We start from the raw sequence: 57,671 nt of genomic DNA, 5'->3' as shown, positions 1-57,671 counted from the left end.
CACTGTCACCAGCGTAAATGGTGATGCCATGGGCAGTAATGTTGGCTTGATTGGCTAAAACAGTGACCGTAACCGTCATGCTTTGACCATTGGAGGCCGTGATGGTGACTGGGTTTTGTCCGGGAACCTGATTATTAACTTTTGAAGTATCGATTTTGGTAATGGTAGCTTTGGTGCCATCTTCATTGGTAGCCCCAGCGTTATAAGCTGCAGCGTTGGTTGGAACAGCATCACCAGCGTAAATAGTAATTCCCTGAGCATGAATTGAGGATTCGTCTTTCACTGGATTACCCCAAACCCATGTTCCGGGATGAGCTTCACCGTTGGTTAATTCATCTGAAGATAAGGCATTCTGACCAGGAATCACGTGGCCATTGGCGTCGACTTGAACCCAACCAGCGTATTGACTAGGAACGTTGTGCAAGTTAGAATCCGATAACTTAGTTTTATTTCCTAACTTGAGCTCACTTAAACTGCTATCGTTTGCAAGCATGTCAGTAGTATCAGCCTTCTGAGTATCAAAGCTGGAAAGATCCAAACTTTGAAGGTTGAAACAGTTCGCAAACATCTCTTTCATTGAAGTAACGTTATCAGTATTCCAGTTATGAAGATCTAACTTCGTTAAATTAAGATTATCATATTGAAACATATCATCCATGTTCTGCACTTTACTAGTATCCCAATTATAAATTCCACTTAGGTCTGTGATACTTTGGTCACCATTAAACATGTAACTCATGTCGGTTACTTTACTAGTGTTGAAATTTTGTAACCCATTAATGTTAAGAGCATACACCATACCGCAGAACATATATGACATCTTCGTAACATTACTAGTATCAAAATTGCTAACATCCAGACTAGTAAGCAGATAATCTGATCTAAACATGCTATCCATATTTGTAGCTGAACTAGTATTTAATTTATCTAAACCATCAATTTGAGTTAAAACTTGGTCATTATTAAACATGGAAGAAAAATTAGTTACATGCGAAGTATCAATGCCTCCAAGGTTTACATACTGAAGTTTAGAACCTCTAATACCATCAAAACCTACATCAGTAAAAAACATAGCGTCCATTTGAGTTGCACTACTGGTATTCATTCCAGTTAAATCAACGGATACTAACGAGTGATTGTCTAAAAACATGTTAGTAAAACTAGTACACGTGGAAGTATCAAGATTATAAAGATTAGTATAATCTTGAACCCCACTCCATTGGTTAAAAAGACTAGTAGCGTCATCAACCTTTACTTTAGAATTAAAGACAACATGCTTAACTTGCGTAAAATTGTGTTGTAGCCAATTATCAAGAGCACCTGATTTCTCTAAATCTCCACCATCATTAAATGAAAGGGTCCCAGTTTTGGCATCATAAACATACTTTGCGGTTCCCCATGTCCCCTGCTGTGTCTGGTCAGCCAACTGAACGTTTTTGACGGGTTCAGCGTTAAATTGAACAGCTTGGTTATTTTGAGGGTTAATAGTTGGTACATTAGCTTGGTCATCAGACTTTTTAGTGGCATTTTGTTCCGAATTTGTTGGAGCAACGACCGCTTTATTCTGGTTCGTTTCAACTTTTCGTGGTTGGTCTGGTTTAATAGGATTAGTTTGCTTCTTCACATCCTGATTATCGGTAGCTTGATTGTTAGTCTTTGGATCAGTTACTTGTGATTTGTTGGACTGAGGATTTTGTGCTTCAGTTATTTGCTTAATCGTCTGAGCCTGGTCCTGTTTAGCAGATTGAACACTCGATTGACCATCATTTTTTTGGTCACTTTGTTTTTGAGCAACAGCTGGTTGGTCGTTGTTACTTTGACTTTGTCCAGTATTAACAGCTTGTTTTGCTTGAGGATCATCACTCTTTTGCGCGGTTTGTGGATCTGTTTGAGTGCCACTATTACTTGTTGATTGGTCCAATTGGTCGTCTTGCTTCTGTGCATTAACAGCTGGAACTGCATCAACCTTAGTTTGATTATTAGTTGTTTGATTTGGTTCAGTAGCGTTGATATTGGTACCGCTATTTCCAATTTGTGCTTCTGTTTTCACATTATTTGCAGCTGGTTGAGCAGTAGTATCAGCACTGGCTCCGATAGCTAAACCACCAACAGTGGCGAAGGTCACCAGCCCTGCGACCATCCATCGTTTTCCCGCTTTATACATTTTAAAATGTTTCTTTGGATTACTTAACATAAAAATTCCTCCCATTCCTTAAAACACACTTTGTGAAGTAATAACAATTATAATCACGGTAATTAAGATACAGCGGTAATTAAGCAATTAATTAATACTTCTAACACTTCACAAGGATAACGTTAATTGAACAAAATTCACGAAGTAATCTTAAACAATTAAAATAATAAGAGAAGTAATACGTAGAGTGACAATCATTAGCGTAATTTGATAACATTAAAGAATCCTAAAATATATGTTACATAACATAATATTTGTAACTTTTATCATTGATTATAAGCAATTTGTGAAAAATAATTATGTAATTTCAATAATAATTTAATAATAATTGTTCGATTATAATCGCCGTCTCATGCATTATTTCTCTAATTATAATTTTTATTCCATAATAAAAATTGATGTATCACAACATTATTAGCAATTCAAATATGAGAACAAAAACAAAAAGAGTTCACTATCATTTTTGGTAGTGAACCCTTTTGAAGTTGTTATAAACGATCCTAAGGACTGGTAAAATAAATATATACTATGTGATGGGTGATGTGAACGTGACTAAACCAACTATCAGAAATACCTACGATGCGATGATTATCTTATTAGCAATTATCTCCATTGTGCTGACCGTTCTTCAGTTCTTAAATAAGCTTAATCTTGACGCTGAACCATACGTGGCAATTGACGATGCCATCTGGGTCATTTTCACCGTCGACTACTTCGGTGGCCTCTTGCTTGCCAAACCAAAATGGCAGTACGTAAAAACTCATCTGTTTGATTTACTCGCAATCATTCCGTTTGGGTACGGCTTATCCTTCTTCAAAATCTCTCGGGTAACCCAATTAACCCGCATCTTCCGACTTTTCAGGGTCGCGGGTGTCCTTGGCAAATTCAAAGAACGAATCGAACGGTTTCTTAAAACCAACGGCTTTATTTACCTATTACTCATATGTACGATTATTATCTTGCTGTCAGCCGGCCTCTACTCCATCGTCGAAAACACGTCGCTCACTAACTCGATCTGGTGGGCAATTGCGACCACCACGACCGTTGGTTACGGTGATATTAGTCCTAAGACCGAGATTGGCAAGGGAATTGCCGTCGTTTTGATGTTGGTCGGGATTAGCTTTGTGGGGATGCTGACGAGTACCCTCACTACCTTCTTTTCCAAGGAAACAGACCACGGACCCGTTTCAGAAGCAGATGAGATTCGCAAGTTCAAAAAGTTAATGGACGATGAAATTATTACTAGAGAAGAGTTTGAACGGAAAAAACGGGAATTGTTGAGAAAGTAAAGCGTTTTTATCATCAGAAATAAATTAATTTATCATTATATACAATGAAATAGAAAAAGTGTTTTAAATACTTCCATACTAGTGTATTGTAGTAAATGTAGTAAGGGGTGATGACTATGGCCTCTAAAAACAACAAAAGACTTAGATTAACGGCATTTGAAATCAGCTTCAAATTGCCTTCTCTAAGTCTCACATTTGTCTTTAGTATTAAATAGTCAACCATAGGGAGCGATTTGCGCTCGCTCCTTACTACATTTTTAGTATAACACACTATCATCAACTACATATAGGAGGGTATGACATGAAAACTAGAGAATGGAAAATTGGCAAGCACATAACCATCACGATGACACCACATCGGCCAACGTATAAAGACTGGCTCGGATTAGCCTTAATCGTCTTCATCATCGCTTTAATTATTTGGTGGCTCATCTAACTCCAAACTGAATATGATTAAACCAGCGCTTTACGCGCTGGTTTTTATTTATTGAAATAAGACCAACTCACATAATTATCATTTTTTACTTAAAACAATTGTATTATAAAATTCCTTATAGTATTATCAATTATGCAAAATAATTTATAAGCAGAAAGGACTTATGTTATGAGTAAATTTATTAAATATGATAATTGTAAGGTATCAAAAGATGATAGTCATCAGTCGCATGTGAATCCAGTAAGGCTACATAAACGTTGGCTAAGGATTACTACTAGAAGCGCTTTGGTAGCGTCGGGAGTGTTTGCAGTGGGAGTATTCAACAATGCTGCTAGTGCAAACGTCCAGACGCAACCCACTAGTCAACAAAATGGCACGTCTAATGCCGTCTCAACTGATCAAAACCAGGTCAACCATGACAAGACGGTTGTAGACACCGACCAAAAGAACGTCGACTCTGACTCTCAAGCCATAAGTAATCAACAGGGTGTGGTGAATAAGGACCAAGCTGCCGTTGACCAGGCCCAAAAAGAAGCGGCCGATGCCACTCCCGAAAACATCAAAAAGACTCAGGACCAAATTAATCAGACCGATAACGACATTAAAAAGGACCAAAGTCAAGTTGATAACGATCAAAAAGCCGAAAATGACGCCCAGGCGACCGTGGAGAAAGATGAGAAGAACGCTGATAATACTCAACAGGATCAAAACCAAGCCCAAAATGACGTTAACAACGACCAGAATCAGTTAAACCACGATACTGACGCCCAAAATCAGGCGCAAAGTGCCGTTGACAACAACGAACAGAGCACCAAGGACGCCCAGCAAAAACAAGAACAAGCTGAACAACAAAAAGCGGATACTCAGACCACGCTTGACAACCTAGACAAGTGGCAGGCCGCCACCAAGAAAAAGCATGACGAGGCCGAAAACAACGTTAAACACGACCAAGATGCCGTCAACAAAACGAACCAAGCAATTAGTAATGCGCAAGACGACATTAGTTCGTGGAACTCGACCCTTAGTGATGCGCAAAGTACCTTAAACGACGAGAAACAGTCCGAGAGTGCCTTTGAGCAAAGCATTCACATTCCCGCTGGCATGACCTTACAGGGTTTTCAGCAATGGAAGCAACAACATCCAAACGAAAACGCATCCGACTGGTTCAACCAGTTTGATAATGCGGCAATGGCCGCCAACCACTATCAACCAAGTGACATTGCGAAACAGGATTATGTCCAGGTTGGGACTAACAGTAATGGCCAGGAAACCCCGCAATTCACCAATAATCAAAAACTCGAAATGACAGAATACGTCCAATGGCTCATTAATCAAATCCACAAACAGTTTGGTACCACGGACATTGCAATCGGTGGTTATAGTATGGACTACTTTATTGACAACTTGATGAACGCTTATAACCAAGATGATTGGAACATTAGTAACAAAAATGGTTATGACGTCAACGCCATCAACAACTTGGCAGCCAAGTATGGGCTGAAAGTTTACCCCGGAGCGGACGGTTATGAAATCGTTACCCCTGGTGACATGACCTTTGACAATTACACCACCATGGATACCATCTACTCCAAACTTTACAGTATAATTATGAACTTGCTGTTTAATGACGGTAAGGCATCGGATGCCCACGAGATGAGTCTTTTAGGTCTCGACCCGCAGACCGGAAACGTCAATAATGACAAGTACCTTGGCATCGGCGTTGATAACTATGGTCAAGTTCACTTGGTCTTGATTAGCCCAAGTCAAATTCAGGATTCGACTAAGTTTAGTGTAACTGATACAGGTATCGTGACTCCCGAAACACTGGAACGCCAAATCGCTGACACGCTCGAATTAATCTCGGACTGTCAAGGAGCAATCAAACGTGCCCAACAAACGCTAGAAAACTCACAAAACAAGCTGGGACGTCTGACCAATCAATTAGGTAACGACGAAAAGCAAGTTACCCAGTATAATCCAGCCCAATGGTCCGCTAACATTCACAAGGCCAAGACCGAAATCAACGACTTAAACAAACAGATTGCTCAGCAGCAACAAACCATCGACCACAACAACGCTGCCCTTCCTGGCCTACAGAACAAGTTAGCTCAGGCCAAACAGCGGGTCGCAAACGACACCAACCAACTCCATAACGATCAAAACCAGTTGCAGAAAGCAACGACCGCAAACGAACAAGCCCAAAGTGACTTAGACAAGGCCACCCAAGACCTCATCAATAAACAAAAGGCCCTTGAACAAGCAGAAAAACAACTGCAAGATGACCAAGCAAAACTGGCCGCTTTACAGAAACAACTGATTAATTACCAAAATGAAGCCAATAACTTAGCGAACGCCAAGGCCAAACTAGCCAACGATCAGGCGAAGTTATCCGACCTCGAAAAACAAGCGGCCGCCGATCAAGCCGCTTTGGACAAAGCTAAGAGTGACCTGGCAAAGGACCAGGCCGCACTGGCTCATGACGAGCAAGCTGCTAATCAAGCTAGTGATCAAAACACGACCAAAAAGGCGCACGCTCAAATCATTAACCACGCCATTGACCGCGCCCAGCGGACCACGAAACCACGGGCAGCTTACATCAACCACACGGCAACAGTTCGTCCTGAAAGCGCCCAGACCAACACGTCCAGCGTAACCCCATTAACCGAAGTTAAATATCGCATCAGTAAACAAGCCGGCAATCATTTGACAACCTCACCGCTTGTTTATCGTCAATCCGTCAAGGTTGATAAGCTGACGAGCCAGAAGCAGGGAATTTCAAACGTGACCCTTCCTCAAACCGGCCAATCAAATACCACTTGGTTGTCAGTCGTCGGACTTCTCAGCGCTCTGATGGGGATCTTGGGATTGGCTGACAAGCGCCGTAAATACCTCAAATAATCTTTCACACATTGAAACACTAATAAGCCCTAGTGATTATCACTAGGGCTTATTTTTTAATCGTGTTAATTGTATTTTATTTTAAATAATCGAAATTAATGAAAAGTTTCTCCTTAAAGTCCGTATCTAATAATGAATGAACAAAAAAGGAGAAATATTATGGAACTAAATGAATTACCACTGAATCTATCTGAACCACTTAAGCGAAAGATGCGCAACGAGTTCGCGGTCGACATCAACTCGATTTTACCGTCACAGGTGAACCGGAAACTGACCACTTACGCCATTAACTGGGACTCGGTCCTATTGCTCATCAATTTAAAGGACGCTCACAACCAATTTGATTCCCTCGTTGTTGACCGTGTCTCAGGCTTTACGCTCGTGAAGCAAACCACCAACGTCTTAATGAAGGAGCTGTGGCAAAAGAACCATTTGTCCCTTGCGAAAATCAAAACCCTGGCAAGTCACTGTCAGATTAACAAGAACATCCCGTACGTCCGAAATGACATCCAACTCCTGCGCTTAAAAGCAATTGACCACTGCAAGCGCAACACGTCGTGGGTCGCCTATCACAACCTCAATCACGTGATTCGCAAGGGCGACGACCGCCTGGAACTGTACTTTAACGACATCGTCACCCCGATTTATCTGGACGGCTCTTTTCCTTTTATCAAGAAACAGGAGGAGTATTCATACAAAATCAGAAGTCTGGAGGAAAAAATATCCAGACTGGTAAATAACTTGTTTGGCTGTCAGGATGGTGGAAATTCTAACTATCACGGTCCGACTTCAGGTGGATGCGGATGGGAAGACTTAAGTAATCTACTGAAATAATTTAGTAGTCTTTAACGTACCGAAACTCACGATGGTACTTGCGACCAGCTAACTTCTGCGCCAGTTGCTTACTGCGATAGAAATGACCACCCTCGTTCATGTCAACGATCGGATTCACCCCGTTATTGACGAACGTCAGCATGTCAACGTGATAATCGTCGACTTTTTGGCGTCGTTCCTGGAGGTAAATTCCATCACCAGTTGATTGAGTCCAACCGTAAAGATTAACGGTGGCCGCCCTTCCCTTTGGACCTGATTGCCACGGAATGTAACTCATGTTGCGTAATAACGACCAATTTTCGGTCTTTTTGATGTAACTACTGTTTAGCTTAGTGCGATTGCCAATTTCCTTAAAATGAGGCTGATACTTGGTTTGATGAATCGTGACACGATATGTATCTGGTTTGGAATCGACATCATAAATAGTCGCTGAACTCGTCCTTTTTGTGTTGCGGATAACGCTGTATTGATTGGTTTTAGTCGAATATGAGTACCAAGTCCCACGGAACTTCGCAGGAAAACTGGCCATACTCATGCCTTTACTGGCCGGCTTCTCATGAGCATGGTACAATGCGGCAAATCCAACACCAGCTAAGACCATCACTAACAGTATCAATACCCCAGTAACGATGAAATACTTTTGCTTTTTCATGGACCCCTCCTGATTAAAGTTGAGTAATTAATGTTAATGAATAATCATTACAGTTTAAGCATAGCTCACTGAGGATTGGAGTGCTAGGTAAAATCGTTATTATACAAACTCTTGAAGGAGGAATTACTAATGAAACTTAGAAAAGTTGGAAATAAAAGTGTAATTACGATTCCAAAACGATTTAACTATCCTGAAGGGACAGACTTTGACATCAGAAAAGAAAGTGATGGCTCTTTAAAACTAACACCTAAACATCGCAATCCATTTGAAGGAACATGGTATCTAGATGGACTAGATGAAAAGCAAAGGAAAGATTTTAGACAAAGTGAAAAGTCTGGGAAAGTAATGGGAAGAGAGATAATTAAATAATGTGTATACCAAAAAAGTGAGATTATCTCCTTAGATTTTATTCCCAGTGCTGGAAAAAATTAGAAAAAAATAAATATAATAGTTGACAATGATTCAAATTAAAATTATAGTACTTGGCAACAATAACTAAACAAATAATATTTACCAGTTGAGTACAGATTGAAAATTTGTATAGAGAGTTCCCGGGTGATGAAAGGGAATCAAATTGAGATTTGGAATATGGACTGGGTTTGAACTTATTAGTGAAATTGATTAGCTAATAACGGTCTTGTATCCGATATCAGTACAAAGTTATACTGGGTTTCCCTGGTGCAACTTACTGAGGTTAGATCCAAAAGAATCTAGCAAACTAAGGTGGTAACACGATTAGCAGTCGTCCTTTTATTAGGACGGCTGCTTTTTTATTTGGTTATTGAAATATATTAATTCACATTTGGGGAGGTAGAATCATGAAGAGAAGAACCAAGTACATTATTTTAGGAATTATCGTTGTTTTAGTGGTGTTGGCAGCTTATTTTAGTTTTTTTCATAACACAAGTGCTACTAACAAAAAGAAAACCATTACAGTTGGCATCATGAATGGATCCAAAAAGGATGACCAGATTTATCAATCAGTTGCTAAAACAGCAAAAGAAAAATATGGCTTACATGTCGTTTATAAGAAGTTCACTGATTACTCGCAACCTAACCGTGCATTAGCTGAACATGAAGTTGATCTTAATTCATTTCAACACAGTGCTTTCCTTAATGCTTGGAATAAAGGCAATCACGGTAATATCGTTCCAATTGGAAAAACTTTTATTGGACAAGGTCGGATTTATTCTAACCATTTAAAAAATCTCAAAGACATCAAACCAGGATCAACCATCACGATTCCAAATGATGCAACTAACGAATCTCGTGGTCTCTACATTCTCCAAAGTGCTGGTCTAATCAAACTCGATCCAAATAAGAGTCTGGTCAATGTAAAAGATATCAAGAGTAATCCCAAAAAATTAAAAATTGAAGAAATCGATGCCAATCAGGCACCAAGAACATTACCTGATGTAGCTGCCTCATATGTCCTTGGTAATTTTGCTCAAAGTGCTGGATTAGATCCAAATAAGGCCATCTACGTTGAACCAATCAACAAAATTTCTGCCAAATGGATTAACATCATTGCAGCAAATAAAGATCAACGAAATAACAAGTACTATAAAGAATATGTAAAAGCTTATCAAACCCAAAAAACTAAAAAATTATTAAACAAACTATACGGAAAAGTTGAAATTCCAGCATGGGACATTAATTTAAAATAACGGAGGTTTAGGAAATGCAAAAATATCCAGAATTATTAAATGATTTTCTCAATTATGTAAAAATTAATACGAGATCTGATTCTTCTAAAAATAGCATTCCCACTACCATTGGCCAAACAGAGTTCCTTAAAAAACTCGCAAAACAACTAAATAACAAAAAGCTAACCAACGTTCATTTTAGTGATGGAAGTTACTTATTTGCTACTCTACCTAGAAATACTACCAAAGCTGTTCCAAAAATCGGCTTCATTGCTCACGTTGATACAGCTGACTTTAATGGCGAAAATATTCACCCACGTATACAAAAGAATTATCAAGGTAAAAATATTAATCTAAACCAAACATATCAACTAAACCTGGACGAATTTCCGAACCTAAAAAATTACATTGGCGATACCATCATTACTACTGATGGTTCAACGTTGTTAGGTGCCGACGATAAAGCTGGTATTGCAGAAATTATGAGCATGATTGATTATCTTCAAAGGCATCCAGAAGCTAAGCATGGTGACATTTTAGTTGGATTTGGACCAGACGAAGAAATTGGTAAAGGTGCCGATCATTTTAATCCAAAGGATTTTGGAGCCGACATCGCATATACTCTTGATACAGGAGCTGCTGGCGAAATTAACGATGAAACTTTTAACGCGGCAGAAGCTAATATCAAAATTAATGGGACTAATGTCCATCCCTCACATGCAAAGGGAAAAATGGTCAGTGCAATTCAATTAGCAATCGAGTTTGACAATCAAATTCCTTTATCACAACGCCCTGATGTTACGGATGGAAGACAAGGATTTTATTTTGCAACCGATTTTAAAGCCAACCCAGATGTTGCACATATCAACTATATTATTAGAGATTTTGATAAAACTGCTTTTAATAAAAAGAAAAATCATCTAAAAGAAATTGCCAATCAATTGAATAACAAATACGGAAGAAACCGAGTACAGATCACTTTTCACGACCAATACTATAATATGAAGAAACTAATTGATCCAGAAATCGTTAAAAGAGCCGAAAGAGCGACCAAAGATGCTGGTCTTAAGCCAAAAATTATTCCATTTCGTGGTGGAACAGACGGATCTAAAATTACTTTTAAAGGTTTGCCCACTCCTAACTTAACTAATGGAAGTGAAAACGCACATGGTAGGTACGAATTTGCAGTATTAGAATCAATGAAGAAAGTTACTGACGTATTAGTTAATATTTCAAAAATTAGTTTATAGTTAATCTGATTTCATCTTCGTCGATTGAATAACTAATTTTACAATCGTAAAGCAGACCAACAACATCTTGATGAAATAATTATGTAAAAACAACCAATTATTCCTTATGAACCTCAAACCAAAAAGTCCACTCAAACTAATACTTCGAAAAAAGGTAAATTACCACAAATTGGTCACCGCACTAACAATGTTTTAAGTATGATCGGTGGAATGTTACTTTCTCTTCTCAGCTTCCTTGTATTAGGTAAATGGCTTAAGGATCAAAGAAGCAAATAATATTTTCCTTAGAGTATTGTTTTCGTTAAGAAAAGCAACATAGTATTTTAAGACATGTACTTGTATTTACTATAAGAACATGTCTTTTTTGGAATTTGTTAGATGTCTGAATTGAAGTGATCGATAATTTAATATTTCAAATTATGTCTACATTTCTTTACCAAAAGAGTATTTCTATCATCGTTGGTTCCATCACCTCATGAGATGTCACTAGTTTTAAAATCTCTAGATATTATTTATAAATAATTTTTATCATATTTGATAACATATATTTTAGCACGTAAATGTGAAGTAGAATGATTTATTTTTAGTTTTGAAAAATATCTAAGTATTAACTATAAAAAAAGAACGTGATCTAATAATAGATCACGTTCTTTTTCGTATGAAATGATTAAAAATCAAATTTTATAAACAAAATTACAAATAATTCAGTATATATCTATAGTAATTAATTAAAGGAGATAAACTTATGGAATTAAATGAATTACCACTAAGCTTATGCGAACCAGTGAAAAGAAAAATTAGGAATGAATTTGCGGTTGATGTCAATTCAATTCTTCCATCGCATGTAAATAGGAAGCTTTCAACTTACATAGTAAATTGGGAGTCTGTATTACTATTAATTGACTTAAAAGATACTAATAGTAAATTTAACTCACTACAATGATTTATAGAAATACAGTTGTCATAGTTATTAATTATAACCTTTTAATACCCATAAATTAAAAGTTACTATATATTATAAACTAAATTTTAATATCATTACTACTAGATATAAAAAATACAATATTTACTTAGCTAAAATCAATAAATTATTCTTGTAAAATTATAGGCATTCCTCACTAATGATATAATTCTATTAAAAGCATGTATTAAACTTATTATGGAGGAATAATGATGAAAAAAGGTAGAACATCTATTCATTGGCGAACATCTCCCAGATCAATAAAGGTATTAAGCGATTCTTTGCCTTACTTCAAAAAATATGAAAACGAAGATTATTACTTTCGTGAACTAAATCCAAATCCTCAAATACTTCCAAAAACTTACATTTATCCAACAAGACGTAAGATCCTTTATGATATGACAAAAGACTCTGATGTTCCTGATAAAACAATTACAAACTACTCTAAAAAAGAATTTATTAATGGCATACAAGGAAATAATGCAGATAAAGAATCTTATATTAGACAACGATTTACAACTGCCATGCAATACGGATTAATAAATAATAATGCTAAACTGACTCCAGTTGGAAATCGAATGATTAATGGTGACATGACAAGTGAGGATTTTTTAATTCAGCTCATTAAAATGTATGTAAAGGTTAATAAAGAAGAAGAAGGAGTTTTTCCCCTTAAAACTTTTCTAAAAAATATTAAAAGATATAAAGTAACTGGATTATCTCGTAATGAACTAACATTTATATTTGGAGTCATACATGATTCTGATGTTAGTGATTCATATAAAGCAATTGATGAGTTCAGGAGAGAATATAATAAACTACCAAACAAAAATATAAAGAGTGACGTAAATAGTATTTTAAAAAGAGTGTGGGTAAAATACTTTGGAGAAATTACTGATACTAAATTAAAAAGTATACATGAAGACTTCACTGATGCACTATGTAGATCATTAACTTATACACGTATGTTCGAATTGTCAGGAAGAGGGACAGCAACAAGAATTAAAGTTATAAGTTACTGCAGAGCTAAGGTTGATATGCTAACTTCTAATTTTAATTTTAATTTACCTAAAGAAGTTCAAAAAACTGGATCAGAAAAAAATCAACAATGGTTTGGACAAGTTGGAAATATACATCTCCCATGGGATGATAAACAGAAAAGAATAAAAATTGTTAAACAAGACTTAAAACTTGCACAAAATGCGTTAGAAATAACGCCACAATCTAGAATGAGTCTATCTGAACTTAACAATTATAAAAAAGAAATAGAAAACATGAACACATCAATTACACGAATTAAAGATATAGAAACTAAATTAACTGACGTGCTTTATGAAGATAAGGAAATAAACTATATAAAAATCGAGTCTAAAAAGCCAGAAGAAAGAAATAATATAATACAAGAATTTAAAGATATAAAAAATGGTAAAGATGATGCACCTCTATGGCTAGAAGCTAATACTTGGAGAGCACTAGTATCTTTGCCTAATAAGCATACTGATTATGTCAAACATAATTTTAAAATGGATCCAGATTTAACACCTAGATCAACTGCCCCAGGTAGAGGAAATACACCAGATATTGAGGCAAAATACGATAATACTGTAATGGTTTCAGAGGTATCACTAATGCCCGGAATCCAGCAATGGGAACACGAGGCATCATCAGTTGTATCTCACGTTGTTAGTAAAATAAGTGAAAATAAAGGAACCGGGAAAAATGTAATTGGTTTGTTTATATGTAAAGAAATTAATATTAGAACATTATGGCAATTTTTTATTTTAAATAAAACTTCGTGGATTAATCAAAAATTGCCTATTGTTCCCATGACAATTGATCAGTTTGTTGATGTGCTAGATTATTGTTATAAAAACAATTTAGATATCTATTCTTTTGGGGATTTAGTCAAAAAAATTGCATCATCTACCAAAGATATTGAAAATTATAGTTTATGGACAAAAAATATTAAAAAAATGATTTCTGATTGGAAATCTGAAAACAAAAGTTTAGTTTAACTCTCATCTAATTCAGAAAGAAGTTTAGAATGATAAAACAATTAGTTAAATATCCAGGGGGAAAAATAAGAGAATTAGATAAATTCACACCTTTTTTCCCAGAAAATATAAACAATTATTATGAACCATTTGTTGGTGCAGGTTCTGTTTACATCAAAATTGCAAATATGAGATTAGTAAATAATTCATACTTTATAAACGATAAATCATTGGATTTAATGAACAGTTACAGGGCAATCAAAGTTAACAACCAAGAATTTTTCAATGAACTTAGTACTATGTCATCAATATGGATTAAATCCACCAATTATGTAAATAATAATTTTTCAACTATTATGACCATGTTTAATAATAGTGTTAAAAATACAGATGATATGAGCTTCATAAATACTTTTATTAATACAAATCGCAATAATATTTTGCGAGCATTTGCAAATTTAATGGATTATCCAGATTATTTTTTTAATGATTTATCTAAATCAATTCATAGAAAGGCAAACTTCATAGCAAAAAAAAGAATTGAGGGAGTTACTGTTACAGAAAGGGATTTAAAAAGTATAATTCATACGGCCTTTAAGTCATCTATATATGTACAGTACAGATATATATATAATAATTTTGAAAAGTTTAAAATTAATAACTTAAAAAAATCTGCTTATTTTTTATTCATTAGACAATATGCATATAGCTCTATGTTTAGATATTCTAAAAATGGAAATTTTAATGTTCCATATGGAGGAAAAACATATAATAATATAAACATCGGGGATCATATAAAAAATTACAAAGAAATAAATTTTAAATCCCTACTTAATAAAACTGACCTACAAAGTTTAGACTTTGAGGAATTTTTAAATAATTATAATCTAAAAAATAATGATTTCATATTTCTTGATCCACCTTATGATACAACATTTTCAAATTATGATAATTCTTCCTTCGATAGCAAAGAACAAAAAAGATTGGCTAATTATTTAATAAATAAGGCGCATGCTAATTGGATGATAGTAATAAAATCTACTAAACAAATCAAATCCTTATACACTGAAAATAAAAAAACTGCTAATGGATCAAAAATATATGTAAGTGGTTTTAATAAAAAATATAGTGTTAATTTCAAAAATAGAAATGATAGAAATGTTAGTCATTTAATAATAACAAACTATGAACCTAATATAGATAAATAAAAAATTAGAAATAATATTAAGTTTTGCAATTGTAAAAAAGTAATATACTTAAAAAAATGCAGATTGGATTTTGAAGAATGTATGAATAACAAAGTTAACTTAGATCTACAAAACATCATCAATTATATGAATTTATCAACAGACTTATATATATTAGGATTCAAAGCCTATTACCCTCTAATATTATCTATTATAATTACTTCAAGCAATATTACAAAAGTTAATGAAATTCTAAAGACAATTAGAACATTTTCAGTTAGAAATATTGTATTTCATGATGGATGGCATTATAAAAATAATATGAATAGTTTGAATCATTGTGTCAGGGAAAATATAAATCATAATAATGAATATGAAATAAATACTGGGAAATCCATTAAAAATGTCAAAAAAAATACAAGAAGCTACTATAAACGAAGACAATATAGATGCAAGCAATAATGATTTTATCTGCAAAAAGAATATATATAGAAATAGTAGAATTAAAGAAAATAGTTTAATTACAGCAAATAAGAATATTGCAGCAAACAATAAATGGACATCCGAAGAAATTAGTTCCAGAGGTGAACATTTGGCAGATATGATCATAAAAACATTTCCAGTTAACAATAATGGTACAAAATAAATAGAGTAATACAGATATTTAAATATCTGTATTACTCTATTTTTATACATATTATTATTTCACTTTATACACTTTACTCTCATAAGCCCTCAACTTTTTACCAGCATTATCGACGTAATTTCCAATCAATTCTTCCGCACCATCAGGTACACCATAGTCACGTTCTACCTCGTGATCAGTGAAATTACTGATAACCAACAAAGTTTCTCCTTGATAATGACGCTTGTAGGCAAAGACTTCCTCATCTTCTGGGTCTAGTAGCTCAAAGTCCCCTTCAATGATAATCGGATTATTCTTTCGTAGTTCAATTAACTTCTGATAGTAGGCAAAGACGGAGTTTGGATCATCAACCTCATTCTTAGCGTTGATTTCTTTGTAATTCGAGTTAACCGCAAACCACGGTTTACCAGTGGTAAAGCCAGCGTTTTTTGAATCATCCCACTGCATCGGCGTTCTCGCATTATCACGAGACATATGAGCCAGATAACTCATCATTTTAGTTGGAGAAACAATCTTCTCTTTTTTGACAAATTGGTCATAGGCATTAATTGTTTCAATATCTTCGTACTGACTCAAGTCTTCTTTGTGAGCATTAGTCATACCAAGTTCTTCACCTTCAAAGATGTATGGCGTTCCTTGCATCATATGAAGCGTGGTGCCAAGCATTTTGGCAGCCAAAACACGATATTTGGGATCATCAGTCGCAAACCGACTCACGGCACGGGGTTGGTCATGATTACTCCAGTAAAGTGAATTCCACCCTTTACCATTTAACTTCGTTTGCCAGTTATTAAAGACTTGCTTTAGTTCAGTTAACTTAATTGGCTGGTCGTTCCACTTTCCCAGTCTTGGATCAGGGTTAGGCGACAATTCAACGTGCTGGAACTGGAAAACCATGTTCAACTCGTGCGCGTTAAAGCCAGTGTATTCAATGGCTTGTTTGGGGTTAATGCTCGACATTTCGCCGACAGTCATCACGTCATAATGAGAGAGAACATCTTGATTTAATTCTCTTAAGTATTGATTCAGCTTCGGACCATTAAAGACATCTTGGCCTGGTGCACCATACATGGCGTTTTTAGCCTTATCTACATCAGGCAATCCCACTGGTTTTGAAATCAGGTTAATGGCGTCCATTCGAAAACCATCAACCCCCTTATCCAACCAAAACTTCATCAGACTTTTAACTTCTTCTCTAACTTTGGGGTTCTCCCAGTTCAAATCGGGTTGGCCGTCCGCAAAGAGATGCAGGTAGTATTGACCAGTGGTTTTATCGTATTTCCACGCTGGACCACTAAAGAACGAACCCCAATTATTCGGTTCATGTCCGTCAACCGGATCTTTCCAGTAGTAATAATCACGATACGGATTGTCTTTGGACTTCCGACTTTCCTTAAACCACTTGTTTTGATCAGACGTGTGATTAACAACTAAATCCATCACAATTTTAATTCCCAATTCATGAGCCCGGTCTAACAATTTTTGAAATGACTCCATGTCGCCGTACTTCGGATTAATTTTGCGATAATCGGCGATATCATAACCATTATCTTCTTCTGGTGATTCATAGATTGGATTAAGCCAAATCACGTTGGCACCTAATTTTTTAATGTACGGCAACCGTTCTCTAATACCATTTAAATCACCGACTCCATCACCATTACTATCCTGAAAACTCTGTGGATAGACCTGATATACCACTGCATTTTTCCACCATTGCTTGTTTTTCATAATTTCCACCTCTCAACTAAACTTCCGTTAAAAACAGGCCCATCAAGGTATGGTTTGATGAGCCCGGTTTTTATTTACTTAAATAAACTTTTGTTTCGTAAGGACGTAACTGACCTTCAATGTCATCATTGTAGTTTCCAATCAATTCCTTAACGCCAACTGGAACCTCATAATTACGACTCAATTTTTGACCAGTAAAGTTACTTTCAACGAGTAATGTCTGTCCATTATAGTGTCGCTTGTACGCAAAAACTTGGTCGTCGTCAGAATCCAACAATTCAAAGTCTCCCTCGATAATAATTGGATTATCCTTCCGTAACTTAATTAGGTCATGGTAATAAGTGAAGACTGAGTCTGGATCATCAACTTCATCGGCTGCGTTAATTTCATGGTAATTCTCGTTAACAGCAAACCAAGGTTTCCCCGTAGTAAATCCAGCGTTTTTAGAAGTATCCCATTGCATTGGCGTTCTCGCATTATCCCGTGAGATATTAGCTAAGTAACTCATCATTTTCGTTGGCGATACCAACTTATCTTTATTGACAAATTGATCGTAAGCGTTCAGTGATTCAATATCTTCATACTGACTCAAATCTTCTTTGTGAGCGTTCGTCATCCCGAGTTCTTCACCTTCAAAAATGTAAGGAGTTCCTTGCATCATGTGGAGTGTGGTACCAAGCATTTTGGCAGCCAAGATCCGATACTTGGGATCATCGGTCGCAAACCGACTCACAGCACGAGGTTGGTCATGATTACTCCAGTAAAGACTGTTCCATCCCTTACCGTTTAGCTTGGTTTCCCAGTTATTAAAGACTTGCTTCAACTCGGCTAATTTAACGGGTTGGTCGTTCCATTTGTCCAAACGTTTGTCAGGATTTGGTGACAATCCTACGTGATCGAATTGGAAGACCATGTTTAATTCATGAGAATTAAAACCAGTGTATTCCAACGCTTCATCAGGGGTTGATGAAGGCATTTCACCAACAGTCATCACGTCATAATGAGAGAGCACGTCGCGATTTAATTCTTTTAAGTATTGATTCAGATTAGGTCCATTTAACACGTCTTTTGCTGGTTCAGCGTATTTAGCATTTTTAAGTTTAGGTGCATCTGGTAAGCCCTTTGGTTTAGAAATCATGTTGATGACGTCCATTCGGAAGCCATCGACTCCTTTATCAAGCCAAAAACGCATGATGTTTTTGACCTCTCCTCTAACCTTGGGATTATCCCAATTCAAATCCGCTTGTTCATCGGCAAAGAAGTGCAGGTAGTACTGGCCAGTTTTAGGATCGTATTTCCAAGCCGAACCCGTAAAGAAGGAGCCCCAATCGTTAGGTTTACAACTATCAACTGGATCACGCCAGAAATAATAATCACGGTATGGATTATCTTTAGACTTTTCACTTTCCTTAAACCACTTATTATCGGTCGAAGTATGGTTAACCACCAAATCCATCACGATCTTAATGTCTAAATCATGGGCTGCATCAAGTAACTCATTAAACGATTCCATATCACCGTATTTAGGATTAATTTTCCGATAATCAGCAATATCATAACCGTTATCAACTTCGGGTGAGACGTAAATTGGGTTCAACCAAATCACGTTGGCACCTAATTTTTTAATGTACAGAAGTCGTTCTCTGATCCCGTCTAAATCTCCAACTCCGTCTCCATTACTGTCCTGAAAGCTTTGGGGATAGACTTGATAAACGACTGCATTTTTCCACCATTGTTTATTTTTCATAACTAACTCCTCAACTAAAATTTAAAATTATTTTTTACTTTCAATTGGTTTAACGTGAATAGCACTAACGGCTATCACTCCTAATAACATCATAATTCCAGCAACCAAAATCATGCCAGGCATTGATTTTCCAATAAGCGGGAAAATGGCGAAACTAACTAGTGAAGCAATGATCTGAGGCATGCAAATACTGATATTAAAGAGGCCTAAGTAGGCACCCTCATCCTCACCGTTCAAAGCCTCAGTCACGATTGACAGTGATTCAGACTGCATGGCAAGAAAGGCAATTCCAATTAAAACAAAAGCAACAACTGAAAGAGCTTGAGAATGAATAAATGCCAACCAAACAAAGCCAACCCCACCAGCAAACAATCCAATCCGATACCACATTTTACGTGAATTGGGTTTCGTCCGTGACAAGACTAAGAATCCGAAGATAGCGGCTGCTAATGCTTCAACTCCTGACAGAATTCCAAACCAGTTTCCAGCTGCTTGATATGCGGCTGACGATGGATCGGTCACGTGCCAAATAGTCTTAGCAATTGAACCAGTTCCATATGTCCATAAGTATTGAAAAGCAAACCAACTAAAGAATTGGACAAACGAGACTTCCCAGAATGGACGAGGCGCCGTCTTTAATAATTTAATTAAACTACTCTTCGTCTTTTGTGCATTGACATCAATGCCATGATACTTAGCGTAGACGGTTGGACTGTACTCATGAACTGACATAACGGTGTATAAAGCTGTGATTAGTAGAACGGCTGCGGCAGTATAAAACGCAATCTTAACCGATAATGGAACCACTCCCTTAGGTGCTACGTTTGAAATTCCAAGCGCCGTTAAGACGAATGGCAGTAAAGTTGCAAATACTCCACCTAAGTTTGAGAAGGACTGTTGCCATGACCATGCCAAATCCTTTTGGTCTTCATTAACCATGTCACCAACAATCATCTTAAATGGCTGCATACATGCATTTGATGAAACATCCATCATGGCAATCGTAATTGCACCAAATAAAAGAGCTGCAAGTGATCCGTAACCAAACCCAAATGAACCAGCATTTGGTAACAATATCAGCACAATTGCTGCAATTGGAGCACCTACTAATAAATATGGCATTCGTCTACCAAACCGATTCCAAGTTATATCTGAATACTTACCAATCAATGGTTGCACAATCATTCCAGCCAAAGGTGGTAAAAGGAAGAAGAAACCTAGCTTAGTTGGATCCGCACCAATGGTCTGAAAGATTCGTCCCATTTGTGAGCTTTGAAGCGAGAATGCCATATTGACCCCAAAAAAGCCAAATGTCATCGCAAAAATCGTATACAAACTCAACTTAGGAAGTGTATTCTTCTTAAGTTTGTCAGTAGATTTAGAACTATCCATAACGATCCTCCTATTAATTCATTTATTACTTTTTAACGAATATATTGTGATCACAGTTCAAGTATAACAAGATGTCTGATTATGTAAAGCGCTTACATGTGCAACAAATTAACAATTAGATTTATTTTACACAATTTATTTTATAAGATAAAAAATCTTGACTTACCATATGAAAACGCTTACTCTCAAAATAGAAATCACTACAAATGAAATGATTTCTAAGGAGATGTTTTAAATGACCGAGAAAATAACTTCAACTAACAAAATTATTAGTAATTTAAAGGATAAATTTCAAGACTTGTATTCACAGGAACCGACCAAGGCGTATTTCGCGCCCGGCCGAATCAACCTAATTGGCGAGCACACCGATTACAACGGTGGTCACGTCTTCCCGTGTGCCATTAGCCTCGGAACGTACGCCGTGGTGACTCCGAGTAACGACAAACAGGTCAACATCTATTCGGAGAACTTCCCGGATACGGGAGTCAACTCGTTTCAAATCGACGACCTAACAATTAACCACGATGATGGCTGGATTAACTACCCCAAAGGCATGTTTAAGGCCTTTGCCGACAAGGGTCACAAGCTGGATCATGGTTTCAACATTCTAATTTATGGCACTTTACCGGATGAGTCAGGACTATCATCCTCTGCTTCCATTGAAATGTTGTTTGGCAAGATTTTAAACGACCAGTTTAACGATGTCTTCTCCGGACCAGAACTAGCCAAACTTGGACAACACGTGGAAAACACCGACATTGGCGTCAACTCCGGCATCATGGACCAGTACGCCGTTGAGATGGGCAAAAAAGACACGGCCATTCTGCTCGATACCAACACGATGAAGAGCGAGTTCGTTCCGATTAAACTCGGCAACGACAAAATCGTCATTATGAACACCAACAAGAAACGGGGCCTCAAAGATTCCAAGTACAACGAGCGCCGCCAACAGTGTGAGGACGCCTTAAAACTCGTCAACAAAGTGGCCGACTTCTCTTCGTTTGGTGCCATGTCAAATGATGAATTCGACGAGTACACCTACACCATTAATGACGCAACGTTGTTGAAACGAGCCCGTCATGCCGTTTCTGAAAATCAACGAACCTTGAGAGCCGTGAAGGCTTTACGTAACAACGCTATTGCTGAATTTGGTCGACTGGTGAACGCATCTCACATTTCCCTTGAATACGACTACGAAGTCACTGGTCCGAACTTGGATACGCTAGTTCATGAAGCTTGGAAGAACGGTGCCGTTGGATCACGAATGATCGGTGCTGGCTTCGGTGGGTGTGCGATTGCGATTGTTCCATCCGACCAAGTCGCAAGCTTCACCAAAAACGTTGGTGACACCTACAACTACCGGTTCGGCTACGACGCTGACTTCTACATCGCCAACATCTCGGATGGCCCGAAAGAAATCCAGATTTAGGTGAGGTGAACAACATGGAAAATCTCGTTGAACACTATGCGGACCAGGTCATCGATACCGGACAAACATACCGACCAACGGATCGCACGTATCTCATAAATTATCTTTACCATCTGGTTGGTGAAAAGAACGGGTCCAATCCGAACTTACCTGACCAATTATTGGCAACGGTCGACCAGTTAATCAACGTGGCCGTTAAGAATGGTCAAATTGACGATACCCTCAAAAACCGTGAACTGTTAGAGGCGGAACTGACTAATCTCTATACCCCGCTTCCAAGCGTCGTCAACGACAAGTTCTGGAACCTGTATCAGCAAGCTCCCGACCTGGCTACAAACTATTTTTACAATTTAAGTCAACAAAATAACTACATTAAAACTGCTCGCATCAAGAAGAACCTGCTCTGGGACATTGACACCAAGTTTGGGGATCTGGAAATCACGATTAACCTGTCGAAACCGGAGAAGGACCCCAAGGACATTGCCAAGGCCGGTCAAAACACCCACTTTGGTTATCCCGAATGTAACCTGTGCGCTCAAACCGAGGGTTACTACGGTAATTCGCAAATTCCGGTGCGGGTTAATCACCGCATCATTGATGTTTTAGTCGGCGGGAAACCGTGGGGCTTTCAGTATTCACCGTACTCCTACTTTGATCAGCACTGCATCTTTTTGGATGATGTTCACGAGCCGATGAAAATTAGTGCGCAGACGTTTTTCAATCTAACTGAAATTGTTTCGATGTTCCCTGCGTACTTTATGGGGAGTAACGCGGACCTACCAATCGTGGGTGGTTCAATTCTGAGTCACGAACACTACCAGGGCGGCTATCACACCTTCCCAATGATGAAAGCACGGACCCGGTTCATCTTTGACCTGGACCAGTATCCAGACGTTAAGGCCGAGGTCCTAAACTGGCCGATGTCGACGATTCGGCTGACCGGGACCGATAAACAGGAACTGATTGATTTTGCGACCCACATCTTAAATGAATGGCGCAAGTATTCGGACCCGTCCGTTGACGTCCGTGCCGAAACGAACGGGACACCACATCACACGGTCACCCCGATTGTCCGCATGAACAAGCAGGGGCAGTTTGAGGTCTACGTGGTTTTGCGTGATAACCAGACGTCCAAGAAGTATCCCGATGGGATTTTTCATCCCCACGCCGAATACCAGCACATCAAGAAGGAAAACATTGGCCTGATTGAAGTGATGGGACGGGCCATTTTGCCCGCTCGTCTGAAACCAGAATTGGCGGAGGTCAAGAAGTATCTACTTGGTCAGCCGAACGACATCGCGGATTATCACGTTGCCTGGGCCAATCAGATTAAACAAAGTTACCAACTCAATCCCGACAACGTCCAGGACGTGATTGACAAAGAAGTCGGGATTACCTTTATGCACGTCTTGGAAAACGCCGGGGTCTTCAAGCTTGATGACCAGGGAACCGCGGCGTTTCAAAAATTCATTCACACACTTTAGGAGGTTATTATTATGAATTGGCTAGCGATATTAATTGGTTTGGGACCAATGGTCGGTTGGGGACTTTTCCCAACGATTGCTTCGAAGGTTGGTGGAAAACCCGCCAACCAAATCTTAGGTGCCACCCTTGGAACCTTAGTCTTTGCGGTCGTCCTGTTTTTCATTGAAGGATTAGCCCTTCCTGGTTGGATCAGTACCACTTTTGGAATTATTTCTGGACTTGGCTGGGGCTTTGGTCAGATCATGCAGTTCAAGGGTTTTAAGTTAGTTGGATCATCACGAGTAATGCCGATTACCACGGCCTTTCAGCTGATCCTGACGTCGCTTTGGGGAGTTTTTGTTCTAGGCGACTGGACTGGCATTATCGGAAAAGTCTTAGGATTTACTGCCCTAGTTATCGTAATCCTTGGTGCGACTCTCACCGCTTGGGTCCAAAACCCAGAATCCACCAATAAGGGTGCTTTAAAGAAGGCTACGATCTTTCAGCTGATTGGTGCCCTTGGATACTTAGTTTACTCAGCCGCTCCACAGGTGGTCATCATGCCATCAATGAAAGCTTTATTGCCAAACATGCAAGCCATGGACGGAAACCATGCGTTTCTTCCCCAAGCCATCGGAATGGTACTCTGTGCCGTGATTTACGATTTGTGGAACCTAAAAGACGAAAATGTCTTCATTCAATCCGTTTCATACAAGAACATTCTCGCTGGATTATCGCAAGGCTTTGGTATGTTAATGTACTTAATCTCAGCTCAACCCGACATGAACGGATTGGCCACTGCCAACGTTCTGGGTCAATTAGCCGTCTTGGTTTCCACTTTGACAGGGATTTACTTCCTGCACCAGAAGAAGACACCAAAGGAAATGACTCTGACCTACCTTGGGTTAGTTCTCATTGTCTTTGCTTCCGCCATTACGGCATTTATTTAATTAAATTGAAATGGTATCATAGAAGTAACGAGGCTCCCTGCGTTAGTGGGAATGGCACCATCTTGTCAATGTCTCCACATTAGCGAGACCTATAGTACCAAAAAGGCTGAAACCGATTTAGGTTTCAGCCTTTTTATGTAGTTTTATGGATAAAAAAAGAGCTCATCAGCGACAAGCCAATAAGCTCTCGATCATCAATCCTACCAAAAATCGGTGACCATGTGTTATTTACATTTATTATTATAACTCAACTTAATAATAAAGCAATTATACTGTATAATAATTAAAGTGAGCAAATGCACTACCAAAAATCTAAATGCGCTCGTTGGTGACAATATGTGTGTTATTTACAATTTATTATCGTATCTATTACGATTAATACTTTATCACATTTAATCATTCGATTAATTGATATATTATTTGACCGTTTAAACAGACACGATAATTAAAAAGTGCAGCTTCCTAAATGGAGGCTGCGTTTTTTAATCTTAAGTATAAAAAGAGCTCATCAGCGACAGACCGATGAGCTCTCGATCATCAATTCTACCGAAAACCGGTGATCATGTATTACTTGTTATAAATATATTATAACTTAGTTAAATAGTAATTCAATCATACTATATAACAACTAAAAAAGAGTTCATCAACTTTTAGCTGATAAACTCAGTCCCATAACCCTATTAAATCGATGAGTAGATTGCATAATCTTCATTTGTTATTATACAGCATAATTATGTTAAATTAACTATTATTTCAAATAATTCGTTTTTCCATTTTCCAATTGCTTCTTTGAATGTTCCAAGAACTTCAAATTCTCACCATTTCCTAAGACAAACAGATTCTCGATCATGTTATCATATTTCTTTTTTGAAACAAGCACTGCCGAATCACCATTCTCACAATGAATGGTAACCTCTTCATTGTCCTTCATAGCTTGATCCATGTACGTTTCAAAGTTCACTTTGAAATTATTACAATTAACCACTTTCATGTAGTATCATCTCTCTTCATACGTAAAAAATGAAATTTTTTATAGTGATGATTATACCATATAGAATAAAAAGTAAAACTAAAAAGAATGTCTTAAAAAAAGACACTCTCAATAATTGTTAAATACTGACTAAAATTAATATTCACTTTTAATCTTAAATCTCGTTCTTCGACTTACCCGTCGTCAACATTTCATGAAAATTGTCGTAACTAACGGTAATCATGTCCGTCAAAGCCGGTTCCGTAAACGAACCAACGTGCGGCGTCACAATTGCGTTTGGATACTTTTTCATTAGGTTAACGACTTCCTGGTTCTTAATATTGTCGATCCCTTTGAATTCGTGACCAAAAATGTTAGCTTCATCAATTAACACGTCAGAACCATATCCACCTAATGTGCCGGACGCAAGAGCATTATCGACGGCTTTTAAGTCAACCACTTGACCACGAGCCGTATTAACCAAAATGGCATCGTCTTTCATTAAATTGATTTGGGCGGTACTGATTAAGTTATCAGTTTCACCTTTAATGTAGGGAACGTGCAGTGAAACAATGTCAGACCGCTTCAATAATTTATCAATGGGGACGTATTCATCGATTTCAGGAGCGTCAACTTTGTGCCCGTCGTTAGCGAGCACGGTTGCTCCCATTCCACTGTACAAACTAGCCTCAGCTCGACCAATGCGACCCGCACCAATAATTCCAACGGTACTAGAATGAATCTCCCGACTAAAGTACGAATCGTTGACGATAAAATTGCCGTCGTGAGTGGCGTTGATTTCGGAAGCAACTTTACGAAACAGACTCATTCCGAGGGTCATCGCCAGTTCAGCCACAGCATATGGCGAATATCCGGGAACGCGAGCAACCTTGATGCCAAGTTCTTTGGCAGCCTTCAAGTCAATGTGGTCGTAACCAACCGTACGCGTGAAGACATACTTAATACCCCAGTCGGCAAATTTCTGTAAATTTTCCCTGTCAGCCAGACAGTTTCCACGAACTAACACTCCGTCTGACCCCTTGGAATCGATGGCATTGTCGCGATTTAACATTTCCGAAACCAGGTTCAATTCATAATTGTATTTATTCAAATCTTTGAAGTAACTGATTTCAACGGGACGCACCCCGTACGCAGTAATTTTGAACATTTTATCACCCATTATTTGATAATCCCCGAGTTATTGATGACTTCCAGTAGCGCAATCCAAATCGGCATCATGATCACTGACAGAATGGTCGACAAGAACGATGCGTTCGAAGCCAAGACTGGATCCCGATTGAAGCTAATTGCGTATGCTGAAGCAACCGTGGCAGTTGGCGTTGCCATCATAATGACAATCGTTGCAATGGCCACGTAGCTCATTGGCATGATGCCCAGCATTGAGAGAGCAGTCAACGCAATCAGGTTAAATAATGGCACGATGATGACCTTGTTCCAACTGTAATACCAAGAAAGCTTGTTAGAAGCGGCTTGCTTGAACGAAATTGAACCTAGAGTGACACCGATTGATAGCCAAGCAAGTGGGGATGACAGTTGAGCCAAGTAGTTCAACGGTTTCCAGAGCCACAAGGCGGTTTGGTCAATTCGGTAGAAGGCCACACTACTCGTACCTTTGCCAGGAATTCCATTTAACATCGTTTGAACTGTTACATGTGGAACATAATTTTGTCCCAACCACAGGAAAAATCCTAAGAAAGTGGCAATCACAACTGGATTTAAGAACATTTTCTTGATGTTCTTCATTTCCATCTTCAAACCTGACATTCTAATATAGGCGTATGAATAAAGAAAAACCCGGTAACCAATGTTGAAAATGGAACTGTACATAATTCCCTTCGGTCCAAAGACCGCACCAACAATTGGAATTCCAAAGAAAGTCGTGGAACCAAACGTGGTTAAAATTCCCATCACTTCTTTTTTATCCTTGTCTTGCTTGGGATAAAGCAGTGGCGCAACGAAAATCAAGATGATGTAGATGATGAAGCCCCACAATAGGACGTTCATCCCCTCTTTCAAGGTATCATCGTTGATTGGTTGCATGAATGAATTCAGTGCCAAAGCTGGAATGGCGACGGTTAATACGACCTTTGACAACATCTTTCCGAATTTATCGGTAAAAATGTTCTTCTTACGTAAAAAGAAACCCAGTAAAATAATGAAAATCGTTGAGGTGATCGAACTAATGATTCCCGCATTAGTGACGGTCTTCTCAATTGCTTGCATAACGTTCATGAACGTTAACCTCCAAGTAGAATATTATCGTACGCACAGTAAAGTACGTAAAAATGAAATTTTTCACGATAATAATCTTACCATAGGGAATAATGTAGAAAAAGAACTATTTTAAAGAAAGATTATGCTACTATAAGTAATGAGTATCTCTACATTAGTGAGACCTGATTTATCATTGCGAGTAGTCTCTGCGATAGTGAGATATGAAAAAGGACTAAAATTTAATTTAGCCCCTTTTTATTTATAAACTAATATTTACCACATTTACTTAAAAGCCCAAATGAATGTCCATAATCCAGCTACTATTGTTGCGAGAATTGTCCAAACCACTTTAATTCGATCAGATGTAGTTTCTGAAGATGTTCCATTTTCTATCCATTTCCATACTTTTATTATTAAATTTATAAATGCATAAAGCACAAAACATAATAATAAAGGGAAAAGTATAATTGTTGAAAATCCTGGAAAACCACTTTTAAGTGACTCATCAAATGATAATTTTCCAATTTCAAGAAAAACTAATGTTATAAATAAAATGATTAAGAACGGTAACCATATTTCCCAAAATCGTATGCATTTAAAAAAATTATTAAATTTTATTTCCCATTTATTGTTGTAATCATATATAAAAAAGGTAATTAACGTTCCAAAAAAGAAAACTGTACTTATCATTATAAAAAAACTCAAAACACTATTGTAATAGGAACAACTTAACTTTGCGCTTGTATTAAATCCCTCATGTTGTATCCAAAAAAAGCCTAAAAGCACTAAAAAAATAGTAATAAATAAAGAAATAGGATATAAAGCAATCACCTTATTAAAATTCCAAAATTTAGGGCTTCTTTTATCATTATCCGGATGTTTTGACATCGCTATATCACTCCTTTAACAAAAAGCCCCACCACAGGGCTCCTCAACAACTATTTCATTTCCGCTTTCTTATCCTTTTTCTCCATTCTCATCTTTTCTCTATGCGTCTTCTTATGCTTCATCTGGAGATGTGAAGTGATTTCTCGATGATGCAACATATCCAACTGGTTGTTTGATGAACAGTAGAACGCAATGAAGAAGATCAGGGTCGCAAGTAGTGCATACACGGCTCTTCTAAAGTATTTCAGAAAAACGGTCTGATCCCAGCTGTATCCCTTACCTAAAGCAGCCATAAAGTAACGAACCAAGTAGTAAACAAACAGGACAAAGGCAATCACGAAACCAGCAACCGACAAAATGTTTCTGGTGGCGACAGCAAAAGTTACAACAGCAACCAGCATACATACAACAAAGAAGCAGTACGTCCAGCTCTTGATATAACTTTTATCGTTAGCTCGACCGCGATTCGTCCAATACAAATAACAGGCAATGATTAAGGCAATCACTGCGATAATCAATAAAATTGGTTTAAACATCTAATTCCTCCTTTAAATTTTATCTCCCAGGACACAATTTAAACTGTGAATCAGCATCCCAATCACCATCATATACATTGAGACCATACTGAAACCCATGGCTAACACCACGAAAGTCACGATCCAAAAAACAACTAAAAACCAATTAACAAATCCTTTAAAACTCATTATATTTCATCTCCGATATCCTCTTGTGATTACTTTCATCATACCATTAAATCGCCGTGAGCTGAGGAATTTGCTCAAGTATTTACATCCTCTATTTGCCCACAAAAAAGAGCTCTCAATGAGAGCTCTTTTTCTTACTTATTAAAGTTGAACATCGTATTTATCAAAGAAGTCTTTAAGTGGTAACAAGCTTTCGCCACCATATTCTGCGAAGAATTCTGGTAATGTGTAAGTCTTATTGTCATTCTTGTCCTTCTTGTAATTTGGACTGATGGTTTCAACGATTTGACCATTTTCAATCTTAACGATCAAATCTTCAACTGGAAGTCCACGGTCTTGGTTAATCTTTGCGTCAATCAAGAATGGGTGACCAGCTTTGGTAACCTTAACGGCTTTGTCAAATGCAGCAGGAAGTTCAGAAACGTTGTGAACAGTTGTAGCGTCAATTCCCATTCCCTTAGCGATTAATTCAAAACTTTGACCTTGAAGTTGAAGTCCGAAGAATTGCATTGGTAAGTCTTCTTGTTCACCTTCGATGAAGCCTAAGTCTTCGTTTGAAGTAACCACGTTAATAACTGGAAGTTGATACTTCGTCAAAGTTACTAAGTCTTGGATAACCATTGAAAGGGCACCGTCACCAGCAATGTTAAAGACTTGACGATCTGGGTAAGCTTTCTTAGCAGCAATGGCACCAGGAAGTCCGGAACCCATCGTTGCGAACAATGCGGAGATGACCCACTTGTTAGTTGGTTGAATGTCCAAGTATCTGAAACTGTTGATGATGTTGTCACCAACGTCGATTGAGAAGACGGCATCTTTGTCGGCTACTCGATTAATTTGTTTGTAGATTGGGGCAACTGGCATGGTTGAGTTAGCGTTAGTCATGGTGTCCTTCAAGTGTTTACCAAAGTCCTTGAATTCTTCCATGAAGCTACCATTACTCTGGTCGGTTTCGTCACTACCAATGTTTAACATCTTGTGAATGTACTCCATCCAGTTAGCTTGGTCAGCAACGGCGGCCTTGTAGAATGGACTTGGAGCAACTTTTTCACTTTGAGCCAATGCTTTGTCAACAAATGAGCCCGCATCAGACCAGATTGGGAGGTCAACTTCGTGGTGACGACCAAGTTGAATTTGTGAATCGTCAACTTGGATGTAAGCGAATTTGTGACTTGCGTAAACTGATTTAGCGAATGGGAAGTCACCACCGATAGCGATTACTAAGTCGGCGGTACTCAAGATTTCGTCAGCGGCCTTTGATGCGGCACGGTTGGCGGTTCCTAGGTTAGCTTCGTAGTTAGCGTCAACGTAACCTAAGGCTAAGCCGTCCATAATAACTGGAATCTGGAGTTTCTTTGAAAGTTCGATTAACTTGTCGCCGTTCCCCTTGATTCCACGACCAACGTGAAGCACTGGACGCTTAGCATTCTTAATCATCTTAAGGGCTTGACTTACTTCGTCATCGGTTGCGACTGGTTCTGGAGCTGGCTTGTCATAAGTCTTTGATGCAGAACTGTACGGAACATCGGGGATTTCTTCAAAACCAAAGTCATTTGGAATGACAACTACGGCAACACCCTTCTTTGCGTATGCTTCGTGAATCGCACGATCAACAACGTGTGGCAAGCTTTCAGGAGTCATTACGATACGGTCGTAAACCGAAACGTCAGAGAACATTGGGGTCTCTGGAAATTCTTGGAAGTAATTATAGTTCATGTTGTCATGACCAACTTGGCCAACGATGGCAAGAACTGGAGCGTGGTCTTCTTTAGCGTCATACAGACCGTTTAGTAAGTTGACCGCACCAGGACCAGCGGACCCAAAGGCAACTCCGATTTTACCAGTTAGTTTAGCGTGAGCAGCGGCCGTTAATGCACCAACCTGTTCGTGTCGAATTTGTACGTAATTAATGTTATCTTTTTCTTGATCGAGCGCAGCAAGCGTTGAGTTAATGGAACCACCAGGGTATCCATAAACGTCCTTAACGCCATATGATTCAATAACTTTAAGCATTGCTACTGCTGCAGGAATTTTCTTTACATCTGTCATAATTTCTTCCTCCCAAAAGTACTTAATTCTTTTGTTGACCCTAATATACTCCCATATGAAAACGGTTGCAATAAAAACGCTTGCTTAATTTATTAAGTCTTTTTAATGTAAATCATGAAATTAACAAAAGGCAATAAATTCCCAATTTAACGGCAATTTGAGCGTGTTATTAGTTATCTTTTGACGCGTCATATGTAATAATACTAGTGAGGAGGTGAAAAACATGAACTTTTCTGGATTAGTTGAAACTGGCGACGGTCGTTTGATTAACGTGAACAACGTGAACTCAATCCATCCCCGCGAATCAGAAGGTAACATCATTTCATACCAAGTTACTTTCAACAACAATACTACTGAAGAAATCGACATCGATGCTTTTGAAGCCCTTAAGAACATTGCTTTAAACAAAGATAACAAGTAGGATTGGTAATACTTAGTAAAAAACAGGTCAACTGTGAGGTTGACCTGTTTTTGTGTGTAGACTTAATTATATTAGCAAAACATAGTTATGCATTTAATAATTATTATTATCATCTTCTTTTTTGCTTTCTACATCGCCTTCATGATTAACGGAGTATCCGGTAAGAGTTTTTGTCTCACCATCTTTTGTTTCTACAATTTTAACCTTGTTCGGGGTATTGAGTAACTGTAAATACCATTTAGTTACACCTTCTGGATAATCATCTTTATATACTTTTAACTTATTTCCAAACCTTTTGTAATGAACCGGCATTTCTTCTCCATAATCAAATACATCGCCTAGTTCCATTTCATTTTTGTCAAGATTATAGTCATCATCTTCAAACGTAAGAATCTCATCCTTATCCTGTCCTGATGAAGTTCTATCAACAAATTGATCTTTAGAAACTTCCTTTGCAATTTTTGCATAATCATCAGTTGAATTAGCACCAGATACGCTGGTACTATTTCCACATCCTGAAATAAAAATCATCCCAAATGATAATAATGATATCAATAATACCTTACGAATTAATTTACGTTTAATAAAAATCTCCTCCAAAAAATTACTTATTATCTAGTAGTAGAATAATCTTTAGGTGGCATATAATCGAGTGGTTTATAACTTCCGCCATCCAAAGTGCCGAACTCTTCATGAATATTGACATTATTTCCATTGGTTGTAAAAGTTAGATGGTCTTCACCTTTAGCGCCCACATAGCCTGAAACTGTTGTAGTGTTCCCATTACTACTTGTCACGACTACATCACTTGGCCACTCTCCACCTACTTTACTAATTAATTGTTCTGCCTCAGATAATGTTATGGGAGAACTATTATTAGTTTCTTTAGTACTGGAATCAGATGAATTTTTGTTTTTAGAAGTATCCTCAGATGTCTTATTATTAGAAGTACTTTTATCAGGTTTTGATGATTCTTGCATACTTTCTGAACTATCGTTTTTAGATTTCTTTTTGTCTCTTTTTACTACAACTTCTTTTCTAACTTCCTTAGGTTTTACACTACGACTGCTCATAGTACCAATAATATAGGCGGCTCCCATTAAAATTATTACTACTAAAATAATAATTATTATCCATAATCCCATTCTGCCCTTACTTTTCTTCATCCTTAAATACTTCCTAATTAATTTATATATTAATTATATTACTATGTTAATCAACGCACAATTTAAATTTATAACTTATATCAAACAAACATTTATAGTAACTTTCTAATTTAAAATGAAAATAAGTTTCACATGAAACAAAAAAATCCCCCAAACATTTAGAGGATTTGATCGTATTTTTAGACACAGTGTTCAATTATTTCTCAGGAATTTCCCACTCGTGGTCCTGATTATGTTTCTTCATGTAATTCATGAACTGCTTGGAGTTGTAAGCCTTCTTGACGTCTTGGGCCCACTTGGTGTGCTCATTCTTTTTGTTTACAACGGCTAGTAGCATGTACTGACTTTGTGGATTTTCACGCAGAAGCATTGAACTTGCCGGAATCTTAGCCCCGTAAGTGTCAGAACCAGGAATGATGGCGTAGTCCACACTGTTTCTGGAACGTGGTTCGTTGGCCGAATCCATTTCATCAAATTTCAGGTCGTACTTGTTGTCGATGATGTCATTTTTAGTGGCCTTGATGGGGTCCACGCCCTTCTTCAACTTAATCCATCCCGCTTTTTCCATTACTAGAAAAGCTCGTGACATGTTGGATGGATCGTTTGGAATGGCAACTGTGTCACCCTTCTTGACGTCCTTTAAGCTGTGCTTCTTAGCGGGATAAATCCCAGTTGGAATCGTTGGCACCTTGGTCAATGAAACTAAATCACCATGATTTTCCTTGTTAAAGTTGTTCATGTAGGCGCCATGTTGTTCAACGTTTAAGTCCACTTGACCCTGGTTTAATGCCATGTCGGCATTCAGTAAGACGGAGAATGACTTATTTTTAACCTTATAACCGTCTTTTTCAAGAATGGGTTTGATGCCCTTCATAAATAGGTCACTGTATGGACCAGGCGAACTTGCTAAAGTGATCGTCTTCTTGTTTGACTGTGGTGCATGGGCCTTCTGATACGGCCGATACACAAACGTATATCCAAATAAAATCACGATAATTGCGACTAATGCGGTAATCCAATATCTTTTCTTCATCCTATTTCTCCCCTTCAACTAAGTAATCCTGTTTCTGCCAAAACCCCATTAAACGAAACAATTAAAAAAATCAGTTAGACTATCCATTAAGTTAGCCTAACTGATCCTTTTTCTCCACGTAAATAGAGTAGATTAGTATATTCGATTGAGTTGGAATTCACCAATCTCAGTTAGACTAACAAAATGTTGTATCTAACTGAGCACAAAAATTACTACACTTAGATACAGGTGTTTGATCAACACCCGCATCTAAAACTACGAACGCTGACCTACATGTAACAAGTACAGCAACAGTAAGTATTTTGATAGTTCGTAGTAATCGTTGTCATTGGTTTCATCCCTTTCTTATTTTGCATTAATTTAACCACAGAAATCGCGAGTTGTAAAGGATAAAGTTCACAAATCAGAAAAGGAACCCCCACGTCTTGTTCGTTATTCAAATCAATTAAATTTCAAAATAAAAAAATTAAAAATCAGTTTTCAAATAATAAAGAAAGGTACATACTAAATATTAAAATTATAACCATAAACTACATCATAAGGAGAGTTCATGAAATTAACAGTTGAAAAAATCTCAAAAACAGATATTTTAACCGATGTCTCCTTTTCTGTTAATAAAGGGGACAAGATTGCATTAATTGGCCCGAATGGTGCTGGTAAAACTACCTTATTGAATATAATAATGGGATTAACATCATCAACTAGTGGGAACATTTACATGAAAGACATTAATTTAGGCACAGTTTTCCAAAATAATATTTTAGATAATGAACTTTCTGTGTATCAAAATATACACTGTAGAATTAATGATAAACATAAACTTCAATACATCTTAAATAGACTAGAGGAATTTGATATTGATACTAGTCAACCATATGCAACATTATCAGGTGGTCAAAAACGTTTAGTAAATTACTTACGTGCAATTTCTATTAAGCCGAATTTCCTTATTTTAGATGAGTTATCAGCAGGAATAGACGTTAACATACGTCAGACTATTTGGAAAGATTTGAATCAATACCTACGTGATCAACAATGCAGTATCATTTTCACTACTCATTTACTTGAAGAAGTAGAAAATGCTAGTAAAGTACTATTCATGTTACACGGTAAAGTGAAATATTTTGGTGATATTAATACTTTCATGAAAAAAATGCCAAAATTCAAACTTATTTTTCATGAAAATAAAAATACTGAATATTTTAACACTGCTGCTAAAGCTGTAAATTTCGTAATAGAACATGATTTAATGAATGAAAATTTTGAAATAGTAAAAACAACTTATACTGATTTATTCAAGAATATGGAAGAAGGTTTGTAGAATGTACAGAAAATTTATTAAAAGAAACCTTCTGATCTATTTTAAAGACAAAATAGGTATCTTCTTTTCTTTCTTAGGCATGTTCATTAGTTTATTTATTTATATCTTTTTCTTACGTTCTAATTTAATAGATTCATTAAAGGGTATTAACCATATCGACCAGTTTGTAGACACATGGATGATGGCAAGCTTAATTTCCATCGTATCAATGACAACTACATTAACCGCATTTGGTCAAAAACTTGAAGATCAAAAAAATAATAGAATAGATGATTTTATTGTTAATAGTAAGATAAGTCTAAAAATACTTAACGAATTATATACTGTAACTTCTGTTATTGAAGGTCTTGTCTCAACATTTGTTTTTTCGCTTATTTGTTTTGGATATTTGTCTTTCAAATACAAGTATAATTCATTTAATATTCAATTTCTTGTTGTAATGTTATTTAGCATTCTACTAATTATTTTTTCTAGTTTACTATTTTCTTTTGTTACTGATTTCTTAAAAAGCAATTCAAGTTTCTCATCATTATCCGCAATTGTTGGGACATTAGCTGGTTTCTTTTCAGGAACCTACATTGTTTATGGCGATCTACCGCATTTTATGCAGAAAATTTTAAACTTATGGCCTGGATTTCAAATAGCATCAATCATGCGTTATGAAAGCATTAAAAATATAAAAACAGCAGTGCCAAAACATGTATTAACTTCATTAGGAATTAGTTCCAATTTTAAAAATGCCTTACTAATAACGGTATTATTCGGATTAATTATCATTTTTATTCATGTCTTATCACGTTTTAAAAGATAATATTAAAAAACATCTTCCCCATACTAGATACTAGTCTGAAGAAGATGTTTTTAATATTTATCCCTGTTTCACTTTCTTCAACTTGCGATGCTTCAAATACAACATCACCGCGATGGTCACGGGAATTGTCAATACCACTCCAATTGCCGAAATCAACGTCATGATCAACTCTGACGCAAAGATTTTGTCGTTCATGACCATGCCGATACTGTAATGCAAACGCGCAAACCAGATGAACAAACCAACTAGCTCCCCGTAGAAACTAAAGAACAGGGTGTTAAAGGCCGTTCCAACAATTTCTTTTCCAATTGAAACTCCGATATAACTGAAATCCTTATCAGAAATCTTGATGTTATGGTCCTGAATCTCAACTAAACCAGTGGCCATGGCAACAGCCGCTTCGGCCACCGCTCCTAAACAACTCAGAATCGTCATCGCACACGAAACGTTTAGGAATTTCACGCCAATTAAGAGCGACATTCCCTCCAAGTCTTCGGTATTCTCGGGTCCAAAGCCTTGCACCTGCGCCCAGTGTTCCACCGGAATGATCAACGCAATTACGATTGCCACCACGATTAACGAGGTCACAAACGCTACGTCGGCGTTTCGTCCTTGCTCATTACCGAAGTAAATTGTAATGACGAGGATAATGACGGCGTTAACCAGTGTGACCCAGAGGTACGGAATGCCAAACGCAATCAAAACGACGGACATGAAGACCAAACCAAAGTTACATAGTAACCCAATGAAGGCCACGAAACCTTTGGAACCCCCTGCCAGCAGCATTGCGAAAAAGAGAATGATTAATAAGACGGTCATGGTACTCATTTAATCACCTTCATTTCACAAAGTGCACTCGCAATCAGGCTGGTAATCGGCACCGTCAGCGTAATCCCAATCGCGCTAATCAAACTTTGAATGATCCCAAGTGACATAATCATTGAGAACGAATAGCCCCAGCTATTGCCGTTTCTTAAGAACAAAACCATCATCGGAAAAGTCCCGGCCACGAAGATGAGGAACAAGACGTTAATTAGCGGTCCCATGATTGACCGCCCAATGTTTTGCCCGTTCTTTAAAAGCTTTAAGAACGAAAGACTGTGGTCTTCTTCATAAACCGCAAACAGACTGGACGTGATGTCGGCTGAGAGGTCCATGATGGCCCCCAGCGACCCAATCATACAACCGACGAAGTAGATTGGCAGTCGTTGTTGGGTCACGTAGTCCATCATCTCAAAGTTCATGCCCCGTTCGTGCGTTACTGACAGGACAATGAACGCAATCAGAATCGCGACCGCTGTCCCTAGAATCGTGGACGAAATCGTCACGACCGTTTCTTTTGACACGCCAAAAATCAGGATGGCGGTGACAATCGTGAAAATGACGGACAAGATGGCAAACAAGATGAACGGATTGAAGCTCGTCCCCACGTCAATTGAGACCGCCAAAAAGAACAGGACGGCGTTGATGATGATACTCAAAAGCGCCATGGAGCCACTGAACTTCAAAATCACCAGCAACAGCATCACCGTTAGCCAGATTAAGAAGACGACCGCGGTGTCCCGCTTAAAGCCGTTGATCAGAATCGACGAAGGCTTTAAGTTCTTGTTGGCAACGTGAATAAAGATCTGTTGGCCGGCATGATACTTCATGTCGGTCGCCCCGGCACCAGAATACTGGTTGTTGGCGGTAATCGTCTTGCCCTTGTATTCTCCGTTTAAGACCTTGAGGGTCAGTTTCTGATTTTCTTGGTAGTCATGATTCTTAAATTCATCAGTTTGTGAAGTGCGACCGTAGTTGTGCACGTTTACGACTCGAACCACCGTCTGTTTGTACATCGGTGCGTCGAAATGGGTGAAGGTCACGGCGACGATCCCCGAGATTAGCACCAAAACGATGGCGAGCCAACGAATCTTTAGCTTTGGATGGATTCGTTTCAAATTCTCATCCCCTAATTATTTACGTTCAGTGTATCATACTAAAATTAAGTTTCGCTAAACTTACGTATTTATAACTAGACAACAAAAAACACCTCTGAATTCAATCAGAAGTGTCATGAATTTTATTTAATAATTACCAAACGAATAATCCAACGATTCCAGCCGAGAGTAATGATACCAAGATTCCGGATAGGATTAAGTATCCAACGTTTCTGGAAATAACGTCGTTCTTTTCACGGCTGACTAAGCCCTTCAAGCATCCAATAACCATGCCAACGGTACTGAAGTTGGCAAAGGAAGTCAAGAAGACACAGAGTTGGGCTTGGTAGTGAGCTGGGAAGATGTGTAAGTTGTTGATGTGGGGCGCAATGGCACCCATGACCACGAATTCGTTGGTCACTAACTTGGTTCCCATATATTGAGCAAACTGGAAGGCGTGGTTAACGTCCATCCCCATCAGCCATGCAAATGGGAACATTACGATTCCAAGCAAATGTTGCAGAGAAAGCCAAGGATTAATGAGTCCTAGTAACTTACTAATTAAGTTAGCAAGGGCCACGAAGGCAATGACGTTAGCAGCGATGATTAATACCAGTTTACCGGCACCTAAGATTGAGTCACCCAAAAATGAGAAGAACGGCTCTTTTTTAGGCTTCTCAGGTTTGTCAGCAACCGTTTCTTCAGCAACCTGCTCTGAGGGTTCCGTCATCGTCGCAATTGTGTCTTCTTCAGGCGTAACGTGAACGGGGTTCAGTAGTGAAGTCACGATGATGGCGTTCAAGATGTTAAGCGGAATCGCGGTTAAAACGTATTGACCCGGAATCATCTGGGTGTATGAACCAACGATCGCAGCGGTGATACACGACATCGACATCATGGCGACTGTCAAGAGTCGTTCACTAGATAATTTCTTGAGTTGCAGACTAGAAACAGCTAGGGCTTCCGTGTTTCCAAGGAACATCATTTCAACGGCGTAAAATGATTCGAACTTTGGTTGTCCCGTGACCTTTGATAACGCAATTCCGATCCATTTAATGATAAATGGCAAGATCCCAAAGTATGTAAGGATATCAAACAACGGAACAATCATTAGGATTGGAAGCAGTGCTGAAGTAACAAAGTTCATCTGTTTGACGTGCACCCAGTTGGGAAGTGCGAAGGCAATCCCAGTGTAGGCAACCTGGACAATCCAGTTGAATCCTTCAGCGGCCCCCTTGACGGCGTCTCGACCCCAACTAAAGCGAGTAAGGAGAAACGCGATGACGAGGTTTAAGACTAAAACGACAATGACCGATCGCCAGTTGACGTGCTTGTGATCCTTAGAAAACAAAAAGGCAATTCCGAGGAACACGGCGACCCCAATGATGTTAATGATTAGATAGTAATTCATCGAACTTTCTCCTCCATTTTATATGCAATGTTCGGATATTGTCAGATAACAAAATTCGAACAACCTGTTTTTTATAATAATAGTATTAAACATTAACAATTTCAACCTTCATTGCGGAAATGGTTCACGGATTGGTTAATTTTCCCGTAAAAAAGACTAATTATCGGTTAAAACCAACAACTAGTCTAATTAATTTATTTCTTTTCTCGTCGTTTATCAATGCGTTCGTCGTACCACGTAAAAATCAGGAGCAGCCCAATCATAATCAGATTGACAATCGACTGCAGGACTTGATCTGGAACTAGTCCATACATTAAGACGGTAATCAAAAACAGCACCAGGTACTTAGCCGAACGCAGATACTCCTGGGTGTAGACGTAGCGCGCAAACTGCATGATTGACAGGATGGCGATGATTAAAAACGAACCATCCCGTAGAACGTGTTTTGACACATCTAGTTTCATATGCGTTAACCCTAAACCTGATCGGTTGGTCGGATCACGATTTCGTTGACCGAGGCATCCTTTGGCATGTCAATGGCGTACAGGATGGATTGCGCAATCCGTTTGGGACTAAGAGGCGTCAAATCGTATGACTCAAACTGCTTCTTGATGTCTGGATCGGTAATGTGATTAGGCAATTCCGTAGCTACCGCACCGGGTGAAATCATGGTAACCCGAATACCAGACTTGGCCTTGGCCTCTTCCTCTCGTAATGAATCACTAATCATCTTAACGGCTGCCTTTGTGGCACTGTACACCCCACTGTTAATTCCAGAAGTGTGAGCCGCCACCGAAGCGGTGTTGATGTACTGGCCACCACCTTGACCACGCATCGTATCAAGGGAAGCGGTAATGCCGTACAAAACACCCCTGATATTGACGTCAATCATGAGGTTCCAGCCCTTGACGTCGCCCTTAATCAGTGGTGATTGGGGCATGACACCAGCATTGTTCATCCAAACGTCGATGCGACCAAACTGGTCAACCGCAGCGGACGCCAGGTTTCTGACCTCGTCGAGTTTAGTAACGTCGGTCTTCTGAATGGCAGCCACGCCACCGTCAGCTTCAATATCTTCCTGAATCGCACGTAAGCGGTCCTCTCTTCTAGCACCCAGCACGACCTTGGCGTCGTTTTTTGCCAACAACTTGGCGGTCGCCTCACCAATTCCACTAGAAGCTCCCGTAATTACAACTACTTTATCTTTAACAGCCATCTTAATTCTCCCTAACTATTTTAAATTGTTAAGTGCAGTTTCGATACTCATGTCGCCACTGTGCATGACGATTACCTTGTCAAAGGCATGCTGGTTATCTAAAACGTCAAACAAAACCTGCGAAACGTCGTTGATTGAATTTGAACCAGGTTGGTCATCATTAAAGGTTACTTCGCCGGTTCCAGGGGTCTCAAGCAAGGAACCCGGTTGTAAAATGGTGTAGTTCAGGTCGGTGTCGTGAATTAGCCAGTGGTCGGCCATGAACTTAGCAGCCTGGTAGTCCTGTAACTTGGCGTAGTGTTTCTTTCCCTCCCACTGGTCTGGTTGAAGCGCAAAGGCTGAACTGAGCATGATGTAACGTTTAACGCCGGCTTTTTCGGCGGCCTGCATGGTCTTGATGGCTCCGTAACTGTCAACTAGGACCACGTTGTGTCCACCGGATCCAGCGGTGAAGTAGATGGCATCAAAGCCCTTCATTGCGTCGGCCATTTCGTTAACACTCATGTCGACGATGCTAAACTTCATGGTGTTAATTTTGGGACGTTCCTCAACGGTGTCCACAAACTTGACTTCTTCAGGATGACGAGCCGCAATGGTAACCGAATCGTCAGTGTTTTTTTGAAATTGTTTTACTAGGTCAGAACCGACTCTTCCAGTTCCACCAATAATCATAATCTTCATAATTGAAACCTCCTATATACGTCTAAAGCATAACAAATTCAACTAAACGTTAATAGCGATATGCATGTGAAGTTTATGTTAAAGCCGGCGTTAATTGTGCTACCATTCAATCACATAAAATAAATAAAGATAGACATTTTTATCATGTATGATATACTATGTTTGTACCGCGTAGGCGGTAGTTTTCAAACAAGATGCACTACTCCTTTCTATTTGATGGTTATGACCCACAAGTACCATGAAGTTCCCTTGCAACTATTTTTGATAGTTACAAGGGAACTTTTTGTTTTAAAGACTAATCATGACATTGGATTACCTCTAACTAGATAAGAATAATCTTTGACATTTCGTTCTTAAATGCTAATATCAAATTGGAAAAATGGTTATAGTCCCGTTGAATCACTTAATAACAACTAAAAATCACCCAGAGACTAGTTCATAGTCATCGGGTGATTTCTTCAGTCGTTATTTTTTAATGACCGTTGCTCGACCATTTTCCTCAAAATCGGCAACGTTGTCTAATGACGTAATCACGGCTTCCTTGCCGGTGTTTTTCACAAACTGCATCGCCGCTTGAATCTTGGGTTCCATTGAACCCTTACCAAATTGACCTTGTTTTAGATACATGTCCAGTTCGTCAAGCGACACGTGTCCCAGTTCTCTTTGATTAGGCCGTCCGAAATTAATGGCCGCCTGGTCAATGCCAGTCAGGATAATTAACTGGTCGGCGTTCACCATTTGTCCGATTAACGAAGCCGTAAAGTCTTTATCAATCACGGCTTCCACGCCTTCGACGTCCCCGTCATCGGTCATGACGACCGGAACGCCACCGCCCCCGCCAGCAATGACAGTGAACCCACTGTCAACCAGGGTGCTAATTTGCTTCGCCTCTAAAATGCTGATGGGATGAGGCGATGGAACGACCCGCCTGAATCCGCGACCGGAATCTTCGACAAATTTCCAGTCCGGATGTTTCATTATAACGGAATTAACGTCCGCGTAAAACGGACCGATGGGCTTGGTTGGATCCTTAAACGCTGGATCATTGGGATTGACTAATACCCGCGTGACAATGGTTGAACTAGTCATATCATTGTCTGAGAGGGCATCCCCAATCCACAGTCCTAACTCACCTTGAGTCATCGCTCCAACCACGTCAAGTGGCATTGGCGGATTTTCCTTCGTGCTACCGTTTAGTTCTTGGAGCAACAAGTTTCCAACTTGCGGGCCATTGCCGTGAGTAATCACTAACTGAAGGTTCTCAGTTGAATTACGCACGAACTTCACGATTTTTTTCGTGGTTTTTTTTAAAGCTTCTCTTTGCCCTTTCGCAGTTGGATCATCGGTTAAAATCGCATTGCCGCCCAGAGCTATCACGATTCTCTTCATTTACGACACTCCTATCTTTCCCATAAATAGAGCAATGACCGCCCCAATGGCAGCAATCGTTATCAATGCCATCATGATCCATTCAAAGGTTGTAATTTTGCGTCCTTGATTCTTGATCGCTTTGATGTAGAAACCAAAGCCTAGAACGTATGCAATTGAGCATAACCACAAGAATTGTAGTCCCGCCACTGCGATTCCGACAACTTCAAACAATAGAGCTAGGATTCCCGGCATCATTTTCTTGACCGAATGAGCCTGCAGCCCAGCCTTAATTTGATCGGCACCAACCAGCGCGTAACAAATCACAATTGCTGCCGTACACAACGAGATTGCCAGGTTGTACGCCTGATCGGTAAATAGTAACGAAATCAAAACAATTTGTACCAAAATCTGAGTTAACCACAATGAGTGTGAAGGTGAATTGTGCTTGTTTAAGTAACCGAACCACCGGGGTAGTAGCTTCTGATCAGCTAGTTGTGACGTCGCTTCAACCGGAAGCATGGTCCATGACAGGAGGGCACCGACCATGGTGATTATAAGTGAGATACTGACAAAAGCCGCACCTATTGGTCCAATCATATCTTTAACAACATAGGTCAGGGCCGGGTTACTCAACTTAGCTAGTTTGGCTTGGGGTAAGTAGCCATATGGTAGCATCGCAATCACGATGTTGATGATCAAGAGTGAGATGGTGCCAATAATGGTCGCCTTGGCCGCATCAGAACGCTTCTTAGCGCGTCCTGCCATCATCGTGGCTCCTTCAATCCCGATGAAGATCCACATGGTGGTGATGATACAGCCCTTGACTTGATCAAATACCCCCATTGCCGTCGCCGGACTATACGTGAAGTTAGTATTAAAATTAGCCCAGAAGTGGGCGGTGAAAACGTTAGCTTTGAATAAGACGATTCCTAAGATTGCGAAAGCAACCAAGGGAATTATTTTTATTACGGTGATAATGGTATTGATGAAAGCCGCGTTCTCAATCCCCATCGTTACTAACCACGTGAGTAGCCACGTGAATACCGACGCAATGATTACCGCTTGAATTGAGTTGCCTGATCGAAAAACCGGAAAGAAATAACCGATCGCTGACATCATCATGGTGGCAAACGCAATGTTACCAAGCCATGCCGATAGCCAGTATCCCCAGCCCGATAGAAATCCAGCAAAGTCACCAAATCCATCTCTGGCAAAATCGGAAATTCCAGTCAGTTCTGGTTTATCCTCACTTAGAGACTTCAAACTCATTGCTAGTGCAAAAATTCCGACTCCAGTAATAATCCACGCAACGAGCGCGGGTCCCGGAGTGGCCGCTGCCGCAATCTGTTCACTGGCATTATAAATTCCAGCGCCAATCGCGGAACTAATGACCAGCATGATTAATCCAAATAATGAAACTCCCTTTTTATTTCCCATATAATTTACGCAATCCTCTCAAATCCTAATTTAGGACATGATTGTATCATTGATAATCCTATTTATGCTTTAGTAAAATTTAATTTTCGTTGTACATACTTAAGTCGCCTAAAGTGGCGGCCATAATTGCCATGATCGAGTGCTTGCGGTTGCCAGCTTCAACGAACTGGCGCCCGTAAGGACTTCTAAAGACCTCGTCGGTTACTTCCATTTCGGGACTATTTAGGCCCTTGTACTTTTTAACCGCCTCTTTAGCCGTGATGGTGTTGCCGTCATGAAAGGCTGGTAGACAGTGCATGAAAATCAATTCATCGTCAGGGGTGCCCGTCTTTTTCATTAAGTCCATGTTGACTTGGTATGGTAGTAGTTGGTCAATTCGTTGTTGCCAGTTGTTTTCACCCATTGACACCCAGACGTCGGTGTAGATGATGTTAGAGCCCTTGACCCCCTTGTCAATGTCAGAGGTAATCATGAAGTGTGCTCCTGATTCCTTGGCGTACTTTTCCGCTAAGTCAACCACTGATTTTTCGGGGTGCAGTTCATCTGGAGCCACGATGTGAACGTTCACACCCAGCATCGAACCGGTCACTAGTAAAGAATTAGCCACGTTATTTCGCCCATCACCAACAAAGGTCAACGTAAGCCCCTTTAAGTGACCGAAGTTTTCCTTCACGGTCATGAAGTCCGCAATCATTTGAGTGGGATGCCACTCGTTTGAAAGACCGTTCCAAACGGGAACTCCCGAGTACTTGGCCATGATTTCCATGTCGGATTGTTCAAAGCCCCGGTACTCAATTCCGTCAGCCAGTTCGCCAAAGACTCGCGCGGAGTCTTCTACCGATTCCTTTTTGCCGAACTGACTTGAGGTTGGATCAATGTAGGCCGTGTTTCCGCCTAAGTCGTCACCACCAAGTTCAAACGAAAGTCTGGTTCTGGTCGAAGTCTTTTGAAACAAGAGCACCAGGTCCTTGTCGTGTAAATACTTGGTCACCTTGCCATACTTCTTGTGTTCGTTTTTCAAGTTAATGGCAAAATCAATCAAAGCTTCAATCTGGGCTGGTGTAAAATCAGACTCCTTTAAAAAAGAACGTCCCTGCATTGATTTTAATTCCTCTAGTAATGTACTCATTTGATTTGCTCCCCCTCTAATTATTTTTATCAAGTGGTTCACGAATGATTGGTTGTGACATACAACGAGCTCCACCACGGCCACGCGATAGTTCTGAAGACAAAATCTCGTAAACGGTAATACCATGTTTTCGCATCACATCAATCGTGACCGTGTTGCGATCGTATGTGACCACTTCCCCAGGGGCAATTGCCAGGTTGTTTGACCCATCGTTCCACTGTTCACGTGGAGCGGCAACTGGGTCACCATCGCCGGTCTCCATCATGTCAATCTCAGATAATCCAAGAACTTCCTTGAGTGTATCCGGCAGGCTTTCACGATGTTCCATGTTGATGGTATTGTTTTTTCCGGGATGAAGGATGTTAATATTCATCTTACCACCGTTCATGATCCCTGGATATACGGTAAATTGGTCGTAGTTGACCATGGTAAAGACCGTATCTAGATGCATCATGGCGTGGTTATGCGGAATTTGAACCGCCACGATTGTGTCGAAATGTGACTTCGGGTCCTCAAAAAGTTTGTGAGCCAGTTTTTCAATCGAACGAGTTGAGGTTCGTTGCGAGCAACCAATTGCCATGACGTGATCGTTTAAAACGAGTTCGTCACCACCCTCAATGCGAGCATCATTATAGCGGTCCAGCCAAACGTCAACTTTTCCGGCAAACCGTGGATGATACTTCATCACGTACTCCGTGATGAGTGACTCCGGACGCCGCGCCTCAAAAGTCATGTGGTTAATCGTTAAACCAGATCCCATCGAAGCTTGCGGATCCCTTGTAAAATACGCATTTGGTAGTGGATCCAGCAAGAAGGGATCAAAAGCGTTCGTCCCGGCCACGTCGTGCAAACTTGGGTGAGTAAAATGAATCTTGTCTCGTCTTAGGCCGGCATAAATCGTACTGACCAGGTCGTGAATCGAGAGACTCTCAAAGTAGCGTTTGATGTCCTCTGCCGAACTACCCGTGTAGTAGTGTTCATTTAGGTAAGTTGACTCAAAATCATCCCTTACGTCATCCTTTTTTAAGATGTCTTCCAACAAATCCTCGATGTACACAACCTCCACTCCATGATCACGGAGTAGATTGGTGAAATAATCGTGCTCTTTGTCAGCGATTTTTTGATACGGGATGTCATCAAACAACATCTGCTTCATGGTATCCGGAATGACATTTTCAATCTCTTTTCCGGGCCTGTGCATTAAGACAGACTTCAGCTGCCCAATTTCAGAGTTCACTTCAATTGCAGATTTCATAATAATCCTCCTTAAGATTGTTATTCATGCTTATGGTTAAACGATTTAACCACCCATATCGTACGGGGTTTCGCAATTTATAACAAGCATTTTAACCGACTAGAAAAAGTTTCCTAGTCGTACGTCAATAATGATAACTGTTTCACAAATTTTGTCAAATCGTTCAAAGGTCGATAATTTGTAAAAGTGGATATGTGTTGATACACTGGGAAAGTTAAACATTTTTGTCAAATTTTAACTAACTTTTTAATAGTTACATGTTTAACAATCGTCGCACCAGAAAAATCCTCGAACGTAATATAACTTGGCTCTTAATTAATTAACTTTGTTGAATGTACTGATTAATGATAATCCATTATTAGTTGATACTTAGCCCCTTTAAATCAGCCTTAATCGCCAGTACTTGTCAACCATCTAAAATAATTAAAAATAATCTCGCTTTTGTTTTAACGCAATGGTATAATTAGTTCGGTAATGAGAAGTACCAATCAATCTCTTTTGCCATTTTAAAAACATACCTGTGCACCAAATCTATTGAGAGACCTCCACGTCTACTCGGATTTGGTGTTTTTAGTAAAACAGAAAGGGGGTTACTTGAATTGACAGTCTTTAAGGAACTACTTGAACTAGTGATTTTGGTGTTACTGATGGTCTTAACCTTTTTTCATCCCAATCCATGGGTGGGAATTGGTCTAAACGTCCTTTTAATCTTAATCTTGTGGCTCTTCCCCGAGGGAAGTAATAAGATTAACAAACTCTTCAAGTACATAATCACAGCGGTCTTCTTGATCTCGATTATCCTGATCGTCCTGCAGATGATTTTTCAATAAAAAAAAGGAGCACTTCAAAAAAATGAAGTGCTCCTTTTGCGTATTTTACTTATAAACCTAATTACCTAAAAGCTTGGTGTAAGAAGCAATGTCACCTACGGCATCCTTTAACTGTTTGGAATAGTACTCTTCTGATGGCGCATTACTTACAAAATTGCCATCCTTTTCAAAGTTATCATCAATGTGACCAATCATGGTCATGTGTGGCAGCATTACCATTCCCAACATGGATAAGGTGGGAAGGATGCCTAAAGCCGAAGCTTGACCAGACAAGGCACTGCTAGAATACGAAACAATTCGGGCAGGCTTATCAGCCGTTTCAAAGCCGATGTAATCAAGGGCGTTCTTAAACGCACCAGAAAGACCGTTGTCATAGACTGGTTCGATAAATAGATAACCGTCACCAGCCTTGATGTTATCAATCCACTTCTTGGGGGCCCCCGTTAGTTTCCGGTCAGGATCACCCATTGGTGGAAGTGGCTCATTGAAGATTGGTAAGTCTAAATCACCAATATCAATAAAGTTCAACTTGACCTCGTTGTCAGACTCAAGTTCTTTTGCGTTCTTCTTTAAAAAGTTAAAAATTCCGGCACCACTAGAATTAGATCGGGCACTACCTAAAATTACGTCAACTGTTTTCATTTAATCTCTCTCCCTTTACTCACAAAAAGTAAGTTAATATGTACTTTAATTCTATTTAATTTCCGAAATAAAAGCAAGCAAAAGGTCCGCTTCGTAGTTGGCCTATCACAATTCTTTATAAATTAGTTAACTTTCATTACAATCAAAACTCACTATACTATAATAAGGTGAGAAGTAGATGAGGGGGAAGTAACATGAAGAATTGGCTTAATAAGATTCTCAAATCAGTCCATGGCGATTCTGACAAGAAGTCATCGGATCATGCCGAGAATGAAAATCAAAACACTCCAAATGAAGCAAAAAAAAATGATAGTAAGCAAACCACTGAACAAAACCAAGATCCAAAACAAATCAAAAATGATAAGTTACTTGGAACAAGCAACGCCATTGATAAGTGATTCTTAAGCAAGATGATTGTGATTGATTCAGTTGAACACTATACTTTAGTTAGTAGATAATTTGTAGGAGGTACTAAAATGACGAAAAAAATGGAAGTCCAAGTTTGGTCCGATATTGCATGTCCGTTCTGTTACATCGGACGAGCCCACTTCAAGTCCGCACTAAGTGATTTTGACCATAAGGACGACGTTGAGGTTCATTACAATAGTTTTGAACTTGATCCCAACGCATCTGGTGAACCAGAAACCATGGCTGACCATATGAGTAAGGAAAAAGGAATGTCAAAGGAAAAAGTTTCCGAGTTTCTATCAACCATCACCGAACTAGCAAACGAAGCTGGTTTAAAGATGGATACCGGAAAGATTAAGGTAGTGAACACCATGAAAGCTCATCGTTTACTTCACTTTGCGGGAACCAAGGGTAAAGAATCCGAACTGATGGACAAGTTGTTTGAGGCTTACTTCGCTGATGGTTTAAACGTTGACGATAACTCCGTTTTAGTTGACCTTGCCATGAGCGTTGGTTTAAACCAAGACGAAGTCAAATCTGTTATAGACAGTGATAAATTCAAGGACGGCGTCCGAGCTGACGAAGCCGCTGCTCAACAAGTTGGAATTAACGGAGTTCCGTTTTACATCTTTAACAAGAAATACGCCGTTTCTGGTGCTCAACCGGTAAAAGTCTTCAAGTCCGCTTTAGACAAGGCTTGGGCTAGCTTTCAACCAATCGAAATGGTTGGTGGCGATGATGACCAGCAAAAGGGTGCTAACTGTGAAGGCGGCAGTTGCAGCGTTAACCCAAATGATAATAAGAATTAATTAAACTAAACGGTCCGTTGGAATAATCCAGCGGACCGTTTTTTTATTTAATCAAATGGAGGTGTCTGCCCCAGAGTTCCACAAACGGACCCGAACACAACGAGATAATGACGGTCATGATTCCAATTGGACCAGAAACGAGGAACGCCAAAAACATGAAAAGCACATCCTGAATCACCCGCACTGACCAGTACGGCATGTGGAATCTTTGAGAGAAAATGGGCGCAATGGCGTCATACGAAGATACCCCGAACTTGGCCGACATGTAAACGGCAATTCCGACCGTGAATATCAGGAATCCAAGGACAGCGAACAACAATTTCAACCAGAAGTTATCGAACACCAAGTAGGCACCGAACCAGAGCGTGAAATACTGAACCCCGTAACCCACCAGCATGTTAATCAAAGTCCCAAACCCAATCTGATGGTAATCCAAAATCAGCACGATGACTAACAGAATCATGTAGTCGATGAACTGGATGTTACCCAAGCCAAGCGGTAAATGGTGCGATAATCCGACACTTAACGCGGTAAAGGCGTCCATTCCTAAGTTTTCTTTCCGCATCAACGTCATTCCCAAAGCGATGATCGCCGTTCCAATAGCGGTAATTAGAACTTGAACCAGAAAACGCAGCACCCGATGCGAATTTAAATTTTTCATTATTAATAACATCCTTTCGGCGTGTACGTGTAATTGAAGCAAATATCCATATTTTACAAATAAAATAATAAAAAAAGCTAATCATAACTGATTAGCTTCACCACAGTAACCGCACCTAACTTGCGAACATGGAAGAGATGATACCAGCATCTCTTCCTTTTTAATTACATAATTATTATAATCTTAGTTTCTAATAAAAGTCAATCAGCCTACTTATGGTACGGACTGCCGCTATTAATCATGAAAGCCCGATAGATTTGTTCGGTTAACACTAAGCGCATCAGCTGGTGCGGTAGCGTAAAACGACCAAATGATAGTTCAAAGTTAGCCCGCTTTAAGACCTTAGGAGCAAGTCCCAACGACCCACCAATCACAAAGGTAATGTCCGAGTGACCGTACGTTGCGAGATCCTTGATTTTCTTCGCAAAGGCTTCAGAGGTCAGTTCATCGCCTTGAATTGCCAAAGCAATCACATACTCGCGGTCTTTAATTTTAGCCAAAATTCGGGTTCCTTCTTGCTCCATCACCTCGTCCATTTCCGCTTGACTAAGGTTCTCAGGCGCCTTTTCGTCGGGAACCTGAACAATCTTAAACTTGCAAAAACGAGAAAGTCGTTTGACGTACTCATTAATTCCGTCTTTGAAGTATTTTTCCTTCAATTTTCCAACTACCACCAATTTAATGTTCATAAGTCGACTCCTTTAAACAGACTATCCACAAAGTTATCCACAGGTACCTTCACAAACTATCACGTTTCTGGAGAATTTAAAGACCTGTTAATATTTCGATTTTGTCAACAACATTTTTATTTATCCACAGAAATAAACAAGACATATGTTCGTTAACGCAATTTTCGTTGTTGTGATATCAACGTTTATCGCGTTCTTTTTTTAATAAAATTTTGTTACATAAACTTATGCACACCACCTGTGGATAACTTCTCGATACTTTTCCACTATCATTTAAAGCCTAAATTACAGCTTTTGTGTTTTCACAATGAGTTTATCCCCAAAGTTATGCACAGACTTTTACCACTTGACATTTCCAACCACGTATTTTCTGATTATTAATTTTTTTTAAACCAATTTTGTTCGGAGTTTACCGTCAATCCCTCTATCACGGAACCCATAAGTATCGTTACAATCATCACAACTAAAATTCAGGCCTTAAACGGACAATTGATTCAATTATCGCATTAAGCTATCCGAATGTCAGTTCACTCTTTTCAAACAAAAAATGTTCGCCGCATTTACTCTACGACGAACATTTTTTAAATTACTGCTGTTTTGCTTGCTGATCTAGCGTAATATCAGACGTTTTCATTTGTCCATTATGATAATAGGTAACGGAAATCTTGTCGCCAACGTTATGCTCATACAGGATGTCACGTAACTTACCCTGATTGGTAATGTCTTTTCCAGCCAACTTGGTAATCACGTCATTTTTCTTGAGACCCGCATTAGCGGCTGGTGAGCCACCCTTAACGTCCATTACTACAACTCCATTGGTAACGTTTGAAGGAAGCTTTAAAATCGATTTCTGTTGCTTAACCGAGATGTTAGCTAGGTCCACGTACTTAATGCCTAGTTCGGGACGAATTACCTTTCCGTTCTTAATGAGCTGGTTGATAATCCGTACGACCTCGTTACTTGGAATGGCAAACCCCATCCCTTCAACACTGGTACCGGAACTATCCTTCGACAGTTTCATTGAGTTAATCCCAACGACCTGTCCGGCACTGTTTAGGAGTGGTCCACCCGAGTTTCCGGGATTAATAGCGGCATCGGTCTGAATAACCGTTGCGTCACCGGCACTGGCATTCTGTTGCCCATTCTCGGTGCTAGCTTGTGGCACTTCCCGTTTCTTAGCGGAAATGATTCCCTCAGTCAGAGACGAAGCGTACTCAGAACCAAGTGGTGATCCAATCGCAAGGGCGGTTTGACCTACCTTGATGTCATCAGAATTACCGAAGTTAGCCACCTTATTGACACCATCACCGTTAATCTTAAGAACGGCAAGGTCGGTTACAGCATCATGGCCAATTAGCTTAGCTTCCTTTTTCTGGCCGTTACTCAAGATGACTTCCAGGTTGGACGAACCAGACACCACGTGATTGTTGGTCACAATGTACGCTGAGCCGTTATCCTTATTGTAGACAACTCCAGAACCCTCACTAATCTGTTGCTGATCCTTTTGGTCTTGACCGCCATTGTCTCCGAACACGCCACCAAACATACCCTGAAGTGGATCAGAGTCACTGGACTTGGTCTTCTCGGTGTTAATCACCGAAACGACGGTATCCTTGTTGTCCTTAAAGACTTTTTCTGCCTGATTAGAGGCATTCACCCTTACATTCTCAACTTTTGCGGTTCCGCCACGATTGGAACCCGCAGGGACGGATTGAGTTCCTAGAGACATTCCGCCGTTATACCACGAAATCCCACCATAGGCAATTCCACCGCCCAATAGACCGGCTACTAGTGCCACGATGGCAACTGTTAGTAGCGGATGTGTTCTCTTCATATTTACACCCCATTTAATATTATTCTATCAAATAGTTTTTAAAAAAGTATCAATTATTCTCAAAGAGTTATTAAATCGGATGGTTTTTCGACGTCGGTGTCAAACAAATTAAAGTCTTGTCCAACCCCAAAGTCCTCATTTTCAAGCATGGAAGCGACGGTGAGATGAGCCAAAGACTTCATGTTGTTATGATGACTGCGGTGCCCGATGAAGATGTTCTTGGTGTCACGTCCGATGATTTTCATCATGGCATCCGCGCCGTCTTCGTTTGATAAATGGCCCTCATCACTCATGATGCGTTGTTTGGTTGGCCACGAATAGTCGCCGTTTCTCAGCATTTCCACGTCATGATTACACTCTAAAACGTACGCGTTGGCGTCTCTTATGACCCCTTCAATGTGATCAGAGACGTAGCCCGTATCAGTCAACACCACAAAACTCTTATCGCCGTCGTGAAAATTGTAGAACTGAGCGTCGGCGGCATCATGGGAAACACTGAAACTTTCAACGTCCAAGTCCCCAAATGACTTAGTGGTATCGGGATCAAAAATAAACTTTTGTTCCTCAGGAAATTTTCCGATCTTGTTACCCATCGCGTTCCAGGTCTTCTCGTTCGCGTAGACCTGCATGTCATACTTACGCGCCAAGATTCCCACTGATTTGGCATGATCGGTATGTTCGTGGGTCACAAATAACTTATCAACGTCGGTCAAACTCCGTCCAATCGAATTCATGAGGTTCTCAATCTTTTTGCCCGACAGTCCGGCATCAAGTAAGACCTTGTGCTGGTCCGTCTCAATATAAGTAACGTTGCCGCCACTTCCGCTCGACAATACACTGATTTTCATTGGATCTTCGCTCAACTTATTCCCAGCTTTCTAATTATCTTCTGTCCCACTTGTGATTTTATTTTTAAAGTTCTCCTGAACGTTTTCGGTCTTTAAGACCGACCCAGTGAAGGCGTTAATCCGCCTTACGGAAACGTCCTTGGAGTTGCGGGTCTGGATGGCAATGACCCAAGTAGGGATGTAGACCCCATTATTATTAATGTTTAACAATTTAGTGTACGATCTTCTGGTCCAAAGTACCTTTGAGTTGTTAGGAATCTCATTGTACTGGTAGAGCCAGATCAGTGCTCGTTCTTCCGAAATGGTCTCAGAACTTTCGTGTAAAATCTTGATGTTGTTAAGCGCCGTTTGCGTATAACTCTTAATATTCCCGTCGTCATCTAAATAGAAGATGATTCTGGCATTATTGTCCATCAAATTACTCGTCAAAGCCTTCTGGATGTAGACAATCTTACTTGAATTGGACTGGTTTTGGTCGTACTCATAATCCTCACCGTTAATCACAAAACTCTTTTTCTTCATGAGCGGGTCCAGCGTGTTCTGTGGGTTCCGATTATCAATGTCAATTGGCGTCCGCAACGTACTTACGACCGCGCCATTTTCAAAGCGCGCGTCCTGATTTTTCAAGTTACCCATCTCATTTGCGAGATTACCATCATTAGAAGCGGAAATGTAGTAACCGTTAGAGCGCTTATTAGATAGCTTGCCAACGGAAATTTCATCCCTGCGCATCTCTTTGATAATGGTGGAGTTCGCACTGTTTTGACTCGTGTTCTCGGACTGCATGTTTTGGTTTTGAACAATCATTAGGACCAAGAAGACGTCTAAAATAATGAAAGCCAGCAAGAAGATCTCTTGAATTCGCTTAAAATTCATTAGAAACTCTCCTTTCCGGTCCCATTGCCAATTAACTGGGAGTTAATCCAGGTGCCGTCGTAATTAACGAACCATGATGGCTGCAAGGTGATTAACTGCTTATTGTTCTTTTCGGGAACAACTTGGTAACCAAGGGTGATGGATCTGACCTTCTTCATGTCAATTCCCTGAGCGGATAGTTGGTTTAAGATTGTTCCAGTACTTGGAAGGGTAGTACTTTCAGCGTTCGTTGGAATTGGGATTTGGAAACTTAAAAGTGAAAATTCATAACGATTGGCTCCACCATTTCCCATCTTAAACGAACACGTTCCCAGTCGCTTCTGATTGAAGACGGGATAACCCTCCACAAACGTTCGGTAGGTGACGGTGTTTTTGACCGGATTATAACTGTCAAAACGAGCATTATCCAGTGGAATCCCCAGCTTAGTAGCGTAGCGATAAGCCGAGTTCAACACTTCCTCGTAACTGTGGCCCCGCTTACTTTGCTGGTAGTCTTGATAAATAACGTTGTCCTCATTGTCAAAGTTTAACGACTGGTCCCGACTACTGTAGGTCGTACTCTTCTTTCGGTGCTTAACGCTGGTATCCGTCGTATTACCTAGTACCCGATTAATGTAAGCCGTCTGGGACTGTTCTGCGAGTAAGTACCCGTAATTACGCATCTTGACCTGGCTTGGGTAGAAGAGAAACGGGCGATCGTTTAACGTCCGCATCTGAACGTCCACACTTTGAACTTTCGTAGTAAGAATGTTCTGTAACTTGGCTAAATTCCGCTTTTTAGTGGTGACCTGGTACACGTGGTAACCGTCATCGCCTAGCAGGTAAAAGTGGGTACTGTCATTTAGTGGAATGACCATGCGATCAACGTTGAAATCATTCTTTTTCACCTTGTGATTAAAAATCTTACTTAACAAATTAACTGGAACTTCGCCACCATAATTCAGCATCAGCGAATTTTCAGAGTTAAGGGTATCGATATACCGCTTTTGATTATCCTTTGAGACCTCTTTGATTGACTTGACCTGATAGGTCTTGATGTTTTTGACGATTTCACCGGTCAAACTCGTGGTCTCACTTGTGAGCGACTTCTGTTTCCCACTCCTAGTGGTAGTAATAACCTCGGTGGGAGAATAGATATCATAACGATTCTTCGAAGAAACTTCGCTTTTAAGCGTAGCTGATTTATCCTGATGCATTCGACTCCCAAAGCGAGCTGGATTGACCAGTAGTGCCACGATGAGCACCAAACTGACTAGTACGGCAATACACAGTGAAACCGGTAAAATATAAGGTTTAAGCTTCTCCTTCATCCCAAAGATCCTCCTCGACTGGTTCGTTTGGTAGTGAAATATAGAACGTTGAACCCTTTCCTTCAATACTATCGACCCAAATATGGCCGCCAAAGGCTTCCACAATTTCCTTAGAGATTGCGAGCCCAAGTCCACTTCCACCTTGAGCCCGTGAACGAGCTTTATCGACTCGATAGAAACGATCGAAAATATGTTTAATGGCTTTTCGTGGCATTCCTAATCCCTGATCAGAAATACTCATGATGATGCGGTTGTTCTGTTCGTACAGCCGACAGGTAATGACGCCACCGTCTGGTGAATATTTGATCGCATTATTCATAATGTTATCAATGACCTGGGTAAAACGGTCGGTATCGATGTCAGCCCACAGATCCTGCTTAGTAAAGTCCCGTTTAATGGAATAATTCTTCTTTTTCGGATCGTCATCGGTCTTAATGATCATGTCAAAACGATCCAAGATGTAGTTAAAGAGCTTGTTGATGTTAACTAGTTCCGTATCATACTTCTGGGTCCCAGAATCCATCCGCGATAGTGTCAAAAGGTCGTTGATCATTCGAATCATTCGATCGGTCTCGTCCTGAGTGACCTTCAAAAATTTGGGTGCCAACTTTTTATCCTTCCAGGCCCCATCCTGCAAGGCTTCAATGTAGGAATGAACACTGGTTAAGGGCGTTCGTAGTTCGTGTGAAACATTGGATACAAACTGCTTCCGATCGTCATCAATCTTTTGTTGCAAGGTGATGTCATGGAACACGCAAACAAGCCCATTAATAAAGCCGGATTCACGCTGAATCAACGAAAAATGAGCTGATAAAATCAGCTTATGGTCGTGATCAGAAAAGTCCAAGTTGACCTGTCCTGGGTCTTCAATCAAGTTTTTAAGGGTGAACCGGTCGCGTAAATGCAAGACATCTAGGATGGACTTACCGATGACCTGTTGCTTACTAACGCCTAGAAAACTAAGTGCCTCATCGTTAATGATGATGACGTTTCCGCGACGATCCGTGGCAACCACACCGTCGGTCATGTTATCTAAGACCGAATCCAGACGCCTTCGCTCTGACTCGGTTGACTCTTGAGACTCTTCAACCCGCACTGACAGGTTGTTGACGGCCTTCGCTAGTTGACCCAACTCGTCATTTCCGTAGACCTTAACGTGCCCCGAATAATTTCCGCGAGCAATCTGTTCCGTCTGCTTCTTCATCGCGTCGATTGGCTTCGTAATGGCCCGAGAAATGATGAACGTTAAAAGCAACCCCAAGATGATGGCGACGATCGCCGCAAACAGGTAGATTAAGGTGATACTGTTGATGTTTTGGTAAACCGGATTCAGATTAGCACGAACGTAAACGACCCCTTCCATGTTGTTTTCGTTGCCCTGACTGTTAATCAAGGGTGTAATCATGGTGTAGTAACGGTTCCCATCACTGTAGGTGTTTTTCTCGATGGTTTTACCGTTATTTAAGGCATTCTTGATGTCATTGTCGGTGGTTTTTTGCCCCACTAACGATTGGTCGCTACTCTGATTGGTTCCACGGATGTTGCCCCTGGAATCCACCACCAGAATATCATCAGAATTGTTGGTATCAACGTCTTCAAGGATCGTCTGGATCTGCTTATTAGCCTTGGTTTGGTTCTTTTTGGCTAACTGCTTTTTAAGGGATGTATTAACGTAGGGCTTCAGTTGGATGGAGTCCTTAAACGTATTCAAATTTTGGTACTCGAGTTGACGCACAAAAACGGCACCCACTACTTCCAAGGTAATGATCATCATTAAGGCGAAAACTAACGCAATCTTAAAATGAATGGACCTTAAAAAGTGCCAACGTCTTTTCTTATTCATTACATGAATACCTCTAAACTAATCAATTTGGGTTATTCTTCCTTTTCGGAATCCCGCAGGTAATAACCAACCCCACGTCTGGTTACTAACCACTTGGGGTGACTTGAATCATCTTCAATTTTTTCTCGTAAACGACGTACGGTCACGTCGACGGTTCGAACGTCACCGAAGTAATCGTAGCCCCAAACCGTCTGAAGCAAGTGC

At 39.6% G+C, this 57,671-nt stretch carries 53 protein-coding genes and 1 other annotated feature (2 of these 54 running past the window's edge); of the genes, 19 read left to right on the top strand and 34 right to left on the bottom strand.

What is annotated here, in order from left to right:
- Positions 1-2,194, bottom strand: the 5' portion of a protein-coding gene (locus AC6UDE_RS00815; RefSeq protein WP_500696306.1) for a BspA family leucine-rich repeat surface protein. Its footprint begins 1,670 nt before the window's first position; 2,194 of the gene's 3,864 nt are visible here — the first part of the coding sequence; the start codon lies at positions 2,192-2,194; its stop codon lies off the left edge, out of view.
- A 548-nt stretch (positions 2,195-2,742) separates the two neighbouring features.
- Between AC6UDE_RS00815 and AC6UDE_RS00810 the strand changes: the two genes are divergently transcribed.
- From AC6UDE_RS00810 to AC6UDE_RS00795, 4 genes are all read left to right on the top strand, one after another.
- A complete protein-coding gene (locus tag AC6UDE_RS00810; protein WP_500696305.1) occupies positions 2,743-3,483 on the top strand; it encodes an ion channel in 741 nt (246 codons plus the stop codon).
- A gap of 301 nt (positions 3,484-3,784) precedes the next feature.
- Positions 3,785-3,919 (top strand): hypothetical protein, encoded by a 135-nt coding sequence (locus AC6UDE_RS00805; protein ID WP_500696304.1) that lies wholly within the window; start codon positions 3,785-3,787, stop codon positions 3,917-3,919.
- A 168-nt stretch (positions 3,920-4,087) separates the two neighbouring features.
- A complete protein-coding gene (locus tag AC6UDE_RS00800; RefSeq protein WP_500696303.1) occupies positions 4,088-6,817 on the top strand; it encodes an SEC10/PgrA surface exclusion domain-containing protein in 2,730 nt (909 codons plus the stop codon).
- A gap of 159 nt (positions 6,818-6,976) precedes the next feature.
- A complete protein-coding gene (locus tag AC6UDE_RS00795; RefSeq protein ID WP_500696302.1) occupies positions 6,977-7,651 on the top strand; it encodes a hypothetical protein in 675 nt (224 codons plus the stop codon).
- A 1-nt stretch (position 7,652) separates the two neighbouring features.
- Here the strand turns inward: AC6UDE_RS00795 and AC6UDE_RS00790 are convergent, their stop codons facing one another.
- On the bottom strand, positions 7,653-8,303 hold the full coding sequence (locus AC6UDE_RS00790) for a hypothetical protein (protein WP_500696301.1): 651 nt from the start codon (positions 8,301-8,303) through the stop codon (positions 7,653-7,655).
- Between the two features lie 129 nt (positions 8,304-8,432).
- On the opposite strand from AC6UDE_RS00790, the gene mazE reads away from it, so the two are divergent.
- The 6 genes from mazE to AC6UDE_RS00760 all read left to right on the top strand — a co-directional run bounded on the left by mazE (position 8,433) and on the right by AC6UDE_RS00760 (position 15,987).
- Positions 8,433-8,672: a type II toxin-antitoxin system PemI/MazE family antitoxin gene (gene mazE / locus AC6UDE_RS00785; protein ID WP_500696300.1), complete on the top strand. Its 240-nt coding sequence runs from the start codon at positions 8,433-8,435 to the stop codon at positions 8,670-8,672.
- A 131-nt stretch (positions 8,673-8,803) separates the two neighbouring features.
- Positions 8,804-9,056 (top strand) — a binding site (T-box leader).
- 65 nt (positions 9,057-9,121) lie between these two features.
- Positions 9,122-9,970: a MetQ/NlpA family ABC transporter substrate-binding protein gene (locus AC6UDE_RS00780; protein WP_500696299.1), complete on the top strand. Its 849-nt coding sequence runs from the start codon at positions 9,122-9,124 to the stop codon at positions 9,968-9,970.
- A 14-nt stretch (positions 9,971-9,984) separates the two neighbouring features.
- On the top strand, positions 9,985-11,199 hold the full coding sequence (gene pepT, locus AC6UDE_RS00775; RefSeq protein WP_500696298.1) for a peptidase T: 1,215 nt from the start codon (positions 9,985-9,987) through the stop codon (positions 11,197-11,199).
- A gap of 1,173 nt (positions 11,200-12,372) precedes the next feature.
- Positions 12,373-14,175 (top strand): AlwI family type II restriction endonuclease, encoded by a 1,803-nt coding sequence (locus tag AC6UDE_RS00770; RefSeq protein WP_500696297.1) that lies wholly within the window; start codon positions 12,373-12,375, stop codon positions 14,173-14,175.
- A 29-nt stretch (positions 14,176-14,204) separates the two neighbouring features.
- Positions 14,205-15,362: a DNA adenine methylase gene (locus AC6UDE_RS00765; RefSeq protein ID WP_500696296.1), complete on the top strand. Its 1,158-nt coding sequence runs from the start codon at positions 14,205-14,207 to the stop codon at positions 15,360-15,362.
- A 382-nt stretch (positions 15,363-15,744) separates the two neighbouring features.
- Positions 15,745-15,987 (top strand): GmrSD restriction endonuclease domain-containing protein, encoded by a 243-nt coding sequence (locus AC6UDE_RS00760; RefSeq protein ID WP_500696295.1) that lies wholly within the window; start codon positions 15,745-15,747, stop codon positions 15,985-15,987.
- Positions 15,988-16,041: 54 nt separating this feature from the next.
- Here the strand turns inward: AC6UDE_RS00760 and AC6UDE_RS00755 are convergent, their stop codons facing one another.
- The 3 genes from AC6UDE_RS00755 to AC6UDE_RS00745 form a co-directional block, all read right to left on the bottom strand.
- Positions 16,042-17,718: a glycoside hydrolase family 13 protein gene (locus AC6UDE_RS00755; RefSeq protein WP_500696294.1), complete on the bottom strand. Its 1,677-nt coding sequence runs from the start codon at positions 17,716-17,718 to the stop codon at positions 16,042-16,044.
- A gap of 70 nt (positions 17,719-17,788) precedes the next feature.
- Entirely contained in the window at positions 17,789-19,465 is a 1,677-nt protein-coding gene (locus tag AC6UDE_RS00750; protein WP_500696293.1) for a glycoside hydrolase family 13 protein, read from the bottom strand.
- A 27-nt stretch (positions 19,466-19,492) separates the two neighbouring features.
- Positions 19,493-20,857: an SLC45 family MFS transporter gene (locus tag AC6UDE_RS00745; protein WP_500696292.1), complete on the bottom strand. Its 1,365-nt coding sequence runs from the start codon at positions 20,855-20,857 to the stop codon at positions 19,493-19,495.
- A gap of 235 nt (positions 20,858-21,092) precedes the next feature.
- Between AC6UDE_RS00745 and AC6UDE_RS00740 the strand changes: the two genes are divergently transcribed.
- The 3 genes from AC6UDE_RS00740 to rbsU are packed head-to-tail and all read left to right on the top strand — an operon-like array spanning position 21,093 to position 24,700.
- A complete protein-coding gene (locus AC6UDE_RS00740; protein WP_500696291.1) occupies positions 21,093-22,286 on the top strand; it encodes a galactokinase in 1,194 nt (397 codons plus the stop codon).
- 14 nt (positions 22,287-22,300) lie between these two features.
- A complete protein-coding gene (gene galT, locus AC6UDE_RS00735) occupies positions 22,301-23,770 on the top strand; it encodes a UDP-glucose--hexose-1-phosphate uridylyltransferase (protein ID WP_500696290.1) in 1,470 nt (489 codons plus the stop codon).
- A 12-nt stretch (positions 23,771-23,782) separates the two neighbouring features.
- Positions 23,783-24,700, top strand: a complete 918-nt coding sequence (gene rbsU / locus AC6UDE_RS00730) for a ribose/proton symporter RbsU (protein ID WP_500695984.1) — start codon at positions 23,783-23,785, stop codon at positions 24,698-24,700.
- A gap of 748 nt (positions 24,701-25,448) precedes the next feature.
- Here rbsU and AC6UDE_RS00725 read toward each other — a convergent pair.
- The 7 genes from AC6UDE_RS00725 to AC6UDE_RS00695 form a co-directional block, all read right to left on the bottom strand.
- Positions 25,449-25,691 (bottom strand): type II toxin-antitoxin system Phd/YefM family antitoxin, encoded by a 243-nt coding sequence (locus AC6UDE_RS00725; protein ID WP_500696289.1) that lies wholly within the window; start codon positions 25,689-25,691, stop codon positions 25,449-25,451.
- A 154-nt stretch (positions 25,692-25,845) separates the two neighbouring features.
- Positions 25,846-26,850, bottom strand: a complete 1,005-nt coding sequence (locus tag AC6UDE_RS00720; protein ID WP_500696288.1) for an NAD(P)-dependent oxidoreductase — start codon at positions 26,848-26,850, stop codon at positions 25,846-25,848.
- Positions 26,850-27,923, bottom strand: a complete 1,074-nt coding sequence (locus tag AC6UDE_RS00715) for an AEC family transporter (protein WP_500696287.1) — start codon at positions 27,921-27,923, stop codon at positions 26,850-26,852. Before AC6UDE_RS00715 ends, AC6UDE_RS00720 begins: the two co-directional genes overlap by 1 nt.
- A 264-nt stretch (positions 27,924-28,187) precedes the next feature.
- Positions 28,188-28,793 carry a hypothetical protein gene (locus AC6UDE_RS00710; protein ID WP_500696286.1) on the bottom strand — a complete coding sequence of 202 codons (606 nt, stop codon included), beginning with the start codon at positions 28,791-28,793 and terminating at the stop codon, positions 28,188-28,190.
- Positions 28,794-28,843: 50 nt separating this feature from the next.
- Positions 28,844-29,329 carry a hypothetical protein gene (locus tag AC6UDE_RS00705; RefSeq protein WP_500696285.1) on the bottom strand — a complete coding sequence of 162 codons (486 nt, stop codon included), beginning with the start codon at positions 29,327-29,329 and terminating at the stop codon, positions 28,844-28,846.
- A gap of 12 nt (positions 29,330-29,341) precedes the next feature.
- Entirely contained in the window at positions 29,342-29,497 is a 156-nt protein-coding gene (locus tag AC6UDE_RS00700) for a hypothetical protein (RefSeq protein WP_500694168.1), read from the bottom strand.
- A gap of 141 nt (positions 29,498-29,638) precedes the next feature.
- Positions 29,639-31,546 (bottom strand): thiamine pyrophosphate-dependent enzyme, encoded by a 1,908-nt coding sequence (locus AC6UDE_RS00695; protein WP_500696284.1) that lies wholly within the window; start codon positions 31,544-31,546, stop codon positions 29,639-29,641.
- 223 nt (positions 31,547-31,769) lie between these two features.
- Here AC6UDE_RS00695 and AC6UDE_RS00690 point away from each other — a divergent pair, with 223 nt between their 5' ends.
- Complete coding sequence (locus AC6UDE_RS00690; RefSeq protein WP_500694170.1) at positions 31,770-31,967, top strand: hypothetical protein; 198 nt, start codon at positions 31,770-31,772, stop codon at positions 31,965-31,967.
- A 93-nt stretch (positions 31,968-32,060) separates the two neighbouring features.
- Here the strand turns inward: AC6UDE_RS00690 and AC6UDE_RS00685 are convergent, their stop codons facing one another.
- The 3 genes from AC6UDE_RS00685 to AC6UDE_RS00675 all read right to left on the bottom strand — a co-directional run bounded on the left by AC6UDE_RS00685 (position 32,061) and on the right by AC6UDE_RS00675 (position 34,166).
- Positions 32,061-32,567 carry a hypothetical protein gene (locus tag AC6UDE_RS00685; protein ID WP_500696283.1) on the bottom strand — a complete coding sequence of 169 codons (507 nt, stop codon included), beginning with the start codon at positions 32,565-32,567 and terminating at the stop codon, positions 32,061-32,063.
- Positions 32,568-32,578: 11 nt separating this feature from the next.
- Complete coding sequence (locus AC6UDE_RS00680; protein WP_500696282.1) at positions 32,579-33,133, bottom strand: hypothetical protein; 555 nt, start codon at positions 33,131-33,133, stop codon at positions 32,579-32,581.
- A 196-nt stretch (positions 33,134-33,329) separates the two neighbouring features.
- Complete coding sequence (locus AC6UDE_RS00675; protein ID WP_500696281.1) at positions 33,330-34,166, bottom strand: MetQ/NlpA family ABC transporter substrate-binding protein; 837 nt, start codon at positions 34,164-34,166, stop codon at positions 33,330-33,332.
- A gap of 550 nt (positions 34,167-34,716) precedes the next feature.
- Here AC6UDE_RS00675 and AC6UDE_RS00670 point away from each other — a divergent pair.
- Positions 34,717-35,487, top strand: coding sequence for an ATP-binding cassette domain-containing protein (locus AC6UDE_RS00670; RefSeq protein ID WP_500696280.1), 771 nt, complete (start codon positions 34,717-34,719; stop codon positions 35,485-35,487).
- A gap of 1 nt (position 35,488) precedes the next feature.
- Positions 35,489-36,298, top strand: a complete 810-nt coding sequence (locus tag AC6UDE_RS00665; protein ID WP_500696279.1) for an ABC transporter permease — start codon at positions 35,489-35,491, stop codon at positions 36,296-36,298.
- A 57-nt stretch (positions 36,299-36,355) separates the two neighbouring features.
- Here AC6UDE_RS00665 and AC6UDE_RS00660 read toward each other — a convergent pair whose 3' ends face one another.
- The 10 genes from AC6UDE_RS00660 to AC6UDE_RS00615 form a co-directional block, all read right to left on the bottom strand.
- Positions 36,356-37,126 (bottom strand): YibE/F family protein, encoded by a 771-nt coding sequence (locus AC6UDE_RS00660; RefSeq protein WP_500696278.1) that lies wholly within the window; start codon positions 37,124-37,126, stop codon positions 36,356-36,358.
- Positions 37,123-38,238, bottom strand: coding sequence for a YibE/F family protein (locus tag AC6UDE_RS00655; protein WP_500696277.1), 1,116 nt, complete (start codon positions 38,236-38,238; stop codon positions 37,123-37,125). The genes AC6UDE_RS00660 and AC6UDE_RS00655 overlap by 4 nt, the downstream gene beginning before the upstream one ends.
- Positions 38,239-38,371: 133 nt before the next feature.
- Complete coding sequence (locus AC6UDE_RS00650; protein WP_500695972.1) at positions 38,372-39,628, bottom strand: NupC/NupG family nucleoside CNT transporter; 1,257 nt, start codon at positions 39,626-39,628, stop codon at positions 38,372-38,374.
- A gap of 194 nt (positions 39,629-39,822) precedes the next feature.
- Positions 39,823-40,092: a hypothetical protein gene (locus AC6UDE_RS00645; protein ID WP_500695971.1), complete on the bottom strand. Its 270-nt coding sequence runs from the start codon at positions 40,090-40,092 to the stop codon at positions 39,823-39,825.
- An 11-nt stretch (positions 40,093-40,103) separates the two neighbouring features.
- Entirely contained in the window at positions 40,104-40,844 is a 741-nt protein-coding gene (locus AC6UDE_RS00640) for an SDR family oxidoreductase (RefSeq protein ID WP_500696276.1), read from the bottom strand.
- 15 nt (positions 40,845-40,859) lie between these two features.
- Complete coding sequence (locus AC6UDE_RS00635) at positions 40,860-41,525, bottom strand: SDR family oxidoreductase (RefSeq protein ID WP_500696275.1); 666 nt, start codon at positions 41,523-41,525, stop codon at positions 40,860-40,862.
- A gap of 465 nt (positions 41,526-41,990) precedes the next feature.
- A complete protein-coding gene (arcC, locus tag AC6UDE_RS00630; protein WP_500696274.1) occupies positions 41,991-42,914 on the bottom strand; it encodes a carbamate kinase in 924 nt (307 codons plus the stop codon).
- Positions 42,915-44,333, bottom strand: a complete 1,419-nt coding sequence (locus tag AC6UDE_RS00625) for a basic amino acid/polyamine antiporter (protein WP_500696273.1) — start codon at positions 44,331-44,333, stop codon at positions 42,915-42,917.
- A gap of 79 nt (positions 44,334-44,412) precedes the next feature.
- Complete coding sequence (gene argF / locus AC6UDE_RS00620; protein ID WP_500696272.1) at positions 44,413-45,462, bottom strand: ornithine carbamoyltransferase; 1,050 nt, start codon at positions 45,460-45,462, stop codon at positions 44,413-44,415.
- Positions 45,463-45,478: 16 nt separating this feature from the next.
- Positions 45,479-46,717, bottom strand: a complete 1,239-nt coding sequence (locus tag AC6UDE_RS00615) for an arginine deiminase (RefSeq protein ID WP_500696271.1) — start codon at positions 46,715-46,717, stop codon at positions 45,479-45,481.
- Between the two features lie 599 nt (positions 46,718-47,316).
- On the opposite strand from AC6UDE_RS00615, the gene AC6UDE_RS00610 reads away from it, so the two are divergent.
- On the top strand, positions 47,317-47,547 hold the full coding sequence (locus AC6UDE_RS00610) for a hypothetical protein (RefSeq protein ID WP_500694182.1): 231 nt from the start codon (positions 47,317-47,319) through the stop codon (positions 47,545-47,547).
- Between the two features lie 57 nt (positions 47,548-47,604).
- On the opposite strand, the gene AC6UDE_RS00605 is transcribed toward AC6UDE_RS00610, so the two are convergent.
- Complete coding sequence (locus tag AC6UDE_RS00605) at positions 47,605-48,189, bottom strand: NADPH-dependent FMN reductase (RefSeq protein WP_500695964.1); 585 nt, start codon at positions 48,187-48,189, stop codon at positions 47,605-47,607.
- Positions 48,190-48,383: 194 nt separating this feature from the next.
- On the opposite strand from AC6UDE_RS00605, the gene AC6UDE_RS00600 reads away from it, so the two are divergent.
- Both AC6UDE_RS00600 and AC6UDE_RS00595 read left to right on the top strand, forming a co-directional pair.
- Complete coding sequence (locus AC6UDE_RS00600) at positions 48,384-48,587, top strand: hypothetical protein (RefSeq protein WP_500696270.1); 204 nt, start codon at positions 48,384-48,386, stop codon at positions 48,585-48,587.
- 78 nt (positions 48,588-48,665) lie between these two features.
- Entirely contained in the window at positions 48,666-49,406 is a 741-nt protein-coding gene (locus AC6UDE_RS00595; RefSeq protein WP_500696269.1) for a DsbA family oxidoreductase, read from the top strand.
- A gap of 43 nt (positions 49,407-49,449) precedes the next feature.
- On the opposite strand, the gene AC6UDE_RS00590 is transcribed toward AC6UDE_RS00595, so the two are convergent.
- From AC6UDE_RS00590 to yycF, 8 genes are all read right to left on the bottom strand, one after another.
- Positions 49,450-50,067 (bottom strand): YczE/YyaS/YitT family protein, encoded by a 618-nt coding sequence (locus AC6UDE_RS00590; protein WP_500696268.1) that lies wholly within the window; start codon positions 50,065-50,067, stop codon positions 49,450-49,452.
- A gap of 209 nt (positions 50,068-50,276) precedes the next feature.
- Positions 50,277-50,756 carry a 23S rRNA (pseudouridine(1915)-N(3))-methyltransferase RlmH gene (gene rlmH, locus AC6UDE_RS00585; RefSeq protein ID WP_500696267.1) on the bottom strand — a complete coding sequence of 160 codons (480 nt, stop codon included), beginning with the start codon at positions 50,754-50,756 and terminating at the stop codon, positions 50,277-50,279.
- 586 nt (positions 50,757-51,342) lie between these two features.
- On the bottom strand, positions 51,343-52,590 hold the full coding sequence (locus AC6UDE_RS00580) for a S1C family serine protease (RefSeq protein ID WP_500696266.1): 1,248 nt from the start codon (positions 52,588-52,590) through the stop codon (positions 51,343-51,345).
- Positions 52,591-52,649: 59 nt separating this feature from the next.
- Positions 52,650-53,438: an MBL fold metallo-hydrolase gene (locus AC6UDE_RS00575; protein WP_500696265.1), complete on the bottom strand. Its 789-nt coding sequence runs from the start codon at positions 53,436-53,438 to the stop codon at positions 52,650-52,652.
- A gap of 30 nt (positions 53,439-53,468) precedes the next feature.
- Positions 53,469-54,314, bottom strand: coding sequence for a two-component system regulatory protein YycI (locus AC6UDE_RS00570; protein WP_500696264.1), 846 nt, complete (start codon positions 54,312-54,314; stop codon positions 53,469-53,471).
- Positions 54,314-55,624 carry a YycH family regulatory protein gene (locus tag AC6UDE_RS00565; protein WP_500696263.1) on the bottom strand — a complete coding sequence of 437 codons (1,311 nt, stop codon included), beginning with the start codon at positions 55,622-55,624 and terminating at the stop codon, positions 54,314-54,316. The genes AC6UDE_RS00570 and AC6UDE_RS00565 overlap by 1 nt, the downstream gene beginning before the upstream one ends.
- Positions 55,608-57,467: a cell wall metabolism sensor histidine kinase WalK gene (walK, locus tag AC6UDE_RS00560; protein WP_500696262.1), complete on the bottom strand. Its 1,860-nt coding sequence runs from the start codon at positions 57,465-57,467 to the stop codon at positions 55,608-55,610. Before walK ends, AC6UDE_RS00565 begins: the two co-directional genes overlap by 17 nt.
- 32 nt (positions 57,468-57,499) lie before the next feature.
- Positions 57,500-57,671, bottom strand: the 3' end of a protein-coding gene (gene yycF / locus AC6UDE_RS00555; RefSeq protein WP_039143559.1) for a response regulator YycF. 542 nt of this gene lie beyond the right edge of the window; 172 of the gene's 714 nt are visible here — the last part of the coding sequence; the start codon falls outside the window, past its right edge; it ends in the stop codon at positions 57,500-57,502.

Source organism: Fructilactobacillus sp. X2R5C3 (genome assembly GCF_059901325.1).
Note: the sequence above shows the minus strand (reverse complement) of the source record. Positions and strands in the feature narration are given on the sequence as shown.

Coding starts and splice junctions, on each gene's coding strand:
- AC6UDE_RS00805 (WP_500696304.1), top strand. CDS start 3,785: ATGAAAACTAGAGAATGGAAAATTGGCAAGCACATAACCATCACGATG.
- AC6UDE_RS00800 (WP_500696303.1), top strand. CDS start 4,088: ATGAGTAAATTTATTAAATATGATAATTGTAAGGTATCAAAAGATGAT.
- AC6UDE_RS00795 (WP_500696302.1), top strand. CDS start 6,977: ATGGAACTAAATGAATTACCACTGAATCTATCTGAACCACTTAAGCGA.
- AC6UDE_RS00790 (WP_500696301.1), bottom strand. CDS start 8,303: ATGAAAAAGCAAAAGTATTTCATCGTTACTGGGGTATTGATACTGTTA.
- mazE (WP_500696300.1), top strand. CDS start 8,433: ATGAAACTTAGAAAAGTTGGAAATAAAAGTGTAATTACGATTCCAAAA.
- AC6UDE_RS00780 (WP_500696299.1), top strand. CDS start 9,122: ATGAAGAGAAGAACCAAGTACATTATTTTAGGAATTATCGTTGTTTTA.
- pepT (WP_500696298.1), top strand. CDS start 9,985: ATGCAAAAATATCCAGAATTATTAAATGATTTTCTCAATTATGTAAAA.
- AC6UDE_RS00770 (WP_500696297.1), top strand. CDS start 12,373: ATGAAAAAAGGTAGAACATCTATTCATTGGCGAACATCTCCCAGATCA.
- AC6UDE_RS00765 (WP_500696296.1), top strand. CDS start 14,205: ATGATAAAACAATTAGTTAAATATCCAGGGGGAAAAATAAGAGAATTA.
- AC6UDE_RS00760 (WP_500696295.1), top strand. CDS start 15,745: ATGTCAAAAAAAATACAAGAAGCTACTATAAACGAAGACAATATAGAT.
- AC6UDE_RS00755 (WP_500696294.1), bottom strand. CDS start 17,718: ATGAAAAACAAGCAATGGTGGAAAAATGCAGTGGTATATCAGGTCTAT.
- AC6UDE_RS00750 (WP_500696293.1), bottom strand. CDS start 19,465: ATGAAAAATAAACAATGGTGGAAAAATGCAGTCGTTTATCAAGTCTAT.
- AC6UDE_RS00745 (WP_500696292.1), bottom strand. CDS start 20,857: ATGGATAGTTCTAAATCTACTGACAAACTTAAGAAGAATACACTTCCT.
- AC6UDE_RS00740 (WP_500696291.1), top strand. CDS start 21,093: ATGACCGAGAAAATAACTTCAACTAACAAAATTATTAGTAATTTAAAG.
- galT (WP_500696290.1), top strand. CDS start 22,301: ATGGAAAATCTCGTTGAACACTATGCGGACCAGGTCATCGATACCGGA.
- rbsU (WP_500695984.1), top strand. CDS start 23,783: ATGAATTGGCTAGCGATATTAATTGGTTTGGGACCAATGGTCGGTTGG.
- AC6UDE_RS00725 (WP_500696289.1), bottom strand. CDS start 25,691: ATGAAAGTGGTTAATTGTAATAATTTCAAAGTGAACTTTGAAACGTAC.
- AC6UDE_RS00720 (WP_500696288.1), bottom strand. CDS start 26,850: ATGGGTGATAAAATGTTCAAAATTACTGCGTACGGGGTGCGTCCCGTT.
- AC6UDE_RS00715 (WP_500696287.1), bottom strand. CDS start 27,923: ATGAACGTTATGCAAGCAATTGAGAAGACCGTCACTAATGCGGGAATC.
- AC6UDE_RS00710 (WP_500696286.1), bottom strand. CDS start 28,793: ATGTCAAAACATCCGGATAATGATAAAAGAAGCCCTAAATTTTGGAAT.
- AC6UDE_RS00705 (WP_500696285.1), bottom strand. CDS start 29,329: ATGTTTAAACCAATTTTATTGATTATCGCAGTGATTGCCTTAATCATT.
- AC6UDE_RS00700 (WP_500694168.1), bottom strand. CDS start 29,497: ATGAGTTTTAAAGGATTTGTTAATTGGTTTTTAGTTGTTTTTTGGATC.
- AC6UDE_RS00695 (WP_500696284.1), bottom strand. CDS start 31,546: ATGACAGATGTAAAGAAAATTCCTGCAGCAGTAGCAATGCTTAAAGTT.
- AC6UDE_RS00690 (WP_500694170.1), top strand. CDS start 31,770: ATGAACTTTTCTGGATTAGTTGAAACTGGCGACGGTCGTTTGATTAAC.
- AC6UDE_RS00680 (WP_500696282.1), bottom strand. CDS start 33,133: ATGAAGAAAAGTAAGGGCAGAATGGGATTATGGATAATAATTATTATT.
- AC6UDE_RS00675 (WP_500696281.1), bottom strand. CDS start 34,166: ATGAAGAAAAGATATTGGATTACCGCATTAGTCGCAATTATCGTGATT.
- AC6UDE_RS00670 (WP_500696280.1), top strand. CDS start 34,717: ATGAAATTAACAGTTGAAAAAATCTCAAAAACAGATATTTTAACCGAT.
- AC6UDE_RS00665 (WP_500696279.1), top strand. CDS start 35,489: ATGTACAGAAAATTTATTAAAAGAAACCTTCTGATCTATTTTAAAGAC.
- AC6UDE_RS00660 (WP_500696278.1), bottom strand. CDS start 37,126: ATGAGTACCATGACCGTCTTATTAATCATTCTCTTTTTCGCAATGCTG.
- AC6UDE_RS00650 (WP_500695972.1), bottom strand. CDS start 39,628: ATGAATTACTATCTAATCATTAACATCATTGGGGTCGCCGTGTTCCTC.
- AC6UDE_RS00645 (WP_500695971.1), bottom strand. CDS start 40,092: ATGAAACTAGATGTGTCAAAACACGTTCTACGGGATGGTTCGTTTTTA.
- AC6UDE_RS00640 (WP_500696276.1), bottom strand. CDS start 40,844: ATGGCTGTTAAAGATAAAGTAGTTGTAATTACGGGAGCTTCTAGTGGA.
- AC6UDE_RS00635 (WP_500696275.1), bottom strand. CDS start 41,525: ATGAAGATTATGATTATTGGTGGAACTGGAAGAGTCGGTTCTGACCTA.
- arcC (WP_500696274.1), bottom strand. CDS start 42,914: ATGAAGAGAATCGTGATAGCTCTGGGCGGCAATGCGATTTTAACCGAT.
- AC6UDE_RS00625 (WP_500696273.1), bottom strand. CDS start 44,333: ATGGGAAATAAAAAGGGAGTTTCATTATTTGGATTAATCATGCTGGTC.
- argF (WP_500696272.1), bottom strand. CDS start 45,462: ATGAGTACATTACTAGAGGAATTAAAATCAATGCAGGGACGTTCTTTT.
- AC6UDE_RS00615 (WP_500696271.1), bottom strand. CDS start 46,717: ATGAAATCTGCAATTGAAGTGAACTCTGAAATTGGGCAGCTGAAGTCT.
- AC6UDE_RS00605 (WP_500695964.1), bottom strand. CDS start 48,189: ATGAAAACAGTTGACGTAATTTTAGGTAGTGCCCGATCTAATTCTAGT.
- AC6UDE_RS00600 (WP_500696270.1), top strand. CDS start 48,384: ATGAAGAATTGGCTTAATAAGATTCTCAAATCAGTCCATGGCGATTCT.
- AC6UDE_RS00595 (WP_500696269.1), top strand. CDS start 48,666: ATGACGAAAAAAATGGAAGTCCAAGTTTGGTCCGATATTGCATGTCCG.
- AC6UDE_RS00590 (WP_500696268.1), bottom strand. CDS start 50,067: ATGAAAAATTTAAATTCGCATCGGGTGCTGCGTTTTCTGGTTCAAGTT.
- rlmH (WP_500696267.1), bottom strand. CDS start 50,756: ATGAACATTAAATTGGTGGTAGTTGGAAAATTGAAGGAAAAATACTTC.
- AC6UDE_RS00580 (WP_500696266.1), bottom strand. CDS start 52,590: ATGAAGAGAACACATCCGCTACTAACAGTTGCCATCGTGGCACTAGTA.
- AC6UDE_RS00575 (WP_500696265.1), bottom strand. CDS start 53,438: ATGAAAATCAGTGTATTGTCGAGCGGAAGTGGCGGCAACGTTACTTAT.
- AC6UDE_RS00570 (WP_500696264.1), bottom strand. CDS start 54,314: ATGAATTTTAAGCGAATTCAAGAGATCTTCTTGCTGGCTTTCATTATT.
- AC6UDE_RS00565 (WP_500696263.1), bottom strand. CDS start 55,624: ATGAAGGAGAAGCTTAAACCTTATATTTTACCGGTTTCACTGTGTATT.
- walK (WP_500696262.1), bottom strand. CDS start 57,467: ATGAATAAGAAAAGACGTTGGCACTTTTTAAGGTCCATTCATTTTAAG.